Source organism: Corallococcus sp. AS-1-6 (assembly GCF_020037015.1).
Lineage (GTDB): Bacteria > Myxococcota > Myxococcia > Myxococcales > Myxococcaceae > Corallococcus.
In genome coordinates this window covers 1-56018 of the sequence record NZ_JAIQDE010000038.1, presented here as the reverse complement: position 1 = coordinate 56018, position 56018 = coordinate 1, and the positions used below count along the sequence as shown (strand labels likewise).

Below are 56018 nucleotides of genomic sequence, written 5' to 3'. Positions count from 1 at the left end.
ACGCCACCGGCGGTGAGCCCGGAGACGAGGTACTTCTGCAGGAAGAGGAAGAGGAACACGACGGGCACGGACACGATGATGGAGCCGGCCGCGAAGTAGCCCCACTGCTGGCTGAAGCCGCCCACGAAGAAGCGCAGGCCCACCGGCGCCGTGTACATGGCTTCCTGGTCCATGAACGTCGCCGCGAGGATGAACTCGTTCCACGCCGTCATGAAGCTGAACAGCGCCGTCACCGCCACCGCGGGCTTGGCCAGCGGCAGGATGATGCTCCAGAAGATACGCCCCGGGGACGCGCCGTCCATCAGCGCCGCCTCCTCCAGGTCCTTGGGGATGGTGTCGAAGTAGCCCTTGAGCATCCACACGCTGAACGGGATGGACGTGGTGGCGTACACGATGATGAGCCCCAGCCGACTGCTGCCCAGCCCCAGCCACTGCACCAGGATGATGTAGAGCGGAATCAGCATCAGCGTGCCCGGGAACATCTGGGACACCAGGAACGCCATCATGCCCGCGCGCTGGCCGGGGAACTTGAAGCGGCTGAAGGCATACGCCGCCGTGCACGCCATGAAGACGCCCAGCACCGTGGTGCCAATGGCCACGATGGCGCTGTTGAGCATCCACTTCGCGAACGGCTGGTCCGCCAGCACCGACGCGAAGTTGGAGACGCTGAAGGACTCCGGCCACGGCGTCACCGCGCGCAGCCGGTCCCAGAAGGTGGGGTTCTCCGGCAGCGTGGCGATGGCCAGGCTCTGCTTGCCGGAGAAGGCCAGGCTCACCACCCAGAGGATGGGGTAGATGGTGAAGAGGGTGAAGGCAATCAGCACCGCGTGCAGCGGCAGGTGGGGGATGCCCTCGCGACGTTCAGAGAAGAGCGCCATGGGATTTACGCGGCCTCCGTGGCGCGGCTCACGCGGTTCTGCACCATGCTGTAGAGCAGCAGGATGCCGAAGATGACGGTGGAGTACGCCGCCGCGTAGCCGTGGCGGTAGCGCTCGAAGGCGAACTTGTACGCCTGGGTGACCAGGATTTCGGTGGAGCCGCCCGGGTCGCCGCCCGTCACCAGGAAGATGATGTTGAACATGTTGAAGGTCCACACCACCGACAGGATGACCGCCGGCACCAGCGCGGGCTTCAGCGCGGGCAGCGTGATGGCGGTGAACTGCTGCCACCGGTTGGCGCCGTCCACGCGCGCCGCCTCATAGAGCTCCCCCGGGATGGACTGGAGCGCGCCCAGCGACACCACCATCATGAACGGGAAGGACAGCCAGCCGTTGGTGGCCAGCGCCGTGAAGAACGACGTGAGCGGCGAGTCGAACCACGCCAGCCCGTCACCACCGAACATCCGGATGACGTGGTTCACCACGCCGAACTGCTGGTGGAACATGCCCTTCCAGATGAGCGCGGTGATGTAGTTGGGCATGGCCCACGGAAGAATCAGCAGCACGCGGTACACCGGCCGCATCTTCAGGTTCGGCACGTTGAGCGCCAGCGCGAGCAGCAGGCCCACCGTCACGCCGATGGTCACGTTCGTGACCGTCCACACGATGGTGAAGAGCAGCGTGTAATAGAAGTTCAGGTAGTTGAAGACCAGCGAGCCGTCCGCCGCCGTCTTCGCGAAGCTGAAGTCGCCCAGGATGTCCACGTAGTTGCGGAAGCCCACCCACAACTCGGACAGCGGCTGGCTGCTGTTGTAGAGGTTGGCGTCCGTGAACGACAGCGTGATGCCGTAGGCGAACGGGAAGAACACCAGCACCACCATGCCCACCATGGCGGGCAGGATGTATGCGTAGGCCTGCCGGTGCTCCACCGCCGTGGCCACCGCGCGGTGCAGCGCGCCCAGGCCGATGAACAGCAGCACCGCCAGCCCCACCACGCCCAGCGCGCCCAGCGCCTTGCTCGCGTTGCCGCGCACCTGCGCGCCCGCCGCCGCGAGCTTCGCTTCATCCGGCGCGCCGGACTCCGTCAGCTTGCCCAGCGGGCGGCGCATGGCGTCCGCGTCCCACGCGCCGGGCTTGAGCGCGGGCTCCGCGTTGAGGTTGTTGGCGGCGATGAGCGCCCGGGCCTTCTCGCCGCGCGTGCGCAGCTCCGCGCTGACCGCGTCCTCCGTCTGCCGCAGCTCCGCGTCCAGCGCGCGCAGCGAATAGACGGTGTAGCCACCCAGGCCCGCCAGGAACAGCGCCGCCGCCACCGCCACGCGCACGCCCTGGCGCGACAGCGCGAACACCGCCGCCGCGCACGCCGCCAGCGGCAGCAGGAACGCCAGCAGCACCGGCGTCCAGGAGGGCGTCTGGCCCTTCACCACCACCGGGGTGAGGGACTCCACGGAGCCCACCACCTGCCCGTCCACCTCCACGGGCGCGGACAACAGGCGGCTTCCGCCGTTGTCGAGCAGCTCCGACTCCACCTCCGCCTTGCGCGCGCCGCCCTCCTCGCGGTTCGTCTCCACGGCGGCGCGCAGGCGCTGGCCGCGGTCGTACAGCGGCTTCTCGTCGCGCGACAGCCGGCGCGGCGCCGCCTTGTCCCCGGTGTCATCCGGGAAGGTGGACGCCTCCAGCCGGATGCCGCTGAAGGCGATGACGCGCACGGAGCTGCCCGGCATGCCCGGCCAGCCCGCCACCACGGCCTTCACGGCGTCGCCCGTGCCGCCCGCGCGCTGCACCAGGTCCGTCAGCCCCAGCAGGGCCACGGTGGCCGTGCGCTGCTCGCGCTCGGCCGCGCGCTCCTGGTTGGCGCGCTGGAGCAGGCCGTGCGCCAGGAACAGGGACACGCCCAGCGCCAGGGCGAGCCCCACCAGCACGCGCCCCCGGTAGCCGCCCGCGCGGCCAGCGGCTCCCGGCGTCGAGGGATCCGGCGCTGAACCGTTCGGAGAGACACGGGCCGGCGTGGGGGCGCCGGCCGCGGAAGGGGGCTGCTGGGGGGCGTTCTGGCTCACTTCAGCTCCTCACTTACTTCTTGCGCAGGCCGGCGACGTCCTTCGCCACGCTCTTCTGGGCCGCGTCCAGCGCCGCCTTGGGGGTGGCGGTGTTCTTGAACACGGTGTTCATCGCGCTGGTGGCCGGGGTCCAGACCATGGACATCTCCGGCAGGTTGGGCATGGGCACCGCCACGTCCACCTGGTCCTTCATCGCCTTGAGCAGCGGATCCGCGGCCACCTTCGCGTCCTGGTACACCGCCTGGTTCGCGGGGCTCTGGCGGCCCTCCAGGGCCAGCGTCTTGCCGGGGCCCGCGTCGGTGAGGAACTTCGCGAAGTCGTACGCCGCTTCCTTGTTCTTCGACGGGGCGGCCACGTACACGCCCTCCACCGTCATCCAGGGCTTCATCGGCGTGCCCTTGTTCTCATCCAGCGTGGGCAGCCGCGCCAGGCCGTAGTCCACGTTCTTCGCCACCTCGCCCAGGAACCACGGGCCGGAGAACACCATCGCGGCCTTGCCCTCGTTGAAGAGCGAGGTGATGAGCGCGCTGGAGGGCTCCGCGGGGAGGATGCCGTCCTTGTTCTTCCACTTGAGGACCTGCTCCACCGACTTCACGTTGGCGGGCGAGTTCAGCGTGGGGGCGTTCTTCGCGTCGAACACGCCGCCGCCGAAGCCGTTCATCACCGCCGCGTGGTAGTAGAAGTCGTTGTACGCGTACGCCAGGCCGAAGCGGCCCGCCTTCGCGTCCGTGAGCTTCTTGGCCATCGTCACCATCTCGCCGGACGTCTTGGGCGGCGTGGGGACCAGCTTCTTGTTGTAGATGAGCGTGATGACCTTGTAGTTCAGCGGCAGGCCGTACGCCGTCCCGCGGTAGGTCATCGCCTCCATCGTCGTGGGGATGAAGCGCTTCTTCGTCGCGTCATCCAGGAAGAAGTCGATGGGCTCCACCGTGTTGCCCGCTTCAATCCAGCCGCCCAGGCGGTCCTGCGCGAAGATGAAGAGGTCCGGGCCCTTGCCGCGCGGCACGGTGGCCGAAATCTTGTCCGCGTAGGCGTCGTAGGGCACCGCCAGCGTGGTGACCTTGACCTTGCCCTCGTTGGCCTTGTTGTACTCGGCGACCACCTTCTCCAGCGCGGCCTTCTCCTCCGCGCGGTAGGCGTGCCAGAGCACCAGCTCCGTGGCGGCGAAGGACGGGACGGGCAACAGGCCGACTGCGCACAGACAGAGGGCCGCGAGCAGCGTTCGCAGGTGCGTCATTGGGAAAATCCTCCGGGATATCAAACGGAAAGCCGAAGCTCGGATTCAGCGTCGAAGAGGTGCAGGGACTCCAGCTCCACCGTCACGGGGAGCGCGGCGCCGGGCTCCGGGGTGGCCTGGGGCGGCAGGCGGAAGACCAGCGGGTTGTCTCCCAGGCGGGCGTGCACGATGAGCTCGTTGCCCAGCGGCTCCACCAGCTCCACGCGCGCCTCCGCGGGGGCGGACTCGCCGCGCGCGACGCTGCCCGCGGGCAGGACGTTGTCCGGGCGCAGGCCCACCTTCACCTTGCGCCCGCCCTTCCCCGCCGTGGCCGCGCGCAGCTTCTGCGGCACCGGCAGCTTGAAGCCGTCACCGGTGAGCGACGCGCCGTCCGCGTCCAGCGTGGCGGTGAGCATGTTGATGGGCGGCGTGCCAATGAACTGCGCCACGAACACGTTGACCGGCTTCTCGTAGACCTCCAGCGGCGTGCCGAGCTGCTGGAGCTTGCCGTCCTTCATCACCGCGATGCGGTGGCCCATGGTCATCGCTTCGATCTGGTCGTGCGTGACGTAGACGGACGTGACCTGGAGCCGGTGCTGCAGCTTCTTGATCTCCGAGCGCATCTGCACGCGCAGCTTCGCGTCCAGGTTGGAGAGCGGCTCGTCGAAGAGGAACACCGCCGGCTTGCGCACGATGGCGCGGCCCAGGGCCACGCGCTGACGCTGGCCGCCGGAGAGCGCCTTGGGCTTGCGGTCCAGCAGGTGCGTGATGCCCAGAATCTCCGCCGCCTCGTCCACCAGCTTGTCCATCTCCGGCTTGGGCGTCTTGCGGATCTTGAGGCCGAACTCCAGGTTCTGCCGCACGGACATGTGCGGATAGAGCGCGTAGTTCTGGAACACCATGGAGACGTCCCGGTCCTTCGGGGGCAGCGCGTTCACCGCGCGCTCACCGATGGAGATGGTGCCTCCGGAAATCTCCTCCAGGCCGGCGATCATCCGGAGCGCCGTGGACTTGCCGCAACCGGACGGCCCCACGAGCACCATGAACTCATGGTCGCGGATATCGAGGTTGAGCCCCTCGATGACCGACACGTCTCCGTACCGCTTCGCCACGTCCTTGAACGACACGCCGGCCATCAGGCCCTCCAGCAAGAGCCCCGCTCGCGCCGGTGACAACAGCACGTCCGGGTCAGGTTCTGCGCATGCACCGCCGGGTGCCTCACGGCACGCGTCCGAGGATGCGCGCGGACAGCGGCGCAAGCGCCAGGTCCAGCGTGGCGCCAGCCTTCGTCCGCCCTCCGTTCAGCAGGTCCTCCACCTCGCCGACGCCCGTCCACGCCTCCGGCCACGGCACGGACACCGTGCCCTTCGCCTTGCCGCGGTTCACCGCCACCACCACCGTGTCGCCAGACGCTTCGTCGCGCCGCTGGAAGACATACACATCACCTTCGGTGGAGAGCGGCGCGTGCGTGCCCCGCGACAGGGCCGGGTGCGCGCGGCGGATGGCGATGAGGCGCTTGTAATACTCGCGCAATGCCTCGTCGCGTTTCTTCCCCGCGCCAGGCTTCACCGCCTGCTTGCCCCACGGCATGTCGCTGCGGTTCTGCGGCCAGTCACCGCCCGCGCGGCCCACCTCCTCGCCGTAATAGATGACGGGGATGCCGCTCGTGGTGAGCTGCAGCGTGGCGGCCAGACGGAAGAGGGGCACGTTGCCCTGCAACTGATGCAGCGCCCCGTCCACGTCGTGCGATGAGAGGAAATGCGACAGGTGGTGGCCCGGCGTCACCTTCGCGCGCGACTGGAGATAGCGGTCGAACGCCACCGCGCGGCCACGGCCCTGGACGAAGCCCAGCGCGTTGCCCTGGAAGGCGAAGTCGAACCCGGCGTCCATCTCGTCCGGGGTGAAGTACGGCTCCAGCACCTGCACGTCGCCGCCCCACACCTCGCCCAGGAGGAAGAAGTCCGGGGAGATTTCAGCGCGCGTGCGGCGGCGGTGCTCCTTCCAGAAGTCGTGGGACACGTGCTTCACGGTGTCCAGCCGGAAGCCGTCCACGCCGGAGCGCTTCGCCCAGTCGATCTGCGCGTCCAGCAGGTACTTCGCCACCTCCGGGCGCTCGGTCTTGAAGTCCGGCAGGCCCGCCACGCACGTCGTCAGGTGATCCGAACCGCAGGTGCCCTTGTCCTCCGAGCGCAGCCAGTCCGGGTGGTCCTTCAGGTAGCGCGAGTTGTAGCCCGGGTGGTTGTAGACGACGTCCAGCAGCACGCGGATGCCGCGCGCGTGCGCCGCGTCCACCAGCGCCTTGAAGTCCTCTTCCGTGCCGAAGCGCGGATCCAACGCGTGGAAGTCGTCCGCCCAGTAGCCGTGGTAACCCCAGTCCGGGAAGCCGGCGCCGGTGACGAAGCCCGGGATCTGCTTCAAGAGCGGCGTCACCCACAGCGCCGTCACGCCCAGCGAGGACAGCTCGTCCAGCTTCGAGGTGAGCCCCTTCAGGTCGCCGCCGTGGAAGGTGCCCGGCTCCTTCACGTCCCCCTTCTCGTTGTTGGAGGGGTCCCCGTCCGCGAAGCGATCCACCACCACGAAGTACAGGACCTCATCCGCCCAGGGCCGCGCGGGCTCCTTCGGCGCCGGAGCCGGAGCGGGCCGCGCGGGCGCGGCCTCCTTCACGGGTTCGGGGGCCGGCGCCGGCGCCGCCTGCGTGGCGGGCTGTGTCGCGGCGGGCTGTGTCGCGGGCTGCGTCGGGGTGGGGGCCGTGGCGCACCCCGCCAGACACAGGGCGACAAGGCCCTGGAGCATCGGGCGCCACCGACCGCGGTGGGAGACAGCGTTCGGTTGTGGGCAGGGGAGGCTGGAGGACATCTGGGCGCGGCACTGTATCCAACAGTCTTGAAAGGGGTGAAGGGCCGTCGGAACAATCGGCTGATGGCGCAACGCGCCATGTGCCCAATGTCTTCCTCTGCACACCCGTGTGACGCATGGCGTGAGCGGACTCAACGGAGCGCGTGGTTCCTGCCGCACCGCGTCTTGGTTGGACGCCCTTCCCCATCCGACGTGCTGGGGTGGATGCGCCGGTCCCGACGCGATCATCCAGCGGGTCAGGCAAACCGCGAAAATGCCCCAGGGGTTTCCGTGACAGGACCGGCTGCTACCGTGCCCGGGATTCCATCCCCCCTGGAGGTTTCCCCTGAGAGTTCCATTCGCGGTTCCCCGCATGACGCGAGCGCTCGCGTTCAGCGGGCTGTTGGCCACGCTCGTGCCACTGTCGTCGCTGGCGGCGCCCACGTCCGTGACTGTCATTGGCGACCTGCAGACGGCCGCCGGCTGCGCGGCCAACAACGACCCCACCTGCGCGCAGACGGCGCTGACGTACGACGCGGACGACGACAAGTGGCAGGGCACGTTCAACGTCCCGGCGGGCACCTGGCACTTCAAGGTCGCGCTGGACGGCTCGCTGTCGCAGACGTACGGCGGCCCGGGCGGCGCGGACGTGGTGCTGAACCAGACGACGGCGGGCGCGGTGAAGTTCTACTTCGACGCGACCTCGCTGTACGTGACGAGCAGCCGCTCCGGCGTCATCGCCACGGTGGCGGGCTCGTTCCAGAGCGAGCTGGGCTGTCCCGGTGACTGGCAGCCGGAGTGCCTGCGCTCGATGATGCAGTACCCGGACGACAAGGGCGTCTACACCTTCACCACGAAGGCGCTGCCCGCGGGCAACTACGAGTGCAAGGTCGCGCTCGACGAGAACTGGTCCACCGCCTACCCGGGCAGCAACGCGTCGTTCACGGTGGAGACGGACAACCAGGAGATGATCATCACCTTCGACTCCGGCACGTCCAAGAAGGTGACCATCCGGGCCGCGGGCGCTCCGGCGGGCAACCTGCTGCTGGCCCGGGCGCACTGGATTTCGCGCGACACCGTGGTGTGGAGCCCGGAGGTCTCGGCGCCCGCCGGCACGGTGTACAAGCTGCACACGTCGCCCACGGGCGGCCTGACGCTGGGCGGCACCGGCGTGCAGGGCGGCACCTCCGTGACGCTGACGGTGGACGCCGCGGGCCTCACCGCCGCGCAGGCCGCGCGCTTCCCGCACCTGGTGGGCCGCACGGTGCTGAAGCTGGCCGCGGCGGACGTGGCCAACGCCGCCACGTGGCTCAAGGGCCAGGTGGCCGTGTCCGCGACGAACGCGGAGGGCGTGATGCTGGACGCCACCAGCGCGCAGCTCGCGGGCGCGCTGGACGACCTGGACGCGTATGACGGGCCGCTGGGCGCCACGTTCGAGAACGGCATCCCCACGCTGCGCCTGTGGGCCCCCACGGCCAAGAGCGTGAACCTGCTCCTGTTCGCGGACGGTAGCCCCACGTCCACCTTCACCCGCGTGCCCATGACGGCCGGCGACAGGGGCGTCTGGAGCGCCACGGGCGACGCGTCGTGGAAGGACCGCTTCTTCCTCTACGAGGTGGAGGTCTACGTCCGCAAGGAGGGCAAGGTCGTCACCAACCGCGTCACCGACCCCTACTCCGTGGCCCTCTCCACCAACAGCGAGCTGAGCCAGCTCGTGGACCTGACGGACCCGGCGCTCGCGCCGCAGGGCTGGAGCACGCTGGCGAAGCCCGCGCTGGAGGCCCCGGAGGACATCGTCCTCTACGAGCTGCACGCGCGCGACTTCAGCATCAACGACCTCACGGTGCCGGAGAACGAGCGCGGCACGTTCAAGGCCTTCACGCGCGAATCAGACGGCATGAAGCACCTGACCCGGCTGGCGAAGGCGGGCCTCACGCACGTGCACCTGCTGCCGGTGTTCGACATCGCGACCATCAACGAGGACCGCGCGGCGCAGCAGCACCCCCAGGGCGACCTGGTGTCGCTGCCGCCGGACTCCGACCAGCAGCAGGCGGCGGTGAAGGCCGTGGCGGACCTGGACGGCTTCAACTGGGGCTATGACCCGTTCCACTACACGGTGCCGGAGGGCAGCTACTCCACCAACGCGCAGGGCACGACGCGCACGGTGGAGTTCCGGGAGATGGTGCAGTCGCTCAACCAGCACGGCCTGCGCGTGGTGATGGACGTGGTCTACAACCACACCAACTCCGCCGGTCAGGACGCCAAGAGCGTGCTGGACCGCATCGTCCCCGGCTACTACCACCGCCTCAGCGACGACGGGAACGTGGAGATGAGCACCTGCTGCCAGAACACCGCGTCGGAGAACGCGATGATGGAGAAGCTGCTCATCGACTCCGTGGTGACGTGGGCCCGGGCGTACAAGGTGGACGGCTTCCGCTTCGACCTGATGGGCCACCACATGAAGTCCAACATGGTGAAGCTGCGCGCCACGCTGGACGGGCTCACCCTGGAGAAGGACGGCGTGGACGGCAAGGCCATCTACGTCTACGGCGAGGGCTGGGACTTCGGCGAGGTGGCCGGCAACGCGCGCGGCACCAACGCCACGCAGGCCAACATGGCGGGCACGGGCATCGGCTCGTTCAACGACCGCCTGCGCGACGGCGCTCGCGGCGGTGGCCCCTTCAGCGGCCTGCAGGAGCAGGGCTTCATCACGGGCCTGCTCTCCGACCCCAACGGCACGAACCAGGGCACGCCGGCGGAGCAGAAGGACAAGCTCCTGCGCTACAGCGATTGGATCCGCGTGGGCCTCGCCGGCAACCTGAAGGACTACTCGCTGGTGGACCGCACCGGCGCGACCGTCACGGGTGAAGGGGTGGACTACAACGGGGCCAAGGCCGGCTACACGCTGGACCCGCAGGAGGTCATCACCTACGTCTCCGCGCACGACAACGAGACCCTGTTCGACGCGGTGCAGTTGAAGGCCCGCCGCGACCTGCCCATGGCGGAGCGCGTGCGCATGCACAACCTGGGCATCTCGCTGGTGGCGCTGGGCCAGGGCATCCCCTTCTTCCACGCGGGTGACGAGCTCTTGCGCTCCAAGTCGCTGGACCGCAACAGCTACAACTCCGGTGACTGGTTCAACAAGGTGGACTGGACCTACCAGTCCAACAACTGGGGCGTGGGCCTGCCCCCGGCCGCGGACAACCAGGGCAACTGGGGGCTCTTCGGGCCGCTGCTGGCGGACGCGGCGCTCAAGCCCGCGTCGGCGGACATCCTCCGGGCGCGCGACCACTTCGAGGAGATGCTGACCATCCGCAAGAGTTCGCGGCTGTTCCGCCTGCGCACCGGTGACGAGGTGAAGCAATTGGTTCGCTTCGAGAACACCGGTCCGGACCAGCTCCCGGGCCTCATCGTGATGGCCATGCAGGACCACGGCACCAACACGGAGGGCAAGCGCGCCATCGTGCTGTTCAACGGCACGGACGACGCGCAGACCTTCAAGGCGGACGGGTACAAGTCCCTGAAGCTCAAGCTGCACCCGGTGTTGCAGGCCTCCACGGACCCGGTGGTGCGCACGTCCGCGTACGACGCGGCCACGGGCGGCTTCACGGTGCCCGCGCGCAGCACCGCCGTGTTCGTCACCGACGACGCGACGGACCCGGATCCGGATCCGCAGGACCCGGACGAGTCCGACGGCTGCGGCTGCCAGAGCACGGTGCCCGGTCCGCTGGGCGCCGTCAGCCTGCTGATGCTCTGCGGCCTGGCGCTGAAGCTGCGCCGCCGCCGCGCGTAAGGGCTCAGGGCTCCGGCTGGAAATGAAGCGGGCCCCGGAGGCGAAGCGCGTCCGGGGCCCGAGCTGTTTCAGGGGGGAGGCCTCACTCAGGGGACGGTGAGGATCTCCGCGCCCGTGTCGGTGACGAGCAGGGTGTGCTCGAACTGGGCGCTGCGCATGCCGTCCGCGGTGACGACGGTCCAGTCGTCGTTCCACGTGCGGTGGTCCCAGTGGCCCTGGTTGATCATCGGCTCCACGGTGAAGACCATCCCGGGCTGCATGATGGTGTCGGCCTCCGGCTCGTAGTAGTGCGGAATCTGGAGCGCGGTGTGGAAGGTCTCGCCGATGCCGTGGCCGCAGTAGGCGCGCACCACGCTGGTGCCGTTCTTCACGGCGTGGGCCTCCACCGCGCGGCCGATGTCGCTGATGGGCCGGCCCGGCTTCACCGCGGCGATGCCGATGTCCAGGCACTCCCTGGCGATCTGCACCAGGCGCTGGTGCTGGGGCTCCACGTTGCCCACCAGGTACGTGGCCGAGCAGTCGCCGTGGACGCCATCCAGGTAGATGGTGATGTCCAGGTTGACGATGTCGCCGTCCTCCAGCGCGCGGCTGTCGGGGATGCCGTGGCAGATGACCTCGTTGACGGAGGTGCAGAGCGACTTGGGGAACTTGTGGTAGTTCAGCGTGCTGGGGTAGCCGCCGCGCTTGAGGTAGGCCTCGTGCGCGATAGCGTCCAGCTCGTCCGTGGTGATGCCCACGCGCACGTGCTGCGCGGTCTCCACCAGCACCTGGGCGGCGGCCTGGCAGGCGCGGCGCATGCGGGCGATGACGTCCGGCGACTTCACGTCCGGCTCGTTGCGCGAGCGCGAGGGACGGCCGCTCACGGAGTCCGCGTAGTCCGGCCGCCCGATGGTGAGCGGCACCACGCGGCGGGGGCTGACGATGCCCGGGCGGACGCCCTTGCGATTGGTGTCGGAGCCCTTGCGGCGCGCCTCCACGGTGTCCGCGCCGCGGTGGCACTTCTTGTACTTGGAGCCGCTGCCGCACCAGCAGGCGTCATTGGGCCCGGGGAGGACGGCGGGGGCGGTTCGGGGGGTGGCGGTGGTCATCGGGAGCCTCGGGAGCTTGTGTCGGTGTTGGCGGCGGCCTGGCGGGCGCGGGCCCAGCGGAGCATCTGGGGTTTGAGCCAGAGGCGCGGGCGCCCGGCGCCCAGGTCGAGCACCGGACGGGGCATGTCCGGGTACCGGCGCAGGTACGTGCTGACGCTGTTGGGGTGGGCCAGGCGCAGGAGGCCCGCCACCTCCTGGGCGTCAATCAGGTCCTTCGTGTTCACCAGGGGGCACATGGGGCGTGTCTATACCCATAGACACGCGGGGATGCACGGATTCCTTCCCGGGCCACGCGCTGGCCGGGCGCCTGCCCTCCAGGGGCCCGCCTGCTTCCGGACACGACGAAGCCCCGGGCTCCATGCGGGAACCCGGGGCTTCGGGACGGCGGGGACGTCAGGGGGGGGGAGGACTACTCCGCCCACCAGGTCTCGGTCATCACGCTGAAGCCGTTCACGGTGTCCACGTAGATGTGGACGGTGTTGCGGCTCCAGGGGTCGTTCTCGTAGGTGATGATGCAGCCCTTGAAGGAGCGGCCCTGGGTCAGCGCGTCCAGGTTCGCGAAGCCCGCGTCACGGACCGCGGTGGAGATGTGGCCGTTGCCGTTGACGTAGGCGAAGGCGCGCTGGACCTCGGCGCGCACCTCGGCGGCGTCGGCCAGGTTCGGGCGGATGGCGGCGCCGGAGGGGACGCTGCTCGGCTCCAGGCCGAAGCAGGTCTTGTCGTCACGGTAGTAGTGGCCGGCGGACGCGATGTTCCACCAGTCGAAGTGGCGCAGCGTGGTGGCGCCATACGAGCCGTTGGAGGGGATGGCGTTGATGGCGGTGAAGAGCGCTTCCAACGGCCGGCTCAGGGTGGCGGAGTTGCGGATGTTGCGGAAGCTCACCTCACCGATGCCCGCCGTGTCGGCGATCTGCTGCGCGGTGGTGAAGGGGCGGGTGTTGAGCAGGTTGACGGCGCCGTTCCACGCGTCCGGCAGCACGTCGTGCAGCTCCGAGTCGTCGATGCTGTTCACCAGCGCGACGATGGCGGCCTGGTCGTCACGGGAGATGGCCAGGCCATCCATGATGCCGACACAGTCCGCGTCGATGTAGTCCAGCGTCCGGGCGCCGCCCTCCAACTGCTTGAGCCGGGTCGGGCCGACGAGCGGCACGGAGGACAGGTCCGCCAGCGACGTGAACGGCGCGGTGGCGCGGCGGTTCACGATGTTGGTGACCACGTTGCTGGGCAGGTAGCGGTCCAGGATGGCGTACGACGCCGTGTTCGCGAACTCGAGGATGCCGGAGCACTCGATGGCCACGTCGACGTTCGTCGTCGTGAGGATGGGGGCCTGCTGCTGCTGCTCGGCGGCCGGGGCGGACTCGGAGGGAGTCTCCGCCTGGGTACCCGGACCGCAACCAACGAGCATGCTCACGGCAAGAAGGGCTGAGCCAATACGACGCATCAGGAACTCCTGAATGGGGGGAGAGCTGCGATGAGGCGCGGCTTAATACATCAAATCCGTCTGACAGCACCGGCCTGATGCGCGCCAATCCCCTGTCACATTTCAGTCACTGCCCCTGAGTTCCGCTGGGACCATTCCGTCCGGATCCATGAGGCGAGACTTCCTGACGTAGGAACACACAGGCGCAGGGTTGCCTCCGGTCCCTGGCCCCGAGTGACCTTCCAGGTTGAGTGCGCTTCATGCGACCCTTCGGGTCCATGGGTCAGGACGGGTCACAGGTGTTCCCGGGGGCGCTCCAGCCGGGCGCGGTGGTGGGGGGCTGGCGGGTGCAGGGGACGCTGGGGGTGGGCGGGTACGGCGCGGTCTACCGGGTGGAGCCGCTGGCCGCGCCGGGGCGCGGCTTCGCGCTCAAGCTGTCGCTGCACCCGGACCCGGCCCGGGCGCTGCGGGAGATGGCGCTGTTGCTGGACCGGGCGTGGCATCCGAACGTGGTGCGGGTGCATGCCACGGGGCGGTGGCCGGATCCGGTGGAGGGGCTGCCGTACTTCGTCATGGACTGCGTGGAGGGGCTGGCGCTCCACCTCTGGGCGGAGACGGTCAACCCCACGTTCCGGCAGGTGGCGATGGTGGGCGGCTCGGTGGCGATGACGCTGGGGGTGCTGCATGCGCGAGGCGTGCTGCACCGCGACCTGAAGCCGGAGCACATCCTGGTCCGCGCGAGGGAGCAGGTGCCGGTGCTCATCGACTTCGGGGCCGGGGACCAGGCGGGGGCCGCGACGCTCACGACCACCACCCTGCCCCCGGGGACGCTGCACCTGCGCAGTCCGGAGGCCATCCGCTTCCAGCAGCGTCACTGGAGGCAGCCGGAGCTGCGCTACCCATACCGGGAGTCGGATGACCTGTATGCCCTGGGTGTGTGCCTTTACCGGACCGTGACAGGGCACTACCCGTTCCCGCCGGGGCAGGAGCCGGAGCTGCTGGCGGTGGCCATCACGGAGCGGCTGCCGCCGTCTCCCCGGGACATCAACCCCCAGGTGCCGGAGCCCCTGTCGAGGGCCATCCTGCGGTTGTTGGAGAAGGAGCCGGAGCAGCGCCCGCGCACGGGGGAGGCGGCGCACTCGGAGCTGATGCGGGGGCTGCTCTCGGGGGGAGCGGCGGCGTTCGAGGCGCACCTCTTCGACGAGATTCCGGGCACGCCGAATCAGATCCGCCGTCCGGCGTGGCCGGCGCAGCCATACCTGACGCCCGCGCCCAGGCCCCGGCCCGCGCCCGAGCCAGCGGCTCCGCGCCGGTTCCCGGCCTGGGGCTGGGTGGGAGTGGTGGCCTGCCTGGGGTTGCTGCTCGCGGGCCCCCGGACCTGGGAGGTCCTGCTGCGGGGCTGGACTCGCCATACAACCCCACGGGTCCCGGAGAGTGTTTCCGCCCCTGTTGGTCATAAACTGGCGAGTCCGCCAGACCGCCCGCACAGTGTTCCCGTCGCCGCCCCCGTGGCGGTGAAGAAAGAGGAACACACTCCCGTGACGATCAAGCCCCCTGCCCCGCCGTCTCCAAAACCTGTCCGTGCGCTCAAGGCCGCGACGCTTGCGTCCTGCATGGCGGGAATGGCCTGCGCCAGCGCGCCCCTGGTGGACCGGCCCACGCCTCCCGCCGAGGACTGTCCATTGGATGCGCAGGCGGCCATGCAGAAGCTGGAGATCGAGGGCATGCAGTGGGCCGCCAAATTCGATCCGAACACACACTCCCAGTTCGTGACCGTCCGTGAGGGACGCGCCGCTGTCTACACCCTCGGCAGTGAGGGGGAGGTGCGGCACGGCTCCATGTTGACCGGCACGCTCTACGTCGGTTCCAAACGGGTCTACGGTCGTTTCACCCAACTGCGTCAGAACAAAACAGGTGAAACACTCCCCGTTTGTATCGAGCTCTGGTTCCTGGATGACCGCACGCGGGGCGTTCCTCGCAGCGAGGGAGGAGACGAGAACACCGCCGTCGTTCCCAACATGATGTCCGTGCGGGGAGTGTGGCGATACGACGAATAGGAGGACAAGTGCTCCTGTTCCTGCTTCCGTTCCTGGCAGTCGCTGATGGAGGCACGTCCGGCGACGCGGTCATCCCCCCTCCCGAGCAAGTCTGTCCCGACGTAGGACTGGCGGCGATGCTCTCCGCGGCGCTCCTGGAGCAAAGGGGAGTCCAGGCGTTGCAGCTCGAGGGTCCTTCCAACGCAGGGTTCCAGGTCAGGACCTTCCGTTCCGCGCGACGGGTCGCAGTGCAGTTGGAGTTCCCAGGAAGTACGCTCCTGCCCGGCACGGTCACCAGGGCGATTCTCGGCGGTTCGAATCATCAGACCCTGCGGGTCGTGGAAGTCATTGAGGTGCCCCCCAGGTCCGAAGCCAGAACCGCGCGAATCATCGTGGAAGCCGAAGCACAGCTCCGGGAGGCTCGCGGCGTCTACACGTTGGAGCTCCAGGACGCGGCAGGCACACAACTGCTCGTCCTGCCAGGAGTGCGATTTCCCACCATCTGATCAACCTACGCCGGGCAGGGCACCTCCGCCTCTCAGTGACTCATCGGACGCGAAGCAACGCCACGGACGGAGGCCGCCCGCCGGGCGCGCAACCGGGAAACCTGTCCGACAGTCGGACAGGTTCAAACAGCCTGAAGCCCGAAGCCGAGAACTTGTCCGACTGTCGGACAGGTTTTCATCGACCGGGGCCGGGGGGCGCCCCCCCGGCGGGCGATGCGGGCCTCGCGTCCGTGTCAGACCCCCATGGTTGGATGGCGATGCTGAAACGGAGGAGGGGATGGGGATGGGACGGGGCGGGCTCGTGACTTACGTGGAAGCGCAAATCGAGCGCGACATCGCGCTGGGGCGGCTGCACCCGAGCGGGGGGTTCGGCTCGGAAGCGAAGCTGGCGCGTCACTATGGAGTATGCCGGGGCACCATCCGCGAGGCCCTGCGGCGTCTGGCGGCGCGGGGGCTGGTGGTGCAACGCGCAGGGCGCAGAACGCGCGCGGTGGCTCTGGATGAATCACTGACCCTGGAGAACCTGGGCGTGGCGCTGCATGACGTGCGCTCCCCGGACGCCCGGTGGCTCCTGGAGGGCTATTTCAGCCTCAAGCGGCAGGTGCTGGCGGAGCTCCTGGTTGACTGCTGCGCGAAAGCCTCCGCGCGGGACCTGAACCGGCTGGCGGACCTGTGCTTCAAGTTGCAGGACGTGGCGCGCTGGGAGTCGGGGGCCTGGTGCGCGCAGGTGGAGTTCGAGTTGCTGCGACTGGCGGCCCGCGTGGCGGAGCGTCCCGGGTACGTGCTCCTCGTTCAGTCCCTGCAGCGGGCCTTCCTGGGCGTCGCGGACCGACTGCAGCCCCTCATGGGCGGCGGGGCGCTGCGCGAGTGGGCCCTCTGTGCAATGCATGCCCTGACGGAGCGCGACACGCGAGCGCTTCAGCACGAGCTGCCGACGCGGATGAAGGCGTGCGATGAGCATTTGTTGCAGGCTTTTGCCCCCGTCCCCCAGCACCACGCATCCCCCGAGGACCCTCACGACGAGGCATGCGTCCCTGGCCGCCTCGCGCCAGCCACCGCACAAGACGGGAGGCCGGAGGTATGCCCTGGCGTGGAAGGACAGGACCTGGGCGATCTTGCGCCGGCTTCTGGGGACATTGAGAGACCTGGGGTCCCCTCCGCGCTCGGTGGAGCGTGCGATGGGCCAGTGGCGGGTGCGGTCTTGGAGAACGTGTCCGCCTGTCCGGCAGGTTCTGGCGTCTTGTGTCCGGACCTCGAACACACCCATGCGGTGAATCCCCGGGAGGCCAGACTGCGTCCGGGCCTCCTGGGCAGCCTGGGTCTTTGGGCTGTACGCCTCTGGTGCTTCATCGCCCGGTGAGCGCCACGCTCCCATCCCCTGATAGTGGGAACGCGCCTGCATGGATGGACGTCAGACGCCTCCACGCGGGCCGCTCCCGCGCCGGATGGGACGATGAGCCACTGGCCCGCTGATCAGAAGTCCATCGACAGTGCGAGCTGCTCCGTGCGGTTCACGTCGTCCTGCACCTGCGCGAGCTTCTCGCGGATGGTTCCGGGGGCGTCCGACCCCAGGAACAGGCGCAGCGTCGGGGCTCCGGCGGCCACCGCGTCCACGATGGCCTTCGCGGCCTTCACCGGGTCCCCGGGCTGCGCTCCGGCGGCCTGCGCCACCCAGGCTCTCGTGGGGCCCATCGACTCCGCGTAGGCCGGCAGCTCCGGCATCGGCCGGAACCCGGGGCCCAGCAGCTTCGTGCGGAACATTCCCGGCTCCACGAGGAGCACCTTCACTCCGAAGGGCGCGACCTCCTTCGCCAGCGCTTCGGAGATGCCTTCCAGCGCGTGCTTCGCCGCGCTGTACGCCCCCGCCCCCGGGTACCCGACCAGTCCGGTCAGGCTCGAGACCTGCACGAGGATGCCCGTCCGCCGCTCGCGCATGTGCGGCAGCACCGCTCGCGTCATCGCCACCGCTCCGAAGAACAGCGGCTCGAACACCGCTCGCAGCTCCGCGTCGCTCGTCTCCTCCACCGCTCCCAACACCGAGTAGCCCGCGTTGTTCACCAGCACGTCGATGGCGCCGAAGCGCTTCAGCGCCGCCGTGATGGACTCCTGCACCTGCTCCGGCTTCGTCACGTCCAGCCGGACCGCCAGCACCCGGTCCGGGGCCCTCGCCACCAGGTCCTCCAGCGTGCGCGGGTCTCTCGCCGTCGCGACGACTCGCTCCCCCCGGGCGATGACCTCCTCCACGATGTTGCGGCCAAACCCAGACGACGACCCCGTGACGAACCAGACCTTGCCCTGTGCGTTCATGACTGCCTCCGTGGCCCATGAAGTACGCCCCGGGCCTCCGCTCCGAAACGCGTCGTCTCTGGAAGCACTTTGTAGCTACGCTAAGGAATGCGCGACGAGCTCTCCGGCCTGATGGCGTTCCTCGCGGTGGCTCGCAGACGCAGCTTCACCGCCGCCGCGTCGGAGCTCGGGGTCACCCCTTCCGCTGTGAGCCAGAGCCTCCGCGCCCTGGAGGAGCGCGTCGGCGTGCGGCTCCTCCAGCGCACCACTCGCAGCGTGGGGCTCACCGAGGCCGGCTCGCGCTTCCTGTCGCGGCTCGAACCCGCGCTGCACGGCGTGCAGGACGCCTTCGAGTCCCTGGGCGAGCTTCGCGACCGGCCCACGGGGCTCCTGCGCCTGACCCTGCCCCGGTATGGCTATCAGGAGGTGCTTGGGCCCCGGCTGGCGGAGTTCCTCACCGCCCATCCCGACATCCGCGTGGACATCCACCTGGAGGACGCGCTGGTCGACATCGTCCAGCAGGGCTTCGACGCGGGCTTCCGCGTCGGTGAGCTCGTGGACCGCGAGATGATCGCCATCCCCGTGAGCGGCGACATCGTCATGCATGTGGTGGGCTCGCCGTCGTACGTCGCGGCGCGTGGCAAGCCGAAGCACCCTCGCGACCTGCGCGACCACGACTGCATCAACTACCGCAGCCGGACCACCGGCGGGCTCCTCCGCTGGGGGCTGAGCGACGGCGGAAAACGCATCGAGGCCGCCGTCGAGGGCCGCGTGACGTTCGATGACGCGGAGCTGGTGCTGGACGCCGCCGTCGCCGGACTGGGGCTCGCCTATGTCCCGGAGAGCCGCGTCCGGGAGCTGCTCGCGCAGAAGCGGCTCGTGCGCGTGCTCGAGCCGTACTCCGCCACGCTCCCCGGCTTCTTCCTCTACTACCCCAGCCGCGTCCAGGTGGCGCCCAAGCTCAAGGCCCTCATCGACTTCTTCAAGCTGAAGCGGCGGCGCTGAGCTCCGCGGGCGGCATCAGCCACGGCGCGGCCAGCGCTTCGGCATCCTCCAGCAGGCGCAGGCGCCGCGCGTCCTCCGGGAACGGGGCCGCCGTGCTCCGGGGAAGCGCGTCGTACGTGCGCCCGTCCAGCACGCGCCCGGCCGCCGCCTTGCGCTTGCCACCCCACTGCTTGAAGAAGAAGGCCACGCCCGCCGCGTCACACTGCTCGCGCACCGAGCGCACCCAGTCGGGATCCAGCGGCCTCGCCTTCGCGCCGCTCTCGCCTCCGACAATCACTCCGTCGATGCCCGTGAAGTCCACCGGCCCCAGGTCCTCCAGGAGCGGCTCGATGGACAGGAAGCGCACCCGCGCGGGCGCCGCTTGCAGGTGCTTCACTCGCGGCAGGCCGTACTTGCGGTCCTCCACGCTCACGCCCCACCAGACGTTGGGCAGCCTCGCGGCGAACGCGAGCCGCGTGGACAACAGCCGCTGCATCCGCTCCGCGCGCTTCGTCAGCACCTGGAACGTGTGCCAGTCCGCCAGCGCCATCACCCGCGCCACCGCCTCGATGTACGCCTCCGGGACATCGTCCAGGAACAGGTCGCTCATCGAGTTCACGAACACGCGCTGGGGCGCCTTCCAGCGCAGCGGCTCGGCGAGCTTCCCCGGGATGAGCTTCAGGTCGAAGCCCTGCGCGTACGGGTGCCCCGGCACGCCCCGGAACCGCTCCGCGAACGTCTCCGCGTAGCAGTGCTTGCACCCGGGGCTCAGCTTCACGCAGCCGCGCACCGGGTTCCACGTCGCGTCCGTCCACTCAATCTTGGAGTTGTCAGCCATGGCGTCCGGGAGGAACACCCGGGCCGCCTGCCTCCATCCCTCCACCTCCAACCTCTACTTCGTGGGCGGCGGCTCCACGGGCAGCGACCTCGCCCGCTTCTCCACCGCGCGCAGCGTGTCCACCACCGCGTCGTTCTGCCCCACGCTGGCCAGGAACCCGGGCACGGAACCCCCGGGGTCCACCGTGAACTTGTAGACGACCCAGGACGTGCCCTCGCCCTTCGGCTCCACCCTCCAACTGCCCTCGTTCAGCCGCAGGCGCACCACGTCCCGCCTGGCGGGGAACGCGTCCGGCTCCGCCTTCCAGTGCTGCTGGTACACGCCCGTCCCGTCCGGCGCGACCTTCGAGTCCGTCACCACGTGACAGATGTAGTCGCGCGAGGACACCACCGGCAGGTCCAGGCGCGTGTACGTGAGCCGCCCGCCGTCCTCCGTGGGCCGCACCACCCGCGACTCCTTCACGTACGGCATGAAGAGCCGGTACGAGCCCTGGTCCTCCAGCGCCGTCTGGATCTGCGCCGCGCTCGCCTTGAGCTCGCCCTCCGCCCAGATGTCCTTCGCCTTCGTCCCCGGACGGGGCCGCACCTTGATCACGAAGGGCTTCGTCGCCACCGTCTCCCATTCCTGAGCCCCCGCCACGCCCGCCGCCAGCACCACCGCCAGGGCCAGGCCCCAGCGCCGCGTCATTCCCGACATGTGTCTGCCCTTTGGTTCCGCGCGTGCCCGGCCTTCGCGGCGCGTGCGTCACCTGTATCCCATCTTTCCGACACCCGGACGCCCCGGGCCTGCCCACGGGGCGACTCGGGCACACGGGCCGCTCGACTTTGCGTGCAAGCCTTGGCAAGCCTTGCCCCATGGCTCCTCACTTCTCCGGTCCCCCGCCCGAACGCGGCCTGTTCTGCAACCGCACCCTCAACATGCGCGCCATCAAGGCCGTGGGCTACGACATGGACTACACGCTCATCCACTACCGCGTGGAAGCGTGGGAACGCCGCGCGTACGAATACATTCGCGACCGGCTGGTGGAGCAGGGCTGGCCCGTCGCTGACCTGACGTTCGACCCGATGCTCGCCATCCGCGGGCTCATCATCGACACCGCCAAGGGCAACCTCCTCAAGGCCAACCGCTTCGGCTTCGTGAAGAAGGCCCTGCACGGCAGCCGCCCCATGGACTTCGAGTCCCAGCGCGAGGCCTATACCCGCACCGTCATCGACCTGGCGGACCGGCGCTGGGTGTTCCTCAACACGCTGTTCTCCCTCTCCGAGGCCTGCATCTACGCGCAGCTCGTGGACCGCCTGGACGCCGGCCAGCTCCCGGGCCCCATGGGCTACGCGGACCTCTACGAGCACGTGCGCAAGAACCTGGACGCCACGCACATGCAGGGGCGCCTCAAGGCCGAAATCATCGCGGACCCCGAGCGCTACGTCATCGACGACCCGGAGACGCCGCTCGCGCTGCTGGACCAGAAGAACGCCGGCAAGAAGGTGCTGCTCATCACCAACAGCGAGTGGGCCTACACCGAGCCCATGATGCACTTCGCCTTCGACCGGCACCTGCCCGAGGGCATGACCTGGCGCCAGCTCTTCGACGTGGTCATCGTCAGCGCGCGCAAGCCCGAGTTCTTCACCACCCGCTCCACCCTCTTCGAGGTGGTGGAGGCGAATGGTGAAGCGCTGCTGCGGCCGCACTCCGGACCGCTGGACAAGAGCAAGCCCTACTTCGGCGGCAGCGCGCTGGAGCTGGAGCGGCACCTGGGCCTGTCCGGCGACGAAATCCTCTACGTGGGCGACCACATGTTCGGCGACGTGCACGTCAGCAAGAACGTGCTGCGTTGGCGCACCGCGCTCATCCTGCGCGAGCTGGAGGACGAGGTGCGCGCCATCGCCGCCTTCCGCGCCACCGAGGTGCGCATTGGCGAGCGCATGCTCAAGAAGGAGCGCCTGGAGGCGGAGAGCTGCCAGGTGCGCCTGGAGCTCCAGCGGCGCAGGCACCAGTACGGCCCCCGCTCGGACGTCACGGAGGGCGAGCTGGTGACGCGGCTCACGGAGCTGCGCGCGGAGCTGGAGGCGCTGGACGCGGAGCTGGGCCCCATGGCCCGCGCGGCCAGCGAGCTGTCCAACCCGCACTGGGGCCTGCTCACCCGCGCCGGCAACGACAAGAGCCACCTGGCGCGGCAGGTGGAGCGCTACGCGGACATCTACACGTCGCGCGTGAGCAACTTCCTCTTCGCCACGCCGTTCGTCTACCTGCGCAGCCCGCGCGGCAGCCTCCCGCACGACCCCAGCATCCCCGGCGGCACCCCGGTGTTCACCACCGGGGACGGCGCGGGCAGCGGCCCCGCGGAGTAGCCAGGGACCATCCGAGCCGCGCCTCACGGTGGGCTACTGCGTGAGGCGCCAGAGGGCCTGCAGGTCGGCGGGCAGGTTGCTGGCGACCTTGTCCGCCTCGCCTTCTGAAATCTGGTCCTGGAAGGCGCGCAGCACCGCGCGGACCACCAGCTCCGCCTGGTCCGCCGGCATCTGGAGGTCCTCCGCCACGGACGCGACGAACTCCTCGCGGCCGAAGCGGTGCGGGCGCGGGGGGCGCGCCTCCGGGGGCGGCAGGAACTCCACCAGCATCCGCGGCAACTGGGACTCCAGGTTGCGCGCCCCGTTGGGCATGAGCCGGCGCTCCAGCGCGCTCAGCACCGACACGGCGGCGGACTCCGCGAGCGCGGGCGGCAGGGCGCTCAAGTCACACAGGTGGTGGATGAACGCCGCGTAGGTGGAGCGCACGTGGGCTTCGTGCCGCCGCGCCTGGCGTTCCTGCTTCTCGGTTTCGGTGTCGTGGGCCTGGGCCATGGGCACACCTCCGGCGGGTGAAAGGGGGGGATGGGACCTCCTGGAAGGTGGGCACCCCCACCCCGGTCCGCGCCCGGCAGGCAGGCGGGCCCCGCCCCCAGGCGCCCCACCCCCACCCGGCCGCCGGGAGGAATCCCCTGGAAATGCCAGGGGTTACTGAACATGTGTCCAGACCTCCGAATGGAGCGGGACCTGGCGACCCGGCGCGTGAAGCGGGCATGTCAGACCCCTCCCGTAGAAATGATCGCGTGAGCCACTCGACCCCGCCATCGTCTCCGTCGCGAGTCCTGGAGCAGCGCAACCTCCTGGGAGGCCTGGACCTCCTGCCCGTGATGGGCCGGGGCGCCCGCAAGCGCGCGCGTCAGTTCCACGTGCCCTCTGAGCGCAAGCTGGGGTTCGCCGCCGCGCTCGCCCTGGTGGTGGAGCACGGGAAGGAGAAGGCCCGGGAGACGGGCACCACGTCCATGACGCGCTGCCCGCGCTGCGGCCACGTGGGGCCCACGGAGCAGGACTTCGGCTTCCGCATCATGAGCCAGGGCCAGCGCCGTCCGCAGTCCTGGTGCCGGGGCTGCCGCGGCCAGCACCTGGAGCCGGTGAACGCCTCCCAGCCCCGCCCCGAGGACGGCTGGCTGTTCCCGCCGGAGACCACGGAGAAGAAGAAGGCCAAGGCGGCCAGGCCTGGCAAGCCCAAGGCGAAGAAGCGCGCCCGCCGCGACAACGAAGACCTGACCTGAGGCCGCGGCGCGGTCCGGGCGGGATTCCCGCTCCCGGGAGACCGCCAGCCCGCGTGCCCCCTGTCATCCCGCGCCACCGGGCGCCCGCGTCCCGCATGCTCACGGGGCGGCCCCTGTCCCGCCCGTCGCCAGGGATGGCAACACCCCGCCGGGGTCCCTACCTCAACTCAAAGGAGGACTTCATGTCCGTGCGGACCCGAGTGGCAGGCATCAAGAACAGGCGGCGCGTGGATCCCCATGCGGCCCAGGCGAGTGTGCAGGCCAGCAATGGGCGGAAGACGCTGGCCCATGACGACGCGGCGGCGCTGTTGCGGCAGAAGGAGCTGAAGCGCGTGACGCTGGGCCCCGCCGCTGGCGACCATGGCCCCAAGCGCAACAACCGGGGCACGGGGCTCCGGGGGCGCAAGAAGGCGCCCAGCCAGATCCACATCAAGAGCGCGGGTGGCCCGCGGGAGCGCTCTCCGCTGCACGGGGGCTGACGGCCCGCTTCCGGAAATGACGACGCCCCGCGTGGGAGACGGCGACGACCGTCTTCCACCGCGGGGCGCGGTGCGTCCGGGCCCTGTCAGCGCCGGTCAGTAACCGACGTAGCCGCTGCCGCTGTTCAGGCCCTGGATGCCGGGGACGTTGGACACGGAGCCGTAGCGCTCGATGGAGTAGCGGACGCCCGCGATGATGTTGTCCACCGGGTTGCGGATGTTGTCGTGGCCGGGGAGCTTGTACGCGTCGAACGTCGGCTGGATGGTCTGCATCAGGCCGATGGACGGGGTGCCCTTCTGGGCGTTGGAGTCCCAGAGGTTGATGGCGTTCGGGTTCCCGCTGGACTCGTGCTGGATGATCTTCGCGATGTCCTGGGGGTTCATCTTGTCCGTGGGGACGCCGTTGGCCTTGAGGATGTCCATGGCCTGCTTGATCCAATCCCCCACCTGGCCCGGCGGCACGTCCCCCACCGGCTGCGCGCCCTGCGTCTGCTGCGCCCCGCCCGTCAGGTCCGGCCCCTTGGACACGCCCTGCGCCTGGAACTCATCCTTGCTGCCCGGGATGTTGAGGGTCGCGTCCGCGTAGATGAGGTCCTTGTTGGTGATGTTCGGGTTCGCCTTCACCAGCGAATCCACGTCCGTGTTGAAGCGCTTGGCCAGCGCGCTCAGCGTGTCGCCCGACTTGATCTTGTAGTCCATGGGGGGAAGGACCTTCGCGATTGCCGAAAACGTGTATGCCTGATTCTCGGAAATGGATTCGCGGAGTTTCGCCTACACTTGCGGTTCTGTAGGCGCTTTCACGCGGAGTCACACCCGGAACCGGCCTCCTGAAAGCGCGCGAGGAGACTGTCGCCAGAACAGCCCCAGCAGGACGGCGAGTGTAGCGCCCAGGGCGCCGGGGCCGCTGCCGCAGCCACATCTGACGTCGGGCCGGTCCAGGTCCGGTGTTGGCGGGTCGACGGTGGCCTCGCAGGGGGTGAAGCAGCGGCAGGCGCCGTCCCCGTCCACCTCCAGGCGGGCGCACACGCCCCGGGCGCCGCACGCCGCGTCCTCCGTGCAGGCCGCGCCGAAGGTCCCGGCCTGGAGCGCGGGCAGGAGGCACCGGGCGGGAGCCGCGCCGGCGGTGACGCATTGCAGGCCGGAGGGACAGTCCGCGTCGCTCGCGCAGGCCTCCTCGCAGAGGGCGTCCAGGGGGAGCGTCCCGGTGGGGGCGGGGGGCGGGGCCTCCTCCAGGAAGGGGCGGAGGAAGTCCTCCAGCGCGTCCACCCGCACCTGGACCGCCTCCGCGCGGCAGGCCACGTCCCCGCTGACGGTGATACCCCGGAGCACCTCGTTCCCCGCCGGGCCGCCCAGCACCGGGCCGCCGCTGTCCCCCACGCAGGTCATGGCCGGGGCGGGGCCGGCCTGGAAGGCGCCGCCGGTGACGGCCGTCACCTGGAGCAGCCCCTGTCGCCGCTGGCCCGCGGGCCGGGCCGCGTCCTTCGTGTCGCCGTAGCCCACCGCCCGCACGAGCTCCCCCGGCGCCACCGGGACGTCCCCCGCCTGGGGGAGCCGGAAGGGCGGGACGTCCGTCACGGGCACCGCCAGCCGCAGGAGCGCGGCGTCCCAGGCGTGCGTGGCCGGGACGAACCCGGGGTGGGCCACCGCCCGGGTGACCCGCACGAACCGCCCGCCGGGGCCGGGCTCCGGGAGCAGCGTGGGGCCCAGGAAGACCTCGTAGGGGCCCGCCTCCCCGAAGACGGCCAGGCAGTGCGCCGCCGTCAGCACCACGTCCGGGGCGATGAGGGCGCCCGAGCAGAGGAGCACCGGCGCCTCCCCTCCACAGCGCGTGCGCCGGGCCACCAGCGCCACCGCCGCCGGGTCCCCGGGGGCGTCCGAGCCCTGGACCAGGGCCTGGCCCCGGGCACTGTCAGGGGTGGGGGGCCCCCCAGGGCCGCCGTCCACCGGCCCGCATGCGGGCAGGCAGGCAAGCACCAGCCCGGCCCCGAGCGCAACCTCCCTCCAGGGTCGGCATCCTGTCCTCTCCCTGGCGGACGCAGCGGACCGTTTCACCATGGGGCGCATCATAGGCAACAGGGGGTCATGGGAATGGGGGGTGCCCCGCGTTACCTTGCCCCTGGGGGACGTGAACCGGATAGAGTCCGTTGCACGTCTCCCTGCCCCGAGGGGCGGAAGGCCGCCCGCCTGCCTTCTCCGCCGGAGGGGACTGACACATTGGAGGGTCCGCCACATCTTCACGGGTGGTGGGTCCGCTAACCCTTTTTGGAGGATGTTCACATCATTCGCGAACAGAGAAACAGCAGCCGCGGTCCCAACCGGGACCAGAGAACCAACCGCCGCATCCGCGCGCGGGAAGTCCGTGTCGTGGGCTCCGATGGTTCGCAGCTCGGAGTCATGCCCATCGAGGCCGCGCTCGAGCGGGCTCGCTCCGAGTCGCTCGACCTGGTCGAAGTCAGCCCCATGGCCAAGCCGCCAGTCTGCAAGATCATGGACTACGGCAAGTTCAAGTACGAGGAGAAGAAGAAGGCCTCGGACGCGAAGCGCACCCAGGTGGTCATCCAGCTCAAGGAAGTGAAGCTCCGTCCCAAGACGGAGGAGCACGACTACGAGTTCAAGGTGCGCAACACCCGCCGGTTCATCGAAGAGGGCAACAAGGCCAAGGTCGTCATCCAGTTCCGCGGGCGTGAAATCACGCACAAGGAGCTGGGCAGCGCCATCCTCGATGACGTCATCAAGGACCTGAAGGACGTGGCCGTGGCGGAGCAGTTGCCGCGCATGGAAGGCCGGCAGATGTACATGATCCTGGCCCCCACGCCCAAGGTCGCGCAGAAGGCGCGCGAGCAGGCGCGGCAGGCCGCGGCGGCCGCCCGCAAGTCCCCGCCCCCGGGTGCTGGCAAGAAGCCCCAGGCGGCTGGTGGTGCTCCCGGCGCGGACGGTGCCTCCACGGCCCCGGTCGAGTCCGACGGAGCCAGCGACGCCGGCGACGATACGCCGGACGAAGCGCCGGACACCGCGCCCGCGACGACGTAGCCGCGTGCAGGCTCGCGTCTCCCCTCGCCGGGAGACGCGCCCACGGGCGGTGCCCCTCGGGAAGCCTGTCCCGGGGAGACCGCCCGCGTTCGTTTCCGCGGCCCGCGACGCAAGGCCTGCCCTGCTAGCCGGGCAGGACCGGGGCGCGCCGGCGGCGGCCCCACTCCATCAGGCTGAAGGTCACCCCCACCGCGAGCATCGCGCTGGCACCGCCACACCCGGCGGCCATCGCCTGCTGGGAGGGGCTCGTCGCGGCGCTCACCAGCGCGCCAGGGTCCTGGGGCGGCGGGGACGCGGCCGGGCCGCCGGTGGCGGTGAACCGCTCGCCGTCCTCGTCCTCCGCCGCCGGGGCCTGCCTCGCCGCCACGGTCTGGGACTTGAGCGACGACGCGCTGGTGGAGAAGAAGGACAGCCGGGAGCTGGAGCCGGAGGACGGCTCGATGCCGAAGAAGCACACCAGCGGCACGCCCGAGGGCAGCACGTCCGGCGCCGCCGGGTAGCCCGCGAAGCCGGACACCGACGCGAGCTCCCTGCCCGCGCCCGGCTTGCCGCTGGAGGACAGCGCGCGGACCCACAGCCGGTAGCCGGAGCCGTCGCTCCGGGGCTGGTTGTAGAAGAGATACAGGCTGCTGCCCGCGCGCACGAGCGCCGGCTGCGTGGCCCAGTCCCCGTCCTCCAGCACCTTCACCGCGGAGCCGAAGCTGGAGCCGTCGAAGCGGCGGTACCTCAGCCGCTCGGAGTTGTCCTTGTAGACCAGGTGCAGGCCGCCCTTCCCGTCCGCCACCGCGCTCATCGCGGCGCCGTGGTAGATGCCGTCGGAGAAGGCGGTGCGCGTGGAGGACCAGGTGGACACGGACGCGCTGTCATCCCGGATGCGGTAGTGCGTGGTGTCGCGGCCGTCGTGCGAGCTCCACAGCATCATCAGCCGGCTGCCCAGGCTGATGAGCCGCCCGCCGCCGCGCTTCGGGATGTCCCGCGCGAGCGCGGACTGCGTGCGGAAGGTGGAGCCGCCGTCGCTGCTCACGGAGATGACCAGCGTGTTGCTCGCGTCCTTCTCCCGGAAGAAGGCCTGCACCCAGAGCCGGCCCTTGGAGTCGCGCGCCAGCTCCGCGCGGTAGTACGCGGTGCTGGAGCTGGTGGAGTCGAACACGCGCACGGGCTTGTCCGGGAGCCAGTGGTTCTTGGACGCGCTGTAGCGCCACCACTGGAAGTACACGTCGCGAGCCGTGGAGCCGCCGATGCCCGTGCTGTCCGGCGTCTCCACCGCGTAGACGAGCGCCACGTCCCTGCCCACCGCCACCAGGTCCGCGCGGTCGTAGGTGGAGCCGTCGTGGATGACGCCCTCCTGCTTCCAGGTGCCGCCGCCGTTGTCGCTGCGGAACAGGCGCAGGCCGTGCCCGTCCTGTCCGCCCTGCTGCACGGCCGTGAGCAGCACGGAGCCCTCGCTGCGCGACACGCGCACGATGTGCCGGTGCGCGGGCAGCGTCAGCGCGTTGCCCCCCCGCACCGGGATGGCCGTGGGCGGCGTCGCCGCCGTCATGCCCGCGAGCAGCAGTCCTGTGAGTGCAGCCCAACCCATTCCCACCCCCATCCGTTGGATTCCCCGCCGGGAAACTGGTGGGGAGGGTGGGATGAAAGAAGGTGGGAAAAAGGGTCTCCGCCTGCCCGCCTGCCCTACGAAGGAGCGGCGGCTGTGTCGCGCGCCGGACGCTTCAGCCGCGCGCCGCGGCCCGGCCGCCGATGTGCTCGCCCGCGTCCGGGCGCAGCCGGCGGAAGAGCGGCCCGGCCAGCGACGACACGAGGCCGATGGCGAGGAACGGCAGGAGGAAGCGGTCCGGCGTGAGGCGCACGTCACCGCCGCCGCGCGCCACGTGCAGCATCAGGCCGCCGAAGCTGATGCCCACGCTCAGCGCCATCTGCTGCGTCACCACCGCGACGGTGGAGGCGTTGCTCACCGACTCCCGGGGGAGGTCCGCGTAGGCCATCGTGTTGGTGGCGGTGAACTGCAGCGAGCGCATGAAGCCGCTGAACATCAGCGTGCCGATGATGAGCGGGATGGGCGTGGTGACGCCGAAGAAGGCGGGCACGGCCGTCAGCGCGGCGGTGAGCAGGTTGGAGGCGATGAGCGTCTGGCGGAAGCCCACGCGGCGGATGAGCGCGGGCGCCACCGGCTTGCACGCGAAGGCCCCCAGCCCCGTCCCGATGGTGACGAGCCCCGCCTCCAGCGGCCCCCAGCCCAGGGCCACCTGGAAGAGCAGCGGCAGGAGGAAGGGCGTCGCCCCCAGGCCGATGCGCACCAGCGCGCCGCCCATCATGCTGGCGCGGAAGGTGTCCACCTGGAACAGGCGCAGGTTGAGCACCGGGCGCGGCGTGCGCCGCGCGTGCCGCACGTAGGCCACCAGCGCCCCCACCGCCACCCACGTGATGCCCGCCTGCACGGGCCACGGCACCAGGCCGATGCCCACCGTCTCCGCCGCGCCCATCAGCGCGGTGATGGCGACCACGGCGAGGGCGAAGCCCTTCGTGTCGAAGGGGCCGGGGTCCGGCTGCTTCAGCGGGGGCACGAAGCGCGCCACGGCCCACATGCCCAGGAGGCCCACCGGCACGTTGATGAAGAAGATCCACGGCCAGTCCGCGACGCCCAGGATGAGGCCCGCGAGCGGCGGGCCCAGCAGCGGTCCCATCAGCGCGGGCATGGTGAACCAGCTCATCGCGGACACCAGCTTCTCGCGCGGCGCCGAGTTCACGACGATGAGCCGGCCCACGGGCACCATCAGCGCGCCGCCCAGCCCCTGGAGCGTGCGGAAGACGACGAGCTGCGCGAGCGTCTGGGAGAAGCCGCACAGCACGGAGCCCGCGAGGAACACGACCATGGCGGTCATGAAGACGCGGCGCGGACCGAAGCGGTCGGCGATCCACCCGCTCGCGGGCGCGAGCACCGCCAGGGCCAGGATGTACGACGTCAGCGCGAGCTTGAGGTGGACGGGGTCGGTGCCGAACGCCACGGACAGCGTGGGCAGCGCGGTGGACAGCGCCGTGGAGTCCAGGAACTCCATGAACAGCGCGCTGGCCACCGCGATGGATGCCAGCCGGGAGCCTCGGGTGGACGGGGTGCTCGTGGGCGCGGTGGAGGCGGTCGCGGTGGAAACGGACACGTCTTTTTCTATGCGCACGCGGCAACGTGCCTGTCACGCCTGTGTGAAGGCCGCGCCGCGTCCGGCAGAAGCGCTTGTACTCCCAGCGCGAAGCGGCGGGGTCCTCGCGTGAAGCGGGCGCGGCGCCCAGGCCGGAGAGCAGCCAGGCAGGCAACCCCCGCCGGCAGGCCCCCAAGCCAGGGGCCCACCTCCCCCGGCGCGGTCCGCCAAACCTGTCCGACTGTCGGACAGCTTTGTCCAGAGCGCCTCCGGCGGGGGAGCTCCGCCCGTCCGTCAGGGTTCCGGCGGCTCGTCGCGCGCGGCCTCGGCCAGGGTGCGGGCCTCTTCGCGCAGCTCGTCCAGGCGGACGCGGTGGCGCTGGAGCAGCGCGTCCACCTGCTCCACGCGGGCCTTGTCCCCGCGCGACTTCGCCTCCTGCCGCTCGCCTTCCAGCCGCGACACGTCCCGCCCCAGCAGCGTGGCGATGTGCTCCGTCTTCTCCAGCTTCCAGCGCGCCGTCTGGGGCTTCTCTTCCTCGATGGCGTCGTTCGGCTGCGGCGGCGCGTTGGCCACCTCCGGCTCCGGCGGCACGTCCCCGGGCGAGGGCGGCACCACCGTGGCGTGGGGCGGCGCGGGGTCCGGAGTGCGCACCGGCACCGCGCGCTCCGGCGACACCTGGGCCGCCGTCACCGGGCCGGGGCCCACGCTCCGCGCGGGAGGCGGCGCGGCGGGCGAAGAGGCCTCGCGCGACGGCCACCACGCCACGGCGATGAGCGCGGCCACCAGCACCACCGCGCTCCCCAGCATCACCCGCTCACGGTTCCGCATCGTCCATGCCCCCTACAACCGAAGGCGCCAGCCGTCACCCTGGCGCTCCACCCGGAAGAGGAACGGCTCCGCGCGCTCCCTTCCTCCCTGCGACACCCGCGCCCGCACCACCACCGCGTCCGGGTCGCGGCCATCCACCTTCGCGTCGAGCACATCCACCAGCCCCATGCCGTGCTCATGCAGGTCCTTCACCGTCTCCTCGCACGAAGGCATGCCCTGACCCGTCACCAGCAGGGGGCCCAGCACCGCGCAGTCCCCGGACGGCAGGGCCTGGAAGAAGCGGCGCACGGCCGCCTCTCCGGCCTCCGCCTTGGAGGACGTCGTGGACGTGCAGCCCACGGCGGCGAGCCACAGCCCCGCCGCCCCCACCGCGTGTCTCACCGCGCGTCGTCCCATCCGGCCTTCAGTAGCAGTTGGGGGCGAACAGCTCGTCGTCCGTGGCGGACATGAACTGATCATCGCAGTAGCCGGAGGCCAGCATGTGGCCGTTGCGCACGCAACCGTCGTGGTTGGTGGCGTCCAGCGTGTACTGCGTGTCACCGCCGCAGCCGCCGCCGCAGCGGCCGAAGCAGTTGCCCATCACCTTGGGGCGCGACCAGTGGTCCGGCTCGCCGCACACCCAGGTGCTGCCGTTGAGGTAGTACTCGTCACCGCTGCACGTCGTGTGGTCACCCAACTGGGCGATCTGCTGGTTGCGAGCGTTGTCGAAGCCGCCCACGTTGCAGTCGTGCTTCGCGTACGAGTACCAGTTGTACGTGCCGCCACAACTGCCCGTCCACTTGCCGGCACACTTGGCGTAGCTGCACAGCATCGTATAGCCGCGGCCCTGCTCGCCCATCACCGTGCGCTTGAGCGTGACGCTCGTGGGCTGCTGCGCCCACATGCCCACCGCGCGGCGCAGGTACATGGCCTCCGGCGCCGCCGCGTCACCCTGGGGCAGCCCCTGGTTGAGGGCGCCGTAGAGCGCGCTCAGCACCTGGCGGTCCGCGTCCACCACCTGCGTGTCCTGCACGTTCGCGTCCGCGAAGCCGTCCAGCGTGGACACGCCCGACGCCGGGTCCATCAGGCCCGTCAGCGTCATGCCGTGCATGCGCACCTCCAGGCGGTACACCCCGGGCTCCACCTCGCGCGAGGCGAAGGACACCGTCTGACCGTCGTGCGACCAGGTGCCCTCGGTGAGCCCCGTGCCGGAGGTGAGTGACAGCCCCTCCGCGGACGCCGGGGGCGCTTCCGTGCCCGCCCCGCCACAGCCCCACAGCAACAACGCCGCGACCGCACCACCCAGTGCCTTGCGCATCCGTGTTCACCCTCCGGCCAGGACAACTTCCAAGAATTCGAGGCGAGTGCGGGATTACCGGGCGGCTGGACGGGGAACAAGGCGGGGTGCGTCAGCCAGGGCCTCCCAGCATCCGGCCTGCACCGGAGGGCGGCCTGGCCGTTCACGGCGGACGGGCGCGGAGGGGCGGGGATGTGGCATGACGGGCCCGCGAAGCAGGTCGTTCCCCATGTGGAGGAAGTCCCCTTGAGAATCCCCGCGCTCACCGTGGTGGCGGCGCTCGCCGCGACGGGTTGCTCCAACGGCAGCATCACGCAGAACCGCGAGGCCATGGCCCGCGTCGCCGCCAACGCGGCGAAGCCGCAGGTGGCGCCCATGAAGGGCTCGGAGGCGCTGGCCGGCACGCCGGACGCCTTCAAGGCCCTGTGCAAGGCGGACCTGGAGCGCGCCCAGGCGCAGGTGGCGGCGCTGAAGAAGCTGGACCCCAAGACGAACGGCCAGGGTGTCCTCAAGGCGTACGACGAGGCGCAGACGGCCCTCATCAACGCGGCCAACCGCTCCAGCCTCACGCATGAGGTGCACCCGGACGCCGCCATGCGCGACGCGTCCCGCGAGTGCGAGCAGCAGGTGGACGCGGCCAACGTGGCGCTGTCCCAGGACCGCGGCGTCTACGACGCGCTGTCGCTGGTGGACCTGTCCAAGGCGGACGCCGTCACACGCCACTGGGTGGACCGCACGCTGCTGGACTTCCGCCGCGCGGGCGTGGACCGGGATGAGGCCACGCGCGCGAAGGTGAAGACGCTCAACGAGGAGATTTTGAAGCTGGGCCAGCAGTTCGGGCAGAACATCGCGGAGGACACGCGCAGCGTGGCCTTCACACCCAAGGACCTGGACGGGCTGCCGGAGGACTACAAGAAGGCGCACGCGCCGGGCGCGGACGGCAAGGTGGTCATCACCAGCAACTACCCGGACTACTTCCCGTTCATGACGTACGCGAAGAACGCGAAGGCGCGCGAGAAGCTCTGGCGCACCTACCGCCAGCGCGCGTTCCCCAAGAACCAGGCGGTGCTCGCGCAGCTCATCGAGAAGCGCAACGAGCTGGCGAAGCTCCTGGGCTACGACACCTACGCGGCCTTCACGACCGAGACGCGCATGACGCGCACGCAGCAGGCCGCGGCGGACTTCATCGACCAGTTGGCGCTGGCCACGGAGGCGCGCGCGAAGAAGGAGATGGCGGACCTGCTGGCGCGCAAGAAGAAGGACGTGAAGGGCGCCACCGTGGTGGAGCCCTGGGACCAGGACTACTACGAGGACCGGCTGCGCGCGGAGAAGTTCGGGTTCGACTCGCAGGCGGTGCGGCCCTACCTGGAGTACGCGCGGGTGAAGGACGGCGTGATGGGCATCACCTCCAGCCTGTGGGGGGTGGCCTTCCAGCCGGTGAAGGACGCGAAGACGTGGCACTCGGACGTGGAGGCGTATGACGTCCTGGACGGCGGCAAGCCGCTGGGCCGCATCTACCTGGACATGCACCCGCGTGACGACAAGTACAAGCACGCGGCGCAGTTCGACCTGGTCACGGGTGAGCAGGACAAGCGGCTGCCGGAGGGCGTGCTGGTGTGCAACTTCCCGCGCCCCGGCGACCTGATGACGCACGACGAGGTGGGCACGTTCTTCCACGAGTTCGGCCACCTGATGCACACCATCTTCTCCGGCCACCAGAAGTGGACGCCCATCTCCGGCATCTCCATGGAGCGCGACTTCGTGGAGACGCCGTCCATGCTGCTGCAGCAGTGGGCCGAGCAGCCGGAGGTGCTCAAGAGCTTCGCCAAGCACCACGAGTCCAACGAGCCCATCCCCGCGGAGCTGGTGGAGAAGCTGCGCGCGTCGAAGGAGTTCGGCCAGGGCCTGTACGCGCGCCGGCAGTTGTTCCTGTCCGCGGTCAGCCTCCAGTACTACTCGCGCACGCCGGGCTTCGACACGTCCGCGGTGCTGTCCGAGCTGCAGAAGAAGCTGTCCCCCTTCCGCCACGAGTACCGCGACGGCACCCACTTCGAGCTCGCCTTCGGGCACCTGGATGGGTACTCGGCCGCGTACTACACGTACCTCTGGTCCTCCGTCATCGCGAAGGACCTGGAGTCCAAGTTCCAGGAGAACGGCTACCTGGACCGCGACACGGCCATGCACTACCGCAAGACGGTGCTGGAGCCCGGCGGCTCCAAGCCCGCCGCGGAGCAGGTGAAGGACTTCCTCGGCCGGCCGTACGGCTTCGAGGCCTACCGCGCGTACCTCGACGGCGCCGCGAAGACGACGGGCACCGCGAAGGACGCGAAGTAGCGCCGCCGTCTCCCCGGAGGCGGGCCGCGTCGCTCCTGCCCGCTTCCGGGACCCGCCGCGCCGCCTGACCCGCCCTCCGGGGCAGGAGTCGGCGCGCGCGGTACCCTCGCGCATCCCGGGCGCTGCCCGGTCGCGGAACTCCCCTTCCACACGGGTCCCCCGCGCGTGCCCATCTCCACCCCGGGGACGGAGCGTGGCGTCGGCCTGTCGTCACGCCGCGGCTGGTGAGCGTCTTGCTTCTGGAGCGCTCGCCAGGGCCCTTTCACGGCCCGGAGGAGGCGTGCGCGCGGTGACGGCCTGCGGTCGGAGATGGCGGAGGGTGGGCCTCGCGGCGGTGGCGGCGGTGCTGGCCGCGGGCTGCAACGATGCTCCCCCCAAGGCGCGGGTGCTGCCGGGGCCGGACGCGCCCGGCAACGTGGATCCCCAGGACGTGCTGTGCCGCTCGGCGGCGCGCGACCCGGGCCGCGTCACGCTGCACCGCCTCAACCGCGCTGAATACAACAACACCGTGCGCGACCTCCTGGGCGAGACGGGCTCGCCCGCGAGCAGCTTCCCGCCGGACGACCACGGCTTCGGCTTCGACAACAACGCGGACGTGCTCAGCATGTCCCCGCTGCTGATGGAGAAGTACTCCCACGCGGCGGAAGGGCTGGTGGAGGCCGCGTGGACGCGAGGCGTGTTCAACACGTGCGCGCTCGACCCCGCCCGCCCGGAGGCGTGCGCGCGCGAGCTGCTCAAGACCTTCGCGCGCAAGGCCTGGCGCCGGCCCGTCACGCCGGAAGAAGTCGAGCGGCTGGTCGCGTTCGTCTCTCTGGCCAAGCGGCAGGGCGACGCGCCGGAGGTGGGCGTGAAGCTGGCGCTGCGCTCGGTGCTGGTGTCGCCGCACTTCCTCTTCCGCGTGGAGCTGGACCCCGCGCCCACGTCCACCGCGCCGCACGCCGTGAGCGACCTGGAGCTGGCGAGCCGCCTGTCCTACTTCCTCTGGAGCAGCATGCCGGATGAGGCGCTCCTGCAGGCCGCGGAGGCCGGCCACCTGCACGAGCCGGAGGTGCTGGAGGCGCAGGTGCGGCGCATGCTGGCGGACCCCAAGGCCCACGCGCTGGTGGACAACTTCGCGGGCCAGTGGCTCTACACGCGCGCGCTCGACTTCGCCCAGCCGGAGTCGCGCTACGGCTTCGACGAGCCGCTGCGCCAGGCCATGCGCCAGGAGATGCAGCTCGTCTTCCAGGAGTTCGTCACCGGGGACCACCGCCTCAAGGACCTGCTGGACGCGCCCTTCACCTACGTGAACGACCGGCTGGCCTCGCACTACGGCCTGCCCAGGCCGGGCACCACGGCGATGACGCGCGTGGAGCTGAAGGACCACCCGGAGCGCGCGGGCCTGTTCGGCAAGGGCGCGCTGCTCACCGTCACCGCCAACCCGGACCGCACGTCGCCGGTGAAGCGCGGCGTCTGGGTGCTGGAGCAACTGCTGTGCAAGGGCCCGCCCCCGCCACCGCCCGACGCGGGCGGGCTGGCCCCGGCGGTGGACCCCACGCTCAACATCAAGGAGCGCATGGCGCAGCACCGCGTGAACCCCTCCTGTTCGGGCTGTCACACGCTGATGGATCCGCTGGGCTTCGGCATGGAGAACTTCGACCCGGTGGGCCGCTGGCGCACGAAGGAGGAGGGCGGCGCGGCGGTGGACCCCAGCGGCGAGCTGCCCGGGGGCAAGACGTTCAACGGCGTGGTGGAGATGCGCGTGGTGGTGAAGCAGGACCCGGACCTGTCCGCGTGCATGACGCGCCACCTGCTCACCTACGCGCTCGGGCGCGGCGCGGAGGAACAGGACCGCTGCACCGTGCGCGACATCTCCCAGAAGGCGGAAGGCCGGGGCGGCCGGCTCACCGATTACATCCTCGCCATCGTCCGCAGCGACGCGTTCCTGCAGCGGCGTGGCGAAGCGGAGGAACCCAAGCCATGAGTCACACTGCCCTCTCCCGCCGGACGCTGCTGCGCGGCATGGGCGCGCTGATGGCGCTGCCGCTCCTGGACGTCATGCGCCCCAACACGGCCCGCGCCGCCACGCCGGCCCCGCGCCGCTTCATGGCCTTCTACACGCCCTGCGGCATCCACATGCCCAAGTGGACGCCCGGTGGGGAGGGCGCGAACTTCTCCCTGACGCCCACGCTCGCGTCGCTGGCGCCGGTGAAGGGGGACGTGCTGGTGCTGAGCGGCCTGGACAACCTGCCCGGCAAGCCGGACGGCGACGGCCACCACGCCGCCGCGACGGCCGCGTTCCTGTCCTGCGTGAAGGCGCACAAGACGGAGGGCACCAACATCCGCACCGGCATCTCCATGGACCAGGTGCTGGCGAACGCGGTGGGCAAGGCCACGCGCTTCCCGTCGCTGGAGCTGGGCATCGACCAGGGCAAGGGCATTGGCAACTGCGACTCCGGCTACGCGTGCCCGTACGCGAACAACATCGCGTGGGCGGGGCCGTCCACGCCGGTGCCCAAGGAGACGAAGCCCCGCGCGGCCTTCGAGCGGCTGTTCGCGGACTTCGACCCGGACGCCACGCAGGCGGAGCTGGCGAAGCGCAAGGCGTACGGCCTGAGCATCATCGACGCCGTGCGCGACGACGCGAAGGCGCTCCAGGGGAAGCTGGGCACCACGGACAGGCGCAAGCTGGACGAGTACTTCACCGGCGTGCGCGAGCTGGAGCTGCGCGTGAACGCGATGGACAGCGGCGGCCCCGCGTGCGGCACGGCCGTGACGCCCTCGGACGACGAGGACGTGCGCGAGAAGACGAAGGCGATGCTGGACCTCGTCGTGCTCGCGTTCCAGTGCGACCTGACCCGCACGTGCACCTTCATGCTGGGCAACGCGCGCAGCACCCGCGTGTATTCGTTCCTGGGGCTGTCCGGCGAGCACCACACGTACTCGCACCACCAGCGGGACCAGGCCAACTACGACGCGCTGGCCAAAATCGACAAGTGGGAGGTGGAGCAGTTCTCGTACCTCCTCCAGCGCATGAAGGGCGTGCAGGAGGAGGGCGGGACGCTGCTGGACCACAGCGCCGTGTACTTCTCCAGTGAGATCGCCGACGGCAACATGCACGAGCACAAGAACCTGCCCATCCTGCTCGCGGGCCGCGCGGGCGGCGCCCTCGCCCCGGGCCGGCACATCCGCTACGGGGGGCAGCCGCTGGCGAACCTCTACATCGCGCTGCTGAACATGTTCGGCGTGCCCGCGACGACCTTCGGTGACGACGGCACCGGGCCGCTGACGGGGCTGGGGGCGTAGGGCAGGAGGGGGCTCGGGCCCCCCGGGGGCCGCCTGCCCCGTTCGGTTCTCCAGCACGCGGGGCCCGGGTGCGGAATGATTCCGCGCATGGCACCTCCTGTGTTCCGTCGCGGGCTCGCCGTGTGGCTGCTGGCCCCGTTGCTCGGCTGTGGCTCCAGCGCGAACGCGCAGCGGCCCGTCTCCGCCTCCACGAAGAAGGCCGCGGCCACCGCCGCCGCGCGCAAGGCCCCCGCGCCCGCGCCCTCCGAGGGCACGCGCAAGCCGGTGCCGTCCGCCGCGGAGCTGAAGCGCGACATGGTAGCCGCGCACAACGAGGCGCGGGCGAAGGCCTCGCGTCCCACGCCGAAGCCGGCGCTGCCCGCGCTCACCTGGTCCGACGAGGCGGCGCGCAAGGCGGAGGCCTACGTGAAGGAGTGCCGCTTCGAGCACAACCCGGACCGGGGCCGCTTCGGAGAGAACCTGGCCGCCGCGACGCCGGACACCTGGACCACCGCGCAGGTGGTGAAGGGCTGGGCGGACGAGGCCGCTGACTACGACCACGCCACCGGCAGGTGCAAGGCCGGGAAGATGTGCGGCCACTACACGCAGGTGGTGTGGCGCACCACGAAGGCGGTGGGCTGCGCGACGCGGCTGTGCACGAAGAACTCGCCCTTCGGCGGCGACGTGAAGACGTGGCAACTCTGGGTGTGCAACTACGCGCCGCCGGGCAACTGGGTGGGCGAGAAGCCCTACTGAGCCGCGAGCGTGACGACCTCGATGCCGCTCGCCGTGCCCACGGCGAAGCGGCGGTGCGCGGCGTCCAGCGCGAAGGGCGGCGGGGGCGGCAGGTGGTGGCGGATGCTGGCCAGCACCTTCCCCGTGTCCAGGTCCTCCCAGCGCCGCACCACGCGGCCGGTGGAGCGCGACACGAGCTTCGGGTGGCCGAAGAAGTCCACCACGTGCTCCGCGTCCACGACCATCAGCGGGCCCGCGGGATCCTCCAGCGCCACCTCGGATAGCACCTTCTTCTCCGTCAGCGAGTACGTGCCCAGGAAGAACCGGGCGTCGTCGCGGGACTCCTCCAGCCGCACGAACACGAGCGTGTCGCGTGCGCCGAAGGCCACGGCCGTGAGGAAGAGGCCGTTCTCCACGCCCTCCATCAGCGCGGCGCTGTCCAGCGACGCGGGCTCCTCCAGCGCGCGGGGCACGTCGAACACCGACGCCGCGTCCACCGGGTGCCACATCCACCCCGCGCTCGCCAGGTAGCGCCCGTCCGGGCTGAACTGGAGCCGCGAGTGGAAGATGTCGATGGGGGTGTTGTCGCGCTTCGTGAGGCGCTCGCCCGTGGCGGCGTCCTCCAGCTCCACCACGCAGTACGACTCCGGGCAGTGCGCCAGCAGCGTGCGTCCGCTGGGCAGCGTGTGCAGGGCCACGGGGTAGTCGTAGACGTGCGCCTGGTAGAAGTCGCGCGTGAGCTGCCGCACCACGCGCGTGCCTTCGAGCAACAGCCCCGCCGTCCCCAGCGATTCGTACAGCACGCCGTAGCGGCCGTCCGGGGACATCACCGCGCGGTCGAAGCGGTAGGCGTAGCGGAGGTGCGGGTCGAAGGTGCTGCCGTCCAGGTGGTAGCGCACCATGCCGCCCACCGGGTCCACCAGGGCGTCGCCGCTCCAGCAGAGGGAGGACACGGCGCCCGGGGTCTTCAAGGTCTGTCTCTGGAAATCCATGGCGCCGGGGACGGGGGGCCCCGGCGCGGCCTGACGCTTCAGGCGGGGATCATGGACAGCAACTGCTGGGCCTTCGCGCTCAGCTCCTTGTCACCGCCCTGGAGCACCTGCTGCGCGTGGTGACGGGCCTTCGCCGGCTCCGCCAGGCGCAGCGCCAGCGCCAGGTTGAAGTGCGTGGTGGGGTCCCGCGGGTGCGCCTCCAGCACCGGCGCCAGGATGGACGCGGCGAGCGCCGGGCCCTCCTGGGGCACGTGCTCCAGGTAGTGCACCGCCAGGTCGTTGGGCGCGCCCGGGTCCGTGGGCGCCCGCGCGACGGCCTCTTCCAGGAGCGTGCGCACCCGGCCGCGCTGGCCCGCGATGTCCAGGGCGCGCGCGAGCTGCCGGCGGGCCTCCACCGACTCGGGGTCGCGCTGGAGGACCTCCTCGAAGAGGGGCAGGGCCTCCGTCAGCTTGCCGGCGAGCAGCGCGGCCATGGCGTGCAGGCCGATGAAGTTGGGGTTCTCCGGCGCCAGTTGCCGCAGCCGCAGCGCGGCGGCCAGGGCGTTCTGCGTGAGGCCCCCGAGCAGCGACAGGTTGAAGATCTCCTCCCAGAGGACCGCGTCGTCCGGCGCCAGCGTCAGCGCGTCCCGCAGCTCCTGGAGCGCGAGCCCCAGGTCCCCCGTCTCCAGATACGCCCGCGAGCGTTCCCACTGCGCGCGGTAGGACTCCTTGACCATCGTGCCCCTCAACCCCGGAACATCTTGTGGAACAGCCGCATGAACATGCCCGACTTGGGGGCGGTCTCCGGGCGGCCGGACTGCTGGTGCTGCGCCTCCGACTGGAGGTCCAGCTTCTGCTTCAGCTTCTTGAGGTCCGGGTCGATGGAGAAGGTGCTGAACTCATCGTTCCCTTCAAGGGCTGTCTGGATCTTCCGCGCGCGGGATTCATCGTGGCTCATGTCGCGTCTCCTGACCGGCCCCCGACCCTATCACGGGGCGCCCGCGCCTCCCCATCCTCGCGGCCCCCCTGTCCGCTTGCCCGCACACCCACCCGCGCGCGGATAATCCCGCCATGCGACGCCCTTCCCTCCTCCGCGCCCTGTCCCTGCTCAGCCCGTTCCTCCTGCTCGCCTGCATCCCCGACGGGGACCCGGACGACACGCCCCAGGACGCGGGCGTCCTGGAGGACGGGGGCACCGGCGCGGACGGCGGCGGCGTGGAGCTGACGCAGTTCGCCCGCGACATGCTGGACGCCCACAACGCGGCCCGCGCCGCCGCGAAGCCCACGCCGTCCCCCGCGCTGGAGCCGCTCACGTGGGACCCCTCGGTGGAGGAGACGGCCCGCAAGTGGGTGGAGCAGTGCCAGTTCAAGCACAACGACGGCCGGGGCAACGCGGGGGAGAACATCGCCGCCGCCACGCCGGGGCTCTGGGACGCGAAGGGCGCGGTGAAGGGCTGGGTGGACGAGGCGGCGGACTACGACTACGCGAGCAACACCTGCAAGGCGGGCGAGGTCTGCGGCCACTACACGCAGGTGGTGTGGCGCAACACCCGCCGCCTGGGCTGCGCCACGAAGCGCTGCACCACCAACTCTCCCTTTGGTGGCTCCTCCCCGTGGGACTTCTGGGTGTGCAACTACGCGCCCCCGGGCAACTTCACGGGCCAGCGTCCCTACTGAGGGCCCCGTGCCGCCTCAGCGCTTGAGCGTGCGCGCGAGGAACGCGGACGTCTCCGCCCAGGCGGAGGCGGCGGCGCGCTCATCGTAGCGCGCGCCAGAGGGGTTCGCGAAGGCGTGGTCCGCGTCGTACTCCACGATGCGGCTGCGCACGCCGGCCTCGTCCAGCGCCTTCTCGAAGGCCTTCACCGTCGCTGGCGGGATGGACTTGTCCTTCGTGCCGAAGATGCCCAGCACCTGCGCCTTGATGGTGGAGAGCTGCTGGGGGTCGGTCACCGGGTGGCCGTAGTAGATGACCGCCGCGCTCAGCTCCGGGATGGCCATGGCGGTGCGCAGCGACCAGCCGCCGCCGAAGCACCAGCCGATGCTGCCGGTGCGCGGGGCCTGGATGCGCGGGTCGCTCTTGAGGAACGCGTGCGCGGCCAGCAGCGTCTTGGTGGCCTCGTCGTCGTCCGCGGCCTTCACCAGCGCGAGCGCCTGGTCGGGCGTGGTGGCCACCTTGCCGTGGTAGAGGTCCACCGCGAGCGCCGCGTAGCCCTCGGCCGCCAGCCGGTCCGCCCAGGCCTGCACGTGCTCGTTGAGGCCCCACCACTCGTGGATGACGATGACGGCGGGCAGGGGGCCCTTCGCGCCCGGCGGCAGGCTCAGGTAGGCCTTGGAGCCGTCGGACAGCTCCACCGGCTGGCCCTTGCGCTCGGGGGCGGCGTCCGTGCGCAGGGTGTGCATGGCCTTGAACTCCTCCTCGGAGACGGCGCCCGTGGCGGACGGCGCGCGCGCCACCTCCGCCGGACTGCTCGTCGCGCAGGCGCCCAGCATCAGCGCCGCCGCCAGCACCCACGTGAGCCTCTTCATGTCCGGCTTCATCGTCCGTGTCCTTTCGGGGCCCGGGCAGTCCGGGCCGCTCCCCGCGTGCCCTGGGGGCGTAGCGCGGTGGAGGCGGACGCGCCAGCGCGTTGAGCCCCGGACGCGAAGAGGGCCGGCGCGAGGGGAAGTCCCTCACGTCGGCCCTCGTTACCGCCGCTCCCGCGAGAGGGAGGGGGTGACTACTTCGTCGCCGGGGGCGGCTTGGCGGCCGGGGGCGGCTTCGCGCCGGGGGCCGGGGGGGCGCCCATGCCGCCGGGCATGCCCGGGGGAGCCTCGGGGGGCTTCACGATCTCGAGCAGCTCGACCTCGAACACCAGGGCGGCGCCGCCGGGGATGTTCGGGGGCGCGCCGCGGTCGCCGTAGGCGATGTCGGAGGGGCACACGAGCTGCGCCTTGCCGCCGACCTTCATCTTCTGGAGGCCCTCGGTCCAGCACTTGATGACGCCCTGGAGCGGGAACTGCGTGGGCTCACCGCGCTTGTAGGAGGAGTCGAACTCCTTGCCGTCCGCGAGCGTGCCCTTGTAGTGCACCTTCACGATGTCGGTGGCCTGGGGCTGGGGACCGGTGCCCGCCTGGGTCTCCTTGTAGATGAGGCCGGACTCGGTCTTCACGGCGCCGGGCTCCTTGGCCTTCTCCTCCAGGAACTTCGCGGACTTCTCCTTCTCCGCGTTGGCCTTGCGCAGCGAACGCTCGCGCGCGAGGTCCTGGAGCTTGGGGCCGTAGGTCTCCAGGTCCACGTCGGTCTTCTGACCGGTGACCTGGGCGGTGAGGCCGGCCTTCACGAACTCCAGCTCCTGCGGGGTCATGTCGAACACGCTGATGCTGCGGCCGATGGACAGGCCCAGCGCGTACAGCGTCTTCTGCTCCTCGGTCTGGGGAGCACCGGCGGCGCCCGCCGTCGTGGTGCCGGTGGCGGAGGTCTCGCCCGGCTTCGCGCCCTGGCCCTGGCAGGCCGTGAGGCTCAGCATCGCCGCGATCAGGATCGTCTTCTTCATCATGATGTCGTCGCCTTTCCTTTGGCTCAGCGGCGGCCGACCGCCCCCCGCTGCATGCCTGGGGGCGCGGTCTACTACAGAAAGTGCCCGGCATCCTCTTGGGAACCGTGCTTTCCCCGGAAGGGGGTCCATGCAGGTAGGACAACCGACCGCCGGCCCCCCAACCGGTGGGACGTCCCGGGATTCCCGGCGGGAGGGGGACCTACCGGGAGCGCCCGCCGAAGGCGGCCTGGGACACCAGGAGCAGGACGATGGCGCCCAGGATGGCGCCCAGGAAGCCGGTGGGCTCCGGGTCGCGCCAGTCGGTGCCTCGCCAGACGGACGTGAGGAAGCCGCCCACGAAGGCCCCGGCGACGCCCAGGAGCGTGGTGCCAATGCACCCCAGGCGCTGGTTCCCGGGCAGCACGGCCCGGGCGATGAGCCCCGCGAAGAAGCCGAAGATGATCCACCCCAGCAGCCCCATGACGTCCTCCCCGTGCGGCGAGTGAACTTGCCCGCAATGTGGCGCACGGGAGGCGGGGGCGGAAGTGCACCCCGTCGCATAGGCTGTCGCGCGACCCATGAGCCCCCTCCGCCGAGCCACCCGGGACGACAACGCCGCGCTGCTGGACCTGTTCGGCGACGTGCCCATGACCGGGGACCTGGTGCTCAGCACGCAGCGCTCGCCGGACTACTTCGGCCTCTTCGCCATGCAGCGCGGGGACGCGGAGGTCTGGGCCCACGGCGAAACCTCCCGCCTGGACGGCATGGGCGCCATCCACGTCCGCGACGGGTGGCTGGACGGCAAGCCGTGCCGCGTGGGCTACCTGGGCGATTTGCGCACCCGCTTCTCCGCGCGCCGCGCCCGGGGGCTGGCCCGGTTCTATGGGCCCGTGCTGGAGGAGACCTCCCGCCGCCATGGCGTGGACGTGTTCCTCACCGCCGTCATGGCCTCCAACGCCGCCGCGCTCCAGGCCCTGGTGCGCCGGGGCGCGTCCCGGGAAGCGCAGCCGCACTACCACCTGATGCGCGCGTTCTCCGCCGTCTCGCTCCAGTTCGTCCTGCGCCGCAAGCCGCGCCCCAGCCGCTACTCCGTGCGCCGGGCCACCGCCGCGGACGTGCCCGCCATGGCCGCGCTGCTGGACGCGGACCACCGCTCGCGCCCCTTCGGCTACCGCTTCGACACCGGCGAGCTGGAGCACCGGCTCGCGCACTGGCCGGGGCTTCGCGTGGAGGATTCGTTCCTCGCGTTCGACTCCGCCGGGCGGCTCGCCGGCTGCACTTCGGCCTGGAACCCCGACGCCGTGAAGCGCTACCGCGTGCTCGCGTACCGGGGCGGCATGAGGTGGGTGCGCCGGGGCTTCAACGCGCTCGCCACCGTCACCGGCGCGCCCCGCCTGCCCGCGCCCGGCGGCGACTTCCGCTACTTCTACCTCTGCAACACCAGCATCCCGTCAGAGGACCCCGCCGTCCTGCGCGCGCTGCTGGACGCCGTCTACGCCGCGTTCCACGGCCGGGGCTTCCACTTCTTCACCGTGCAGCAGGACGCCGGGGATCCGCTGGCCCCCGCGTTCGACTGCTTCATCCAGCGGAGGCTGGACTTCCACCTCTACGCCGTCACGCCCGCCTCGCGCCCCCCGAGGACCTTCCCCGGGGGACGCACCGGCTTCGAAATCTGCCTGCCCTGACGCTCACACCACGCGCGTCTTCCAGCGCCCGCGCCGGAACAGGACGATGCCCAGCACGGACATCAACGCGAAGGCCGCCGGCACCGCCCAGTACGCGCCCGCCGAGCCCAGGCCCACCGGATGGGCCAGCACCCACGCCAGCGGCAGCTCCAGCGCCCAGAGACACCCCAGGTCGATGAGCGTGGGCGTGCGCGTGTCCCCCGCGCCGTTGAACGCGGAGGTGATGACCATGCCGTACGCGCACGACAGGAAGCTCAAGGAGAAGATGCGCAGCGCCTTGGCCCCCTCGTCCACCACCGCCGCGTCCGTCGTGAACGCCTCCAGCAGCGGATGCGCGAAGAGGAAGAACGCCACGCCGATGCTGCCCAGCACCATCAGGTTGTACCTGCCCGCGAGCCACACCGCCTTCGCGCCCCGGTCCGGGTCCCCCGCGCCCATGCTCTGTCCCAGCAGCGTGGCCGCCGCGTTGCCCAGGCCCCACGCGGGCATCAGCGCGAACATCACGATGCGGATGGCGATGGTGTAGCCCGCCAGCGCCGTGCTGCCGAACGTCGACACGATGCGCACCAGCACCACCCAACTGGACGTGGTCACCAGCGCCTGCACCATGCCCGCGCCGGACAGCCGCAGCATCGCGAGCATCGTCGCGGGCTCCAGCGACACGTGCTCGCGCCGCACCTGGAGCCGGCCGTTGGACCGCACCAGCCGGAAGAGCTGGTACACCACGCCCGCGCTGCGGCCCAGGGTGGTGGCCCACGCCGCGCCCACCACGCCCAGCTCCGGGAACGGCCCCCAGCCGAAGATGAGACACGGCGCGAGCACGATGTTGAGCCCGTTGGCCAGCATCAACACGCGCATCGCGATGGCCGCGTCGCCCGCGCCCCGGAAGATGGCGTTGATGAGGAAGAGCAGCAGGATGCTCACCACCCCGCCCATCATCACGCGCGTGTAGCCCACGCCGTGCTCCAGCACCCACGGCGAGCCGCCGAGCGCCGCCAGCAGCGGCCGGGCGAAGACGATGCCCGCCACGGCCAGCACCGTGGAGATGACCACGCCCAGGCCAATGGCCTGCACCGCCGTGCGCGCCGCCCGCTCCGCGTCCTTCTCTCCAATGCGGCGGGCCACCATCGCCGTGGCGCCGATGCTCAGGCCCATGCCGGCCGCGTAGATGATGGTGAGGATGCCCTCGGTGAGCCCCACCGTGGCCACCGCCTCCGCGCCCAACCGGCCGACGAAGGCGACGTCCACCACGGCGAACACCGACTCCATGCACATCTCCAGCACCATGGGCACGGCCAGCAGGAAGATGGCCCTCCCGAGCGGCAGCCGGGTCAGGTCCTGCTCCGAGCCGTGCAGGGCCTCCTTCACCAGGGACCCCAGTCCCTGCTTCACGGCGTCGCGGCTGGCCACGGGCTCGGGCGCCTGGGCGTGGCGGTCCGCCAGCGGTGTCTCTTCCACGGGGTGAGGCCTTTCGAGAGCGAGGGGACTTCCTACCGCGAAACGCCCACACGTGGCGCCCAGCGACGCCGCTTCCTACGCCGCTGGCTCCCCACTCCTGACATCTGAAGGTGCCGCACCCACCCTCATCGGCCCGGCGGGCGAGCGTCCGCTGTTGGACGGGGGCGTCGTGCCTTTGGACAACATGCCCTTGGGAGGGCCGGGAGTAGCTTGCTGCATCCCGATGAGTTCCCTATCCGCGACCGCCTCTCTCCTGCCCACCGCGGTAGGTCCTCATTTCACCCTCGCCTCGTCCGCGCGACTGCTGGGCACCACGCAAGTGGGGCCCGGGGCCATCATCTCCCGCGGCGCGGTGGTGCGCTCGGTGGGGGGCTCCGTGACGTTGGGAGCCTTCTCCACGCTGCGCGAGGACGCGGTGGTGGTGGGCACGCCCGAACGGCCCACATCCATTGGCGAGAAGACCCTGCTCGGCCCGCGCTCGCTGGTGATGGGCGCGCGCGTGGGGTCCCTGTGTGACATCGGGGATGGCGCCATCCTGATGCCCGGCGTGACGCTGGGCGACCGCTGCCTGGTGGGCGAAGGCACGGTGTTGCCGCCGGGCATGACGGTGCCGGATCAATCCGTGGTGCTGGGCCGGCCGGGACAGGTCCTGCGGATGCTCTCCTCCGAGGACCTGACCCACCTGCAGCAGCGACGGGGCGGTGACCTGTCGCTCCCCGCCGCTCCATTGACTCCTTTCTCCGCGCGGGACCGCGCCGAGGACGCCCCCATGGGACAGTTGTATGCCTTTCGCGACCGTCACCCCTTCGTCCACCCCACCGCCACGCTCTTCTCCTCCGCGGAGGTGTCCGGTGACGTGGTCATCGGCGCGGGGGCCATCATTGGCGCGGGCGTGAAGATCACCGGCGACCTGAACGGCCCGGTGCGCATTGGGGCGCGGGTGCAGATCCTGGAGAACACGGTGCTGCACCTGCAGCCGGACACCATGCTGGTGCTGGATGAAGGCGTGGTGGTGGGCCCGGGCTGCGTGCTGCACGCGTGCAACCTGGGCGCGGGCACGGTGGTGGAGCCCGGCGCCATCCTCTGCGAGGGCAGCCACCTGGGCAAAGGCTGCCACGTGGCGGCCGGAAGCCTGGTGAAGGCGCGCGCGGTGTTCCCGGACTACGCGCTGGTGGAGGGCTTCCCCGCGGCGCAGGTGGGCACGCGCACGTCGCCGCCGGAGCCGCCGCGCTGGGTGCTCAGGCCGGAGGACCTGCCGGGCCTGCGGCGCATGGGGTGAGCGGGTTTGCACCGGCCGTGCGCCCTCTGGCAGGGTCGCGGCCATGGATTCCGTCAGTTCCCTCATCGAGATCGCGGGCCCGCTGCTGCTGGGCCTGGCGGCGGCGTGCCATGCGTCCAACGCCATGGCGACGCTGATGTGGCTGCATGAGCACCTGCCGCCGATGCCCTTCCCGCTCACCCTGGGGCTGATCCACTGGGTCTTCCTGGGCGCGACCTTCTTCTCCGGCTACTGCCTGGCCCTGATTCCGTCCTCGGGGGCCGAGGAGACGCAGGCCAGCACGGTCTAGACCCAGAAGACCACGTCGCGCTCCGCGTCCTCGGGGCCGGGGCCGTGCGCGCCTTCGCGCAGCCAGCGGCGGTACGCCTCGATGTCCGCGTGATGCAGGTCCGCCTCCGTGCTGGAGTACACGCCGCCGCCGGGGCCGTCCGTCAGTCCCTGGCGCTGCGTCTCCATGATGACGACGTCCTGCTGGATGACCTGCCGCGTGTACCAGCGCACCAGCGGCGTCAGCGCCCGGCCCACCCATGCGCCCGGCACGTCCACCGGCAGACGGTAGCTGATGGCCGTGTACACGAGCGTGTCCGTGGGCCCGATGGGCGTGCACTGTGAGTTGATGGCGAAGCCGCTGTCACCCCACTGGTAGTCCACGCGCGTGACGTTGGGGACGATGAACTCATCCGTGTGCACGAGTGGCAGGCCGCGCGGGTTGAACAACCGCCCCAGGCCGGTGAGCGCGTCCTCCTCCTGGTGGTAGGTCATGCGCACCCGGCCCGCGTGACGCTTCACGGTGGAGGGGACGCGCTTGCGTGTGGGATTGCGGAACCAGCCCCGGTGCACGAAGGACGTGTGCGGCACGTCCATGAAGTTCTCCACCAGGTTCGTCACGCCGTTCGCGAAGCGCGTGACCATGAAGTACACGGTCCAGCCGCGCTCGCCCCAGTAGGGGACCCGGAAGGGCTCCGCTCGGGCCTGTGTCACATCCTTGCCCAGGTAGACGTAGACGAGCCCGTCCTGTTCTCGCGTGGGGAAGCGCGCGAGCTGTCCCACGTCACAGGGCGCTGGCTTGAGCCCTTCGTGCGCGCAGGCTCGCGTGTCCAGCTTCTCGCCGCGTTGGGGCGGGCCCAGCGCGGGGATCTCCACCACCGTGCCGGACGCGTCGTAGACCCAGCCGTGGTACGGGCAGCCGAGCCGTCCGTCGAAGACGTCTCCTTTCGACAGGCGCGCGTTGCGGTGGAGGCAACGGTCTCGCAGCGCGGTGGGGGTGCCGTCGGGTCCCCGGAAGAGGACCAGCCCCGTGCCGAACACGGTGCGCGCGACGGGCTTGTTCGCGGGCAGCTCCGTGGAGAGGCAGGCCACGTACCAGAAGTCCTTCAGCGCGCCGCAGCGGGCGAGGTCCGCCTCCGCGTCCAGGTCCACCGTGGGCATCGTCATGACGTCCCTCTTCCGAACCACTCCGCCCAGCCGGCCTGACGGTGCAGGTCCACGGGCTTGATGTCGCCCGCGCGCTGACCGAGTTGGATGCATCGGGCCTCGTAACGCCGGGCCCCCTGTGTCACGCGCACCGCGCGCACCGGGCCGAGCTGCCCCAGCTCCCGTGCGTAGCGGTAGTGATGGCCTTCGCACAGGGCGCGCTCCACCTTCGCGGCCAGTGCGTCGGTGGGTTGATCCGTCTCGACGAACAGACGGTAGGCCGGCGGTGTCCCCCACTCCGGCGCGAGCATGGCGAAGGCGGGACGCGTGGGGCCCAGCGCGGCATCCAGGACCGTGCCCACTCGCGAGGCGGAGAGCTTCTCGCCCACGAGATCCGAGACCGCGTCAGCTCGGCCGAGGAACCGCAGGCAGGGCGTCGCGTGCACGAAGCCCTCCACGCGGACGAGGTCCCCCAGCCGGTAGCGCAGCAGCCCGCCGGACGTGGAGAGCAGTACCGCATAGGTGCGTCCCGCCGTCAGCTCGTGCGCCAGGAGTGGGCGTGCGTCCGGGTGCTCCGGATCCATGAATTCGATGAAGTGGCTGCGGACCGCGAGCACCGGCGCGGGTGCTTCGAAGAGGGGCACCGTGAGGACGCCCTCCGTGGCGAGCAGGCCCTTGCCCTGGACCTCGACGCCCGGGAAGCGGCGGCATGCGCCGGCCACGGCGTGCGAGGCCTGGGCGTCCGTCCACATGCTCAGGAGCGCGAGCCCTGGCCAGAGCGTGCGCGCGGAGGGCAGCCCGTCACGCAGCACCCGGGCTCTCGGGATCTCACGCACGCCCTGGAGCCCCTGTACGAGCGCCGTCCAGGCAGGGTCGTTGCCCACGGGCGCGCCTTCCGCGTCGTGTTCGGGGGGCCGCAGCGTGCCGCGCTCCAGGTCCTCCGCGAGCCGTTCGCCGTGCCGCTCCAGGGCGTCCATCAGCAACGTGAGGAAGCTGGGGTTCCAGACGCTGATCAACGACAGGTTCGTGCACCGCACGAGGTACCACAGCGTGACGTAACGGCACGGTTCGACGTGGGGAGCCTGGCCCACCGAGCCCGGCACGGCGAAGACGCGCGAGAGCAGTGGCTGCAACGGGCGCGGGAACCACGCGCTGTCCTCCGCCGAGCCCACCGGGATGCCTCCCGAGGTCCTGTGCAGTCTCCGGCCCAGCGGGGAGATGGACCAGTAGCTGGGACCCTCGCGCACGGCGGGACGGCGAAGGAAGACCTCGTGCAGCATGGGCGCGAGCGCGCGCTGGAACTCGCGCAGCAGGCCCTGTGTCACCGGCACCCGCTTGGACGCGCCCGAGGAGCCACCGGATAGCTCGAAGCGCAGCACGGGTTCGCGCGTGAGGACCCGCGCTTCTCCTCGCGCGATGCGCTCGACGTCTTCCGCCACCGTGTCCGGCGTGGTGATGGGCACCGCGTCCTGGAACTCCCGAGCGGTGCGGATGCGACCGAAGTGCGGCACCCGCGCCGCCTGTGCCGTGCCCTCCACGGCGCGGAGGATGCGTGTGAGGCACTCCGCCTGCGCGGCTTCAGGCTCGCGCAGCGCATGACGGAAGCGCAGCGCGGACGGCGTCAGCGCCGCCATCGTCGCGGACAGCATCGTGCGGGAAGTCAGCACGCCTCACCTCCGCACGGAGCAGCGAGCCGCGCGGACGGCATCAGCCGAGCCATCGTCGCGGTCAGCACGTCACGTCCCCACGCGGACCCGCGAGGCGTCCCGCTCTCGTCGTGCCCAGCGGCGGAGCTGGCCCCAGACACTTCGTGCCAGCGCCCTCGCCAGGTCCCAGCCGCGGATCTCCACCAGGCACACCAGCTCCTCGCCCTCGGCGTGGCCGGGGTTGCGCTCCGCGAACCAGGCGATGTGCGGATGGGCCGCCGCGTCGCGGTCGATGGGCGAGACGCCGTCCCTCACCCGGTAGTGCTCGCCATCGAAGCGCAGCGTCCCCTTCGCCGCGTCGTATTGCGCGCCGAACCACCGCGTCGCCAGCCCGTGCAGGAACTCCGAGCGCCCCTCCGGCGGCGTCCAGTCCCGGCGCGGATGCGTGCGCGGGAAGTAGTTCACCGCCAACAGGTACGTCTTGTATCCGCCCGACAGGAGCAGCCAGTACAGCGGCCTCCACGGCCGGCGCAGCTTGCGCGCGAGCAACAACCTCCCGAACACCACCTGCAACGTCTTGTGGCCCCACCAGTCCGGATGGATGACCGTGTCTCCCGAGTACAGCACCTCCACACCGTCCTCCTCCGCCACCCGCACCGTGCTGAACCCCACCAACTCCCGCGTGCGCCGGGCGTGCAGCAGGAACACCCACTGCTTCGCGTCCAGGTCCGCGTGGAAGCGCTCGGCGCTCACGCCCACGTAGCAGCACTGCATCAGCGCCAACATCCGCGCCCGGGTGCCGGCGTCCAGGTCCTCCCGCCGCACCGTGGTGCCCTTCATCGCGGAGAGCATCGCCTCAGGGCCCTCCCCGCAACGCCGTGGGCGCGGGAGGCTGGCGCACCTCCTGGTAGCGGTCCGCCTCCAACGTCACCTCCTGCGGCGGCGCGCCATACCAGTGGATGACCGCCTTCACCGGCCCCGCGTGACGCCCCAGACCGAAGTGCAGCCGCGGATCCGCCGACGCGGAGAACCCGCCCATCAGACCCACCTCGCGCACCTGCTCCACGCGCTGGCCGTTCTCCTCGTAGGACACCACCACGCGCGTGCCCACCGCGCTCCGGTGCGTGCGCTGACCGTCCCCCACCAGCGACAGCCCGACGAAGTGAGCAGCCGGCTTCGCGTCCGTGGCGCTGGCTCGCAGCGTGTTGCGGTACAGCGACACCGGCGCGTGCTGGTTGGTGATGAGCACGTCCAGGTCGCCGTCGTCATCCAGGTCCGCCATCAACACGCCTCGCGAGTTGTCCGGCGCCTCGATGCCCACCTCCTTCGCCACGTCCACGAAGTGTCCCGGCCTCGCGTCGCCCAGGTTGAGGTACACGCGGCGCGCCTCGTTCGGATAGAGCACGCGGCCCCGGATGTCGCCCCACTTGTCCGCGTACGTGTGCACCTCCGGGCCGGACTGCATCAGCTTGTGGTTCACGTACCAGTAGTCGTTGCGCTGTCCCGCCGGGATGCGCCACTTCTCCGCGTCCAGGCGCGCGTCCACCATGCCGTTCGCCTGCACCAGGTCCGGCCACCCGTCATCATCCAGGTCCCCCGCCGCCGCGCCCCAGCCGAAGCGGCGCTCGTTCAGCGCGCCCCGGAAGGTGGCCTCGTCCTGGAAGCGGGGCACGAAGGCGTCCTCGCCCGGCCCCACCATCCACAGCAGGCTGCCCTCCGCCTGGAGCGAGTGGTGCACGTTGGACACGTACACGTCCAACCAACCGTTGCGGTCGAAGTCCGCGACGCTCGCGTTCATGCCCTTGTACGTGTCGCGGCCAATCTCCCCGAAGCGGTCGCCCACGAGGTGCCGGAAGTGCCGCCCGCCCTCGTTCAGGTAGAGGTCGTCCGGCCCGAAGTCGTTGGCCACGTAGAGGTCCGTCCACCCGTCGTGGTTCAGGTCCACCGTGCTCACCGCGAGCGACCAGTGCGTCTCCTTCAGGCCCAGCGCGTCCACGTCCTGCTTCTCGAACGTGCCGTCCCCCCGGCCCCGGTAGAGCGCGTTCTTCCCGCCGTTGTTCGCGTTGTGCCAGCCGTCATGCATGAAGCGCAGCATGCGGCGGTCCCCCGCGGACTCCGGCTCCGGCAGCTTGAAGAGGTTGAGCGGCGGCGCGGGCTCCGGGTAGTCCGGCAGGTGCGTGGCCATCGCGTTGAGCACCAGCAGGTCCAGGTGCCCATCACGGTCGTAGTCCAGGAACGTGAGCCCCAGGCTCACCGCGTGGTCCGTCACGCCCGCGGACTCCGTCACGTCCTCGAAGCCCGCCGTGCCCGTCTCTCGCAGCGTGTTGCGCAGCAGGCGCACCGGCCCGAAGGCCACCGCCACCGCGAGGTCCAGGTCCCCGTCCCCATCCCAGTCCACGAACGTCCCGCCGCCCGCCAGCCCCTCCTCCTTGTAGCGGGTGGCGAAGCGCTCCAGCGCGGGCACGGGGACGCGCTCGAAGCGCAGCCCGCCCAGGTTGCGGTACAGGCCCGCGTGGTGCTCCGGCGTGCCCAGCGGGTGCGTGAGGAACAGGTCCAGCCTGCCGTCCCCGTCGAAGTCGCCGGTGGCCACCGCGTCGCCTACGGCAACCAGCCACTTGGCGACGTGGGCCACGCGCGGATCCAGCTCCTCCAGCGTGTGTCCCATCCGCGAGTCCAGGCCCGCCTGCTGGAGGTCCTGCGCGTCCAGGCGGAACGCGAGCGGCGCCTGGCGCTCCCCCTGCGCCGCCGACACCGCGTAGCCCGTGGCCAGCACCGCCCCGAGTCCCCCCACCACGCCCACGCGCTTGACCATGTCCGGGGCCAGGAGCCGGCGCAGCGACGCGCCCCGGGTGCGCCACAGCTCGCGCGCGTGCATGAACACGAAGCGGCAGGTGGCCACGGTGAGCGCCGCGTAGAAGAACGTGTAGACGCTCTCCTTCAGGTGCAGCACCAGGTCCACGCAGGTGATGGCCAGTGCGACCAGCACCTGGGCCTTCGGCGTCGCGGGTGACGTCGCCGGGTCGGTGAGCATGTAGAAGACGAAGATGAAGAACGACGGCGCGCCCAGCGTGCCCAGGAACAGCACCTCCGGCGGCAGGTGGTGGCGGAGGATGAACGCTCGCAGCGCCGTCTGGAGCGCGTAGAAGGTCAGGAAGCTCACCACCAGCCAGCCGCGCCCCACGCGGAAGAAGAACAGCACCAGCGCCGCCATCACGATGAAGGCCGACAGCGCGACCTCGCCGTTGGCCCACTGATAGGCCGGCGCGGCGGTGATGAGCTCGCGCGTGGTGAGCAGCGACACGGCCACCGCGAACATCGACGGGTTGAAGACGTGCCGCCCCTGGAAGGTCAGCACGTACTTGGAGCCGATGGCCAGCCACACCGGCAGCCACAAGAGCGTGCTCGCGTGCGAGTAGTTCAGCAGCAGCGCCAGCGAGCAGCACGAGATGTACGCGGAGAGCGGCAGCTCCTTGCGCCGCTTGAGCACCCAGCCCAGGACCGCGTCCAGCAGCGTGCCGGAGACGACCAGGAAGGCCATCTGCCCGGGGCTGCGGTTGAAGCCGAAGAAGGTGAAGCCCAGCACGCCGTAGAGCGTGAGCAGCGCCGCGAAGGGCAGCCGCGGGTCGTTCCAGCGGGGGAAGACCCAGCCGCCCCACTCCACGCGCGTGCCCGCGAGGGCCGGCTGCGTCGGCACATCCACACTCATGATTGACCGTCCCGGTGCACGCGCGGAGCGTGCCGCGCCCGTCTCCGGGTGTCCAATCCGCGCGGGGCTTGCGTCCGGCGCCCATGCGTGGAGTCCTGGCACCCGATGTCCTCTTCCCTGCCTCGCCGCGCGGCGGTGCCTCGCGAGCTGCTCGTTCCCGCAACGCCCTCCGGACTGCTGCGCCTGGCGGCCGTGGAGTGGGCGGGGATGGCCCTGGGGTGGGCGGTCATGGCTTGGGCTCCTCCGGTGCTGAGGCCGTTGGCGGTGCTCGCCGTCGCGGGACGGCTGCATGCCCTGGGCGTCCTGCTTCATGACGCGGTCCACCTGCCTTCGCGAAGACGCGAATGGAGACTGTGTCTGCTGGAGGCCGTCGCGGGATATCCCATCGCGTCCACGCTGGCGGCGATGCGCTACCACCACCTTCGCCATCACCGTGACGCGGGGCTGCCGTCGGATCCGTACCGCAAGCCTCCGGATGGAGGACCGCTGCGCACGGCGTGGCGGTGGTTCCTGCTCCTGAGCGTGATTCCCGGCTGGGTGCTGCGGGGACCGGTAGGGCTCTGCGCGTGGGTGCTGCCTTCGCTGCGCACGGCGTATGGGCGCGTGTTCCTCCAGGACCGCTCCGGGCGGGTGCTTTCACGCGACGCGGAGGTGGCGGCGTGTGTTCGGGCGGAGGTGGGGCAGGTGCTGTTCCACCTGGGCGTGCTGGCGCTGGCGGTGCGGTGGCCTTCGGCGGTGCTGTGGGGATATGGGGTGCCGTTGCTGGTGGCGTCCGGGTTCAACGCGTACCGGCTGCTCGCGGAGCACACCGCCGCGCCCGTACAGGGGCGGACGCTGGGGGATGTGTTCGCGTGCACCCGCGACCATGGGCTCGGGTGGTGGGGGCGGCTGGCATTGGCGCCCCGGCACATCGGGATGCACGTGGTGCATCACCTGCACCCGCAGGTGTCCCTCACGCACCTGCCCCGGCTTCGCGCGTGGTACGTCGAGCGGTTTCCCCATCACTATCCCCGGCCCCGTTCCTCCTGATGCTCACTTCGTCGACGCGGGTGTTCCTGGTGGTGGCGTTGCTGGCGTGCGCGAGCGTGGCGCTGGGGTTCCGGCGCCGGCAGAACGCGCAGGGCGGCCGGGGTGGGCGCATCTCCGGGCCGAAGCTGGCGTGGCTGCTGTACGCGGTGTTCCTCTGGTTCCTGGTGTGCCCGCTGGTGGCGCTGGATGCGTCCGTGCCGCTGGAGGCGCGCCTCGTGCTGGGGGCGTTCGCGGTGTCCATGTGGCTGCGCGGTGCCGCGGAGCTCTACATGCTCTATGTGTCGCGCAACTGGCGGCCACCGTATGGCGTGGGCCATGACCTGGGGTGCATCGCGCTGGTGGGGGCGGGGCTCGTGTACACCGGGGAGAAGTGGGCCGGAGTGCTCGATGGGCGCGATGTGTGGGCGCTGGCGTTGGTGGGCCTGGTGCTGGTGAGCCTGATGGTGGAGGTGGCGTACGCGGCGCTGTTCCACCAGGCCGTGGAGGGACGCACCACCGGCGAGGACGGCGTGTGGTTCGCGGACGCGGAGCAGGAGCGGTTCCGGCGCATCAACCGGCTGACGCTGGCGCTCAACGTGCCGCTGTATGGAGCGCTGGCGGTGTGGCTGGTGCTGGGGATGCGGTAGCTACACCACGGGCTGGCGCCAGGCTTTGGACAGGTGGCCGGGGTGGGTCCGGTTGAAGCGGTGGAGCAGCTCCTCCCGGCCGTGCTCCAGCAGGTACGTGAG

Annotated in this window: 49 protein-coding genes (1 of these 49 running past the window's edge); 19 read left to right on the top strand and 30 right to left on the bottom strand. The window is 70.8% G+C overall.

Annotated features, from left to right (window positions below; all coding sequences use genetic code 11):
- From K8612_RS35140 to K8612_RS35120, 5 genes are all read right to left on the bottom strand, one after another.
- On the bottom strand, positions 1 to 878 hold the 5' portion of the coding sequence (locus K8612_RS35140) for a sugar ABC transporter permease (protein WP_223765445.1). Its footprint begins 10 nt before the window's first position; only the first 878 of its 888 coding nucleotides appear in the window; it begins with the start codon at positions 876 to 878; its stop codon lies beyond the left edge, outside the window.
- A 5-nt stretch (positions 879 to 883) separates the two neighbouring features.
- Positions 884 to 2932, bottom strand: coding sequence for a carbohydrate ABC transporter permease (locus K8612_RS35135; RefSeq protein WP_223765444.1), 2049 nt, complete (start codon positions 2930 to 2932; stop codon positions 884 to 886).
- 13 nt (positions 2933 to 2945) lie between these two features.
- Entirely contained in the window at positions 2946 to 4169 is a 1224-nt protein-coding gene (locus K8612_RS35130; protein ID WP_223765443.1) for an extracellular solute-binding protein, read from the bottom strand.
- A gap of 20 nt (positions 4170 to 4189) precedes the next feature.
- On the bottom strand, positions 4190 to 5284 hold the full coding sequence (locus K8612_RS35125) for an ABC transporter ATP-binding protein (protein WP_223739644.1): 1095 nt from the start codon (positions 5282 to 5284) through the stop codon (positions 4190 to 4192).
- Positions 5285 to 5366: 82 nt separating this feature from the next.
- Positions 5367 to 6941: an alpha-amylase family glycosyl hydrolase gene (locus K8612_RS35120; protein ID WP_223765442.1), complete on the bottom strand. Its 1575-nt coding sequence runs from the start codon at positions 6939 to 6941 to the stop codon at positions 5367 to 5369.
- Between the two features lie 415 nt (positions 6942 to 7356).
- Between K8612_RS35120 and pulA the strand changes: the two genes are divergently transcribed.
- Positions 7357 to 10776 carry a pullulanase-type alpha-1,6-glucosidase gene (pulA, locus tag K8612_RS35115; RefSeq protein WP_223765441.1) on the top strand — a complete coding sequence of 1140 codons (3420 nt, stop codon included), beginning with the start codon at positions 7357 to 7359 and terminating at the stop codon, positions 10774 to 10776.
- Between the two features lie 86 nt (positions 10777 to 10862).
- On the opposite strand, the gene map is transcribed toward pulA, so the two are convergent.
- The 3 genes from map to K8612_RS35100 form a co-directional block, all read right to left on the bottom strand.
- Positions 10863 to 11864, bottom strand: coding sequence for a type I methionyl aminopeptidase (map, locus tag K8612_RS35110; RefSeq protein WP_223765440.1), 1002 nt, complete (start codon positions 11862 to 11864; stop codon positions 10863 to 10865).
- Positions 11861 to 12100, bottom strand: coding sequence for a hypothetical protein (locus K8612_RS35105; protein ID WP_120552755.1), 240 nt, complete (start codon positions 12098 to 12100; stop codon positions 11861 to 11863). The genes map and K8612_RS35105 overlap by 4 nt, the downstream gene beginning before the upstream one ends.
- 173 nt (positions 12101 to 12273) lie before the next feature.
- Entirely contained in the window at positions 12274 to 13305 is a 1032-nt protein-coding gene (locus tag K8612_RS35100; protein ID WP_223765439.1) for a hypothetical protein, read from the bottom strand.
- Positions 13306 to 13544: 239 nt separating this feature from the next.
- Here K8612_RS35100 and K8612_RS35095 point away from each other — a divergent pair, with 239 nt between their 5' ends.
- The 3 genes from K8612_RS35095 to K8612_RS35085 all read left to right on the top strand — a co-directional run bounded on the left by K8612_RS35095 (position 13545) and on the right by K8612_RS35085 (position 17186).
- The gene (locus K8612_RS35095) at positions 13545 to 15341 is read left to right on the top strand and encodes a serine/threonine-protein kinase (RefSeq protein WP_223765438.1); all 1797 of its coding nucleotides are present in this window, start codon (positions 13545 to 13547) and stop codon (positions 15339 to 15341) included.
- Positions 15342 to 15349: 8 nt separating this feature from the next.
- Positions 15350 to 15826 carry a DUF2381 family protein gene (locus tag K8612_RS35090; RefSeq protein WP_223739650.1) on the top strand — a complete coding sequence of 159 codons (477 nt, stop codon included), beginning with the start codon at positions 15350 to 15352 and terminating at the stop codon, positions 15824 to 15826.
- 277 nt (positions 15827 to 16103) lie between these two features.
- Positions 16104 to 17186 (top strand): FadR/GntR family transcriptional regulator, encoded by a 1083-nt coding sequence (locus K8612_RS35085; RefSeq protein WP_223739651.1) that lies wholly within the window; start codon positions 16104 to 16106, stop codon positions 17184 to 17186.
- Positions 17187 to 17299: 113 nt separating this feature from the next.
- On the opposite strand, the gene K8612_RS35080 is transcribed toward K8612_RS35085, so the two are convergent.
- Positions 17300 to 18133, bottom strand: coding sequence for an oxidoreductase (locus tag K8612_RS35080; RefSeq protein WP_223739652.1), 834 nt, complete (start codon positions 18131 to 18133; stop codon positions 17300 to 17302).
- Between the two features lie 87 nt (positions 18134 to 18220).
- On the opposite strand from K8612_RS35080, the gene K8612_RS35075 reads away from it, so the two are divergent.
- Positions 18221 to 19117 (top strand): LysR family transcriptional regulator, encoded by an 897-nt coding sequence (locus K8612_RS35075; RefSeq protein WP_223765437.1) that lies wholly within the window; start codon positions 18221 to 18223, stop codon positions 19115 to 19117.
- Here the strand turns inward: K8612_RS35075 and K8612_RS35070 are convergent.
- Both K8612_RS35070 and K8612_RS35065 read right to left on the bottom strand, forming a co-directional pair.
- Entirely contained in the window at positions 19095 to 19934 is an 840-nt protein-coding gene (locus tag K8612_RS35070) for a DUF5131 family protein (protein ID WP_223765436.1), read from the bottom strand. The two genes, K8612_RS35075 and K8612_RS35070, sit on opposite strands and share 23 nt — an antisense overlap.
- Positions 19935 to 19988: 54 nt before the next feature.
- The gene (locus K8612_RS35065) at positions 19989 to 20630 is read right to left on the bottom strand and encodes an SRPBCC family protein (protein ID WP_223765435.1); all 642 of its coding nucleotides are present in this window, start codon (positions 20628 to 20630) and stop codon (positions 19989 to 19991) included.
- A 158-nt stretch (positions 20631 to 20788) separates the two neighbouring features.
- Here K8612_RS35065 and K8612_RS35060 point away from each other — a divergent pair, with 158 nt between their 5' ends.
- Positions 20789 to 22282 (top strand): HAD-IG family 5'-nucleotidase, encoded by a 1494-nt coding sequence (locus tag K8612_RS35060; protein WP_223739656.1) that lies wholly within the window; start codon positions 20789 to 20791, stop codon positions 22280 to 22282.
- A gap of 33 nt (positions 22283 to 22315) precedes the next feature.
- Here K8612_RS35060 and K8612_RS35055 read toward each other — a convergent pair whose 3' ends face one another.
- Positions 22316 to 22774, bottom strand: coding sequence for a DUF2267 domain-containing protein (locus tag K8612_RS35055; RefSeq protein WP_223739657.1), 459 nt, complete (start codon positions 22772 to 22774; stop codon positions 22316 to 22318).
- A 218-nt stretch (positions 22775 to 22992) separates the two neighbouring features.
- Between K8612_RS35055 and K8612_RS35050 the strand changes: the two genes are divergently transcribed.
- Together K8612_RS35050 and K8612_RS35045 are read left to right on the top strand one after the other, a co-directional pair.
- Positions 22993 to 23508, top strand: coding sequence for a hypothetical protein (locus tag K8612_RS35050; protein WP_223739658.1), 516 nt, complete (start codon positions 22993 to 22995; stop codon positions 23506 to 23508).
- 182 nt (positions 23509 to 23690) lie between these two features.
- Positions 23691 to 23987, top strand: coding sequence for a hypothetical protein (locus K8612_RS35045; RefSeq protein WP_223739659.1), 297 nt, complete (start codon positions 23691 to 23693; stop codon positions 23985 to 23987).
- A 96-nt stretch (positions 23988 to 24083) separates the two neighbouring features.
- Here the strand turns inward: K8612_RS35045 and K8612_RS35040 are convergent, their stop codons facing one another.
- Positions 24084 to 24686 (bottom strand): transglycosylase SLT domain-containing protein, encoded by a 603-nt coding sequence (locus K8612_RS35040; protein ID WP_223739660.1) that lies wholly within the window; start codon positions 24684 to 24686, stop codon positions 24084 to 24086.
- 108 nt (positions 24687 to 24794) lie between these two features.
- On the bottom strand, positions 24795 to 25961 hold the full coding sequence (locus K8612_RS35035; protein WP_223765434.1) for a trypsin-like serine protease: 1167 nt from the start codon (positions 25959 to 25961) through the stop codon (positions 24795 to 24797).
- Positions 25962 to 26264: 303 nt separating this feature from the next.
- Here K8612_RS35035 and infC point away from each other — a divergent pair, with 303 nt between their 5' ends.
- Entirely contained in the window at positions 26265 to 27017 is a 753-nt protein-coding gene (gene infC / locus K8612_RS35030) for a translation initiation factor IF-3 (RefSeq protein ID WP_223765464.1), read from the top strand.
- Between the two features lie 124 nt (positions 27018 to 27141).
- Here infC and K8612_RS35025 read toward each other — a convergent pair whose 3' ends face one another.
- The 5 genes from K8612_RS35025 to K8612_RS35005 form a co-directional block, all read right to left on the bottom strand.
- On the bottom strand, positions 27142 to 28596 hold the full coding sequence (locus tag K8612_RS35025; RefSeq protein WP_223765433.1) for a sialidase family protein: 1455 nt from the start codon (positions 28594 to 28596) through the stop codon (positions 27142 to 27144).
- 133 nt (positions 28597 to 28729) lie between these two features.
- The gene (locus tag K8612_RS35020) at positions 28730 to 30091 is read right to left on the bottom strand and encodes an MFS transporter (protein ID WP_223765463.1); all 1362 of its coding nucleotides are present in this window, start codon (positions 30089 to 30091) and stop codon (positions 28730 to 28732) included.
- A gap of 354 nt (positions 30092 to 30445) precedes the next feature.
- Positions 30446 to 30979, bottom strand: a complete 534-nt coding sequence (locus K8612_RS35015) for a hypothetical protein (RefSeq protein WP_223765432.1) — start codon at positions 30977 to 30979, stop codon at positions 30446 to 30448.
- Positions 30980 to 30991: 12 nt separating this feature from the next.
- The gene (locus tag K8612_RS35010) at positions 30992 to 31375 is read right to left on the bottom strand and encodes a hypothetical protein (RefSeq protein WP_223739664.1); all 384 of its coding nucleotides are present in this window, start codon (positions 31373 to 31375) and stop codon (positions 30992 to 30994) included.
- 7 nt (positions 31376 to 31382) lie between these two features.
- The gene (locus tag K8612_RS35005) at positions 31383 to 32276 is read right to left on the bottom strand and encodes a hypothetical protein (protein ID WP_223739665.1); all 894 of its coding nucleotides are present in this window, start codon (positions 32274 to 32276) and stop codon (positions 31383 to 31385) included.
- A gap of 171 nt (positions 32277 to 32447) precedes the next feature.
- Here K8612_RS35005 and K8612_RS35000 point away from each other — a divergent pair, with 171 nt between their 5' ends.
- The 4 genes from K8612_RS35000 to K8612_RS34985 all read left to right on the top strand — a co-directional run bounded on the left by K8612_RS35000 (position 32448) and on the right by K8612_RS34985 (position 38609).
- The gene (locus K8612_RS35000) at positions 32448 to 34589 is read left to right on the top strand and encodes a M3 family metallopeptidase (protein ID WP_373692162.1); all 2142 of its coding nucleotides are present in this window, start codon (positions 32448 to 32450) and stop codon (positions 34587 to 34589) included.
- Between the two features lie 319 nt (positions 34590 to 34908).
- Positions 34909 to 36552: a DUF1592 domain-containing protein gene (locus tag K8612_RS34995; RefSeq protein WP_223765431.1), complete on the top strand. Its 1644-nt coding sequence runs from the start codon at positions 34909 to 34911 to the stop codon at positions 36550 to 36552.
- Entirely contained in the window at positions 36549 to 37874 is a 1326-nt protein-coding gene (locus K8612_RS34990) for a DUF1552 domain-containing protein (RefSeq protein ID WP_223765430.1), read from the top strand. The genes K8612_RS34995 and K8612_RS34990 overlap by 4 nt, the downstream gene beginning before the upstream one ends.
- Before the next feature lie 87 nt (positions 37875 to 37961).
- Entirely contained in the window at positions 37962 to 38609 is a 648-nt protein-coding gene (locus K8612_RS34985) for a CAP domain-containing protein (protein ID WP_223739668.1), read from the top strand.
- Here the strand turns inward: K8612_RS34985 and K8612_RS34980 are convergent.
- The 3 genes from K8612_RS34980 to K8612_RS34970 are packed head-to-tail and all read right to left on the bottom strand — an operon-like array spanning position 38603 to position 40517.
- Entirely contained in the window at positions 38603 to 39559 is a 957-nt protein-coding gene (locus K8612_RS34980) for a hypothetical protein (RefSeq protein WP_223765429.1), read from the bottom strand. The two genes, K8612_RS34985 and K8612_RS34980, sit on opposite strands and share 7 nt — an antisense overlap.
- Before the next feature lie 59 nt (positions 39560 to 39618).
- The gene (locus K8612_RS34975; RefSeq protein ID WP_223765428.1) at positions 39619 to 40296 is read right to left on the bottom strand and encodes a tetratricopeptide repeat protein; all 678 of its coding nucleotides are present in this window, start codon (positions 40294 to 40296) and stop codon (positions 39619 to 39621) included.
- 8 nt (positions 40297 to 40304) lie between these two features.
- Positions 40305 to 40517, bottom strand: a complete 213-nt coding sequence (locus K8612_RS34970; protein WP_120552358.1) for a hypothetical protein — start codon at positions 40515 to 40517, stop codon at positions 40305 to 40307.
- 113 nt (positions 40518 to 40630) lie between these two features.
- Here K8612_RS34970 and K8612_RS34965 point away from each other — a divergent pair, with 113 nt between their 5' ends.
- Complete coding sequence (locus K8612_RS34965) at positions 40631 to 41236, top strand: CAP domain-containing protein (RefSeq protein ID WP_223739671.1); 606 nt, start codon at positions 40631 to 40633, stop codon at positions 41234 to 41236.
- A 15-nt stretch (positions 41237 to 41251) separates the two neighbouring features.
- On the opposite strand, the gene K8612_RS34960 is transcribed toward K8612_RS34965, so the two are convergent.
- The 3 genes from K8612_RS34960 to K8612_RS34950 form a co-directional block, all read right to left on the bottom strand.
- The gene (locus K8612_RS34960) at positions 41252 to 42085 is read right to left on the bottom strand and encodes a dienelactone hydrolase family protein (RefSeq protein ID WP_223739672.1); all 834 of its coding nucleotides are present in this window, start codon (positions 42083 to 42085) and stop codon (positions 41252 to 41254) included.
- Between the two features lie 191 nt (positions 42086 to 42276).
- Positions 42277 to 43092, bottom strand: a complete 816-nt coding sequence (locus tag K8612_RS34955; protein WP_223739752.1) for an FKBP-type peptidyl-prolyl cis-trans isomerase — start codon at positions 43090 to 43092, stop codon at positions 42277 to 42279.
- A gap of 202 nt (positions 43093 to 43294) precedes the next feature.
- Positions 43295 to 43555, bottom strand: a complete 261-nt coding sequence (locus K8612_RS34950) for a GlsB/YeaQ/YmgE family stress response membrane protein (RefSeq protein WP_120567008.1) — start codon at positions 43553 to 43555, stop codon at positions 43295 to 43297.
- A gap of 97 nt (positions 43556 to 43652) precedes the next feature.
- On the opposite strand from K8612_RS34950, the gene K8612_RS34945 reads away from it, so the two are divergent.
- Positions 43653 to 44759, top strand: a complete 1107-nt coding sequence (locus K8612_RS34945; RefSeq protein ID WP_223765427.1) for a hypothetical protein — start codon at positions 43653 to 43655, stop codon at positions 44757 to 44759.
- Between the two features lie 3 nt (positions 44760 to 44762).
- Here K8612_RS34945 and K8612_RS34940 read toward each other — a convergent pair whose 3' ends face one another.
- On the bottom strand, positions 44763 to 46217 hold the full coding sequence (locus K8612_RS34940; RefSeq protein ID WP_223739675.1) for an MATE family efflux transporter: 1455 nt from the start codon (positions 46215 to 46217) through the stop codon (positions 44763 to 44765).
- A gap of 223 nt (positions 46218 to 46440) precedes the next feature.
- On the opposite strand from K8612_RS34940, the gene K8612_RS34935 reads away from it, so the two are divergent.
- Together K8612_RS34935 and K8612_RS34930 are read left to right on the top strand one after the other, a co-directional pair.
- Positions 46441 to 47496: a DapH/DapD/GlmU-related protein gene (locus K8612_RS34935; protein WP_223739676.1), complete on the top strand. Its 1056-nt coding sequence runs from the start codon at positions 46441 to 46443 to the stop codon at positions 47494 to 47496.
- Positions 47497 to 47539: 43 nt separating this feature from the next.
- Positions 47540 to 47785, top strand: coding sequence for a hypothetical protein (locus K8612_RS34930; protein ID WP_223739677.1), 246 nt, complete (start codon positions 47540 to 47542; stop codon positions 47783 to 47785).
- Here K8612_RS34930 and K8612_RS34925 read toward each other — a convergent pair.
- The 4 genes from K8612_RS34925 to K8612_RS34910 all read right to left on the bottom strand — a co-directional run bounded on the left by K8612_RS34925 (position 47782) and on the right by K8612_RS34910 (position 54261).
- Positions 47782 to 48930 (bottom strand): aromatic ring-hydroxylating dioxygenase subunit alpha, encoded by a 1149-nt coding sequence (locus K8612_RS34925; RefSeq protein ID WP_223765426.1) that lies wholly within the window; start codon positions 48928 to 48930, stop codon positions 47782 to 47784. The genes K8612_RS34930 and K8612_RS34925 overlap by 4 nt on opposite strands.
- Positions 48927 to 50558, bottom strand: a complete 1632-nt coding sequence (locus tag K8612_RS34920) for a GH3 auxin-responsive promoter family protein (RefSeq protein WP_373692163.1) — start codon at positions 50556 to 50558, stop codon at positions 48927 to 48929. The genes K8612_RS34925 and K8612_RS34920 overlap by 4 nt, the downstream gene beginning before the upstream one ends.
- A gap of 87 nt (positions 50559 to 50645) precedes the next feature.
- Positions 50646 to 51407, bottom strand: a complete 762-nt coding sequence (locus K8612_RS34915; RefSeq protein WP_223765424.1) for a hypothetical protein — start codon at positions 51405 to 51407, stop codon at positions 50646 to 50648.
- Between the two features lie 4 nt (positions 51408 to 51411).
- Positions 51412 to 54261, bottom strand: a complete 2850-nt coding sequence (locus K8612_RS34910) for an FG-GAP-like repeat-containing protein (protein ID WP_223765423.1) — start codon at positions 54259 to 54261, stop codon at positions 51412 to 51414.
- 105 nt (positions 54262 to 54366) lie between these two features.
- On the opposite strand from K8612_RS34910, the gene K8612_RS34905 reads away from it, so the two are divergent.
- Together K8612_RS34905 and K8612_RS34900 are read left to right on the top strand one after the other, a co-directional pair.
- Positions 54367 to 55290 carry a fatty acid desaturase gene (locus K8612_RS34905; RefSeq protein ID WP_223765422.1) on the top strand — a complete coding sequence of 308 codons (924 nt, stop codon included), beginning with the start codon at positions 54367 to 54369 and terminating at the stop codon, positions 55288 to 55290.
- Complete coding sequence (locus K8612_RS34900; protein ID WP_223765421.1) at positions 55290 to 55916, top strand: hypothetical protein; 627 nt, start codon at positions 55290 to 55292, stop codon at positions 55914 to 55916. The genes K8612_RS34905 and K8612_RS34900 overlap by 1 nt, the downstream gene beginning before the upstream one ends.
- Positions 55917 to 56018 lie beyond the last annotated feature (102 nt).

Excerpts from the sequence above, each read along its gene's own strand:
- K8612_RS34970 (WP_120552358.1), bottom strand. The coding sequence starts at position 40,517 with ATGAGCCACGATGAATCCCGCGCGCGGAAGATCCAGACAGCCCTTGAA.
- K8612_RS35065 (WP_223765435.1), bottom strand. The coding sequence starts at position 20,630 with ATGTCGGGAATGACGCGGCGCTGGGGCCTGGCCCTGGCGGTGGTGCTG.
- K8612_RS34910 (WP_223765423.1), bottom strand. The coding sequence starts at position 54,261 with ATGAGTGTGGATGTGCCGACGCAGCCGGCCCTCGCGGGCACGCGCGTG.
- K8612_RS34930 (WP_223739677.1), top strand. The coding sequence starts at position 47,540 with ATGGATTCCGTCAGTTCCCTCATCGAGATCGCGGGCCCGCTGCTGCTG.
- K8612_RS35100 (WP_223765439.1), bottom strand. The coding sequence starts at position 13,305 with ATGCGTCGTATTGGCTCAGCCCTTCTTGCCGTGAGCATGCTCGTTGGT.
- K8612_RS35055 (WP_223739657.1), bottom strand. The coding sequence starts at position 22,774 with ATGGCCCAGGCCCACGACACCGAAACCGAGAAGCAGGAACGCCAGGCG.
- K8612_RS35050 (WP_223739658.1), top strand. The coding sequence starts at position 22,993 with ATGTCAGACCCCTCCCGTAGAAATGATCGCGTGAGCCACTCGACCCCG.
- K8612_RS35095 (WP_223765438.1), top strand. The coding sequence starts at position 13,545 with ATGCGACCCTTCGGGTCCATGGGTCAGGACGGGTCACAGGTGTTCCCG.
- pulA (WP_223765441.1), top strand. The coding sequence starts at position 7,357 with ATGACGCGAGCGCTCGCGTTCAGCGGGCTGTTGGCCACGCTCGTGCCA.
- K8612_RS35060 (WP_223739656.1), top strand. The coding sequence starts at position 20,789 with ATGGCTCCTCACTTCTCCGGTCCCCCGCCCGAACGCGGCCTGTTCTGC.
- K8612_RS34960 (WP_223739672.1), bottom strand. The coding sequence starts at position 42,085 with ATGAAGAGGCTCACGTGGGTGCTGGCGGCGGCGCTGATGCTGGGCGCC.
- K8612_RS34935 (WP_223739676.1), top strand. The coding sequence starts at position 46,441 with ATGAGTTCCCTATCCGCGACCGCCTCTCTCCTGCCCACCGCGGTAGGT.
- K8612_RS35025 (WP_223765433.1), bottom strand. The coding sequence starts at position 28,596 with ATGGGTTGGGCTGCACTCACAGGACTGCTGCTCGCGGGCATGACGGCG.
- K8612_RS35130 (WP_223765443.1), bottom strand. The coding sequence starts at position 4,169 with ATGACGCACCTGCGAACGCTGCTCGCGGCCCTCTGTCTGTGCGCAGTC.
- K8612_RS35080 (WP_223739652.1), bottom strand. The coding sequence starts at position 18,133 with ATGAACGCACAGGGCAAGGTCTGGTTCGTCACGGGGTCGTCGTCTGGG.
- K8612_RS35070 (WP_223765436.1), bottom strand. The coding sequence starts at position 19,934 with ATGGCTGACAACTCCAAGATTGAGTGGACGGACGCGACGTGGAACCCG.
- K8612_RS34965 (WP_223739671.1), top strand. The coding sequence starts at position 40,631 with ATGCGACGCCCTTCCCTCCTCCGCGCCCTGTCCCTGCTCAGCCCGTTC.
- K8612_RS35120 (WP_223765442.1), bottom strand. The coding sequence starts at position 6,941 with ATGCTCCAGGGCCTTGTCGCCCTGTGTCTGGCGGGGTGCGCCACGGCC.
- K8612_RS34925 (WP_223765426.1), bottom strand. The coding sequence starts at position 48,930 with ATGACGATGCCCACGGTGGACCTGGACGCGGAGGCGGACCTCGCCCGC.
- K8612_RS34975 (WP_223765428.1), bottom strand. The coding sequence starts at position 40,296 with ATGGTCAAGGAGTCCTACCGCGCGCAGTGGGAACGCTCGCGGGCGTAT.
- K8612_RS34915 (WP_223765424.1), bottom strand. The coding sequence starts at position 51,407 with ATGCTCTCCGCGATGAAGGGCACCACGGTGCGGCGGGAGGACCTGGAC.
- K8612_RS35075 (WP_223765437.1), top strand. The coding sequence starts at position 18,221 with ATGCGCGACGAGCTCTCCGGCCTGATGGCGTTCCTCGCGGTGGCTCGC.
- K8612_RS34990 (WP_223765430.1), top strand. The coding sequence starts at position 36,549 with ATGAGTCACACTGCCCTCTCCCGCCGGACGCTGCTGCGCGGCATGGGC.
- K8612_RS35085 (WP_223739651.1), top strand. The coding sequence starts at position 16,104 with ATGGGGATGGGACGGGGCGGGCTCGTGACTTACGTGGAAGCGCAAATC.
- K8612_RS35045 (WP_223739659.1), top strand. The coding sequence starts at position 23,691 with ATGTCCGTGCGGACCCGAGTGGCAGGCATCAAGAACAGGCGGCGCGTG.
- K8612_RS35125 (WP_223739644.1), bottom strand. The coding sequence starts at position 5,284 with ATGGCCGGCGTGTCGTTCAAGGACGTGGCGAAGCGGTACGGAGACGTG.
- K8612_RS35040 (WP_223739660.1), bottom strand. The coding sequence starts at position 24,686 with ATGGACTACAAGATCAAGTCGGGCGACACGCTGAGCGCGCTGGCCAAG.
- K8612_RS34920 (WP_373692163.1), bottom strand. The coding sequence starts at position 50,558 with ATGCTGTCCGCGACGATGGCGGCGCTGACGCCGTCCGCGCTGCGCTTC.
- K8612_RS34905 (WP_223765422.1), top strand. The coding sequence starts at position 54,367 with ATGTCCTCTTCCCTGCCTCGCCGCGCGGCGGTGCCTCGCGAGCTGCTC.
- K8612_RS34955 (WP_223739752.1), bottom strand. The coding sequence starts at position 43,092 with ATGAAGAAGACGATCCTGATCGCGGCGATGCTGAGCCTCACGGCCTGC.
- K8612_RS35105 (WP_120552755.1), bottom strand. The coding sequence starts at position 12,100 with ATGTGCCCCCTGGTGAACACGAAGGACCTGATTGACGCCCAGGAGGTG.
- K8612_RS35010 (WP_223739664.1), bottom strand. The coding sequence starts at position 31,375 with ATGGGACGACGCGCGGTGAGACACGCGGTGGGGGCGGCGGGGCTGTGG.
- K8612_RS35005 (WP_223739665.1), bottom strand. The coding sequence starts at position 32,276 with ATGCGCAAGGCACTGGGTGGTGCGGTCGCGGCGTTGTTGCTGTGGGGC.
- K8612_RS35015 (WP_223765432.1), bottom strand. The coding sequence starts at position 30,979 with ATGCGGAACCGTGAGCGGGTGATGCTGGGGAGCGCGGTGGTGCTGGTG.
- K8612_RS34950 (WP_120567008.1), bottom strand. The coding sequence starts at position 43,555 with ATGGGGCTGCTGGGGTGGATCATCTTCGGCTTCTTCGCGGGGCTCATC.
- map (WP_223765440.1), bottom strand. The coding sequence starts at position 11,864 with ATGACCACCGCCACCCCCCGAACCGCCCCCGCCGTCCTCCCCGGGCCC.
- K8612_RS34985 (WP_223739668.1), top strand. The coding sequence starts at position 37,962 with ATGGCACCTCCTGTGTTCCGTCGCGGGCTCGCCGTGTGGCTGCTGGCC.
- K8612_RS35000 (WP_373692162.1), top strand. The coding sequence starts at position 32,448 with ATGTGGCATGACGGGCCCGCGAAGCAGGTCGTTCCCCATGTGGAGGAA.
- K8612_RS34945 (WP_223765427.1), top strand. The coding sequence starts at position 43,653 with ATGAGCCCCCTCCGCCGAGCCACCCGGGACGACAACGCCGCGCTGCTG.
- K8612_RS34900 (WP_223765421.1), top strand. The coding sequence starts at position 55,290 with ATGCTCACTTCGTCGACGCGGGTGTTCCTGGTGGTGGCGTTGCTGGCG.